Below are 57,671 nucleotides of genomic sequence, written 5' to 3' on the forward strand. Positions count from 1 at the left end.
CACCGTCTGCCCGGCGGTCATCACGGTTCTTCGGACCGCGGCCTTCGTCTCGTATCCCTCGGCGAGTTCCTCCCGGAAACGACTCACGATGAACAGGCCGTAGTCGATCGCGATACCCAGCCCGATGAGCGTGACCACCGACTGCGCGAAGATGTTGAGCTCGGTGAGCTGGGCGATGATGTTCATGATGCCGAGCGATCCGGCGATCGTCAGTCCGCCGATCAGGACCGGCAGGCACGCCGCCACCACACCGCCGAAGATGAAGAAGAGCATCACCGCCACCAACGGCAGGGCGATCACCTCGGCGCGGCGGATGTCGGCGTCCATGCCGCGGGCCATCGCGCCGGCCACCGGCTGCAGTCCGGCCAACTGGAAGGTGGTGCCGTCGAGGCCGAATCGGCCCGGGTCGTCGACCACACCCTGCAGGAACGGCTCCACTTTCTGGTAGTTCGCGAGCACCGAGGTGTCGTCGTTGCCGGCGATACCGATGCTGATGAACGCGTGCTTCTTGTCGGCGGTGAAGGTGCGGGCCCGGATGGTGTCCTGCGCGGCCTTCGAGGCGGGGGTGTTGTCGGCCAGGAAGAACGGGTCGATGATCTCGTTGTTGTGGTCGAGCGCGTACTGATACGCCTGCTGTTCGTCGAGGTTGCGACCGTCGACCGTGATCGTGTTGGTGTCGGGGACGCTGCGCTGCACCACATCGGGGTGCTGCTTGAGCATCTCGTCGACGATGTTCTCCACCTTCGCGCCGAACGCCGGATCGTCGACTGTGGTGCCCTCGGGAGGTGTGATCAGCAGGATGACGTCGGAGCGGTGGTCGCGGCCGAACGCGGTGTCGGCGACCACCGAACCCTTGGCCGACTGCGATGTGGGATCGAACCAGCCGCTCTGGCTGAGGTTCTTGCCCAGACCGAGACCGTAGATGCCGAGCCCACCCATGAGTACGACGAGAACGGCGATGACCGCGAAGCGCATCCGGTAGACGAATGTGCCGATGGCTCCGAACACGTCGACTCCTTTCGAGATATCCGGGTCTGGGAATTCTGGGGATTGTTGCAGTCGAGCCTGAGGGGGCGCTGAGTCGTGGTGGGTGCCCGGTCAGCGCAGCAACGCGCTCAGCGGGCGGAACGGGGTGAGCCACGCGCCGTCGTCGGGCAGCGAATCGAGCCCGATGCGCGGCAGCGGCTCCCGGAACACCCCGGGAATCTCCTCGAGATCGATGAACTCCAGTTCCTCCGACGACAACGCCCAGCTGACGTGCTCGCGGAATCCGATGACGGTCACCGCGACACCGTCGGCCGCGATCTCGAGCAGGGGTTCCCGGAACGCCTGGCCGTCGGCGGAGGCCACGACCAGTCCAGCTAGTCCCACAGTGTGCCTGCGAAGCTCGATGTGGTCGAGCATGTCGGCGTCGACGTCGCTGTCGTCGGACAGCTTTGGCTTGGCGAAAACGGCATATCCGACGTTGCGCAGCGCATCCACCCAGGGTCGGACCACGTCGGCGCTACCAGGCACGATGTTGGTGAACACTGTGGCTTCGGGTTCGATCGGGGTGGGCGCGGGCGAGGCGGCCGAGGTGACGGCCGACACATCGCGCGCGGAAATGTCGGCGGTGCGCTGCAGTAGCCAGCGGCCGAGCGCGTCGAAGCGGGGCCGATGCGCGGCGGTGGGACGTCCTCCCAGGATGGCGCCGAGGCCCATGTCCATGTTCGGTGCGTCCCAGACCAGCAGCACCCGGCGCGCGCCGGTCTGCCCGGAGATGGTGTCGGCGAAATGAACAGCCGAGCCGGAGTGCTCGGGGGCGGGGCTCGCGTCGGTCATGTCGGGGATCCGTCCTCGTGGCGGGATGCGTCATCGGCGTCGAGTGGTCGCAGGTAGACGAACTCGTTGACGTCGCGGCCCTCGCGGTGGGCGCGACCCTCGAACTTGGTGGTGGGCCGCGTCAGGCTGATCGGTGGTCGACGGGTTGCGGGCACGACGTGGGTGCGTGTGGGGTCCTGGGTGGCGAGGATCTCGGCAATCCAGTCGGCGTAGCCCGCGTGGTCGGTGGCGATGTGTAGTACACCGCCCGGCACCAGCCGGTCGGCCATGAGTTCGACGGTGCCACGCTGCACGAAGCGGCGCTTGTGATGCCGGGACTTGGGCCACGGGTCAGGAAAGAACAGTCGAATGCCGGTGAGGCTGCGCGGCGCGATCAGTTCACGCAACACCACCACGCCGTCACCGCGGATCATACGGACGTTGGTCAGCCCGTTGCGGTCGATCAGGCCCAGCAGCTGCGCGAGGCCGGGTTTGTAGACCTCCACGGCCACCACGTCCACCTCGGGTTCGTCGGCGGCCATCGCCGCGGTGGAGATGCCGGTGCCGCTGCCGATCTCCAGGACGCGCGGTGCCGCGCGGCCGAACAGCGCGTCGAAGTCGAGGACGGGTTCGGGGGTCTGCTCGGGGTCCACCGACAGCTCCCGCCCCAGCTGGGGCCACAGGTGTTCCCAGTTGTGCTGCTGACCGGGCGTCAGGGTGCCCCGGCGGAACCGGAAGCTGGTCACCCGCGGGTACACGCGGGAGCGCGCGGCCGCATCCGCTCCGGTTGCCTCGGGAGTCGCATCCGCTCCGGTTGCCTCGGGAGTCGCATCCGCTCCGGTTACCTCGGGAGTGGTGTTCACCGGTCCATCGTTGCTCATCGCGGGCCAAAGGCACACCTCGACACCCGCCTGTGGGTTTGTCGGCGCAACCGGGCCGGACTGCGGCTAACCTGCGACCAGGACATTTCGGGCCGCAATGCGTAGGGGGGTGGGCAATGATCGATCCGTCGGGTCCGCTCGCGCGTGCCATCGACTCCGGCACGGTGGGCGAGTTGCTGCCGTCCTCGTCGGCGGCGGGCCCCGACCTCGAGCGTGCCGCCGCGCGGTACGGACGCGGACTCACCGTGATGGTCGTCGGCCGCGGCGGCGTCGGACGCGACACGATGGCCCGCGCACTACGCGAGCGACTGGCGGTGGCCGCCATCGGACCGGGAGACGAGCCGGAGGCGTCCGCCGACGCCGACCTGTGGATTCATCTGCTCGCCGGAATGCCGCGCCGCACCGACCGGCAGTTGCTGGCCGAACTTCCCGCCGAGCGCACGATCGTGGTGCTCGGCAAGGCCGACACGCACGGCCACCCGGACGAGGCCGCTGTCGTCGCCGCCGATGCGGCCGCGGTGCTGGGCCGGCCCGTGGTGTCCGTGTCACAGCTACTCGCCTGCGCCACGATCACCGACGACGAACTCGCCTATCTGCGCACGCTGGTCGCCGCGGATGCGGTGATGCCGTCGATGGCGGGTCAGTTCCTCGCCAGGTTCGAACCCGGGTCGGCGGAGCGGCTGATGCGGATGGGGTTGCTGCGTCGGGTGGACGCCTTCGGTATCGACACCGCGATGGAACTCATCCGGTCCGGTCACCGGGCCGCCGACGATGCGGATGCGCTGTCCGCGGCGTTGCGCGCGCTCAGCGGGATCGACGCACTCAGACCGGCTATCGCCGAACGGGTGGGGCCGGTGCGCTACTGGCGCGGCGTGGAGCTGCGCGCCCGACTCGAGCTCGCGGCGGCGGCCGGACGCGACCGTGACGTGCTGGAGGGATTGCTCGGTGTCGGTTGAATCCCTGCTGGAGCGGGTGCGCGCGTCGACGACCTTCGACGCGGAGGCGATCGCCGCCGGGGACGCCGTGCTGGTCGCCGCGCCCGACGGTGTCGACGTCGACGACCTGATCGACGCGCTCACCGGCCATGTCGGCGGAGACGATCCGGTGACGTCACCGACCATTCGCCACTACCACCCCGAACGCGACCAACTCGCCGATCCCGCCCACCCGTCGGCCGGCGTCGCGTTGTTCGTCGTCGACCCGGCGTCGGCCGCCGACCGGGAGGACGAGCGGCTGATGAGTGCGCTGCGCGCCTCCTTCGGCACCGTGGCGCTGGTGTGCACCCGCATCGACGCGTTCTGGGAATGGCCCCGCATCCTGCGTGCCCAGCGGGCGGTCCTCGATCCGTACGAGCAGCTCCCGGTGTTCGCGGTGTCGGCCGCCGCGGCGCTGGGCGGAGCCGCCGACGAGTCGGGCATTCCGGGACTGCTGGACTGGCTGACCGCGGTCGTCGCCGCCCCGGAAGCGGTGCGGACCGAACGGGCGCGGGTGGCCGCGGCCGCCGGTGCGGTGGAGTACGCACTGGGTCGCACGCCGCCACGCCCACCTGCCGATCACCTCGCCGACGAGGTCCAGTCGCTGGCCGCCCGCCGCCGCGATCTGCTGGGCGGCCGCGACCGTGGTCGTGCCGACCGGCTCGCCGTGCTGCGTGTCGGGATCGGGCGGGCCCGCACCCAGACGATGGGCGACATCCACGCCGGTATCCGGGCACTGGCCACCGCCGCGGGCGCCCGCTCGGCCACCGTCACCCGGGCCGGCCTGGCCGAACACACCGCATGGCTCGACCGCGAACTCGCTGTGCTCACCCGTCGCATCGACGCGATCACCGAGGAACGGATCGAGGAGGTGGCGACCGCGACGCTCGTCGGTCTCGACGTGTCCGAAGAGGCGCCACCGCCGCCCGACGACGAGCCCGTCGGGGTGCGTCGCTCACCGCCGACCGGCGGCCGGCCCGGTGAGGACGCGCTGCTGATGGTGATCGGCGCCTCCACCGGTCTCGGCATCGGCCGGCTGGTGGTGGCCCCGATGGCCGCGGTGCAGACGTTGCAGTGGTTCAGCATGCCGCTCACCCTGATCCTCGGATTGGGCGTTGCCGTCTGGGTGATCCGGATGCGGCGCGCCGCGTCGCTGCGGTCGGAGATCCGGGTGTGGGGGAGCGAGGTGTTGTCGGAGGCGCGGGGGCGCCTCGAGCACCGCGCCGGCATCCGCATCGGTGCGGCCGAATCGCGGATCGGCGGACAGGTGGCACGACATCACGAACGCCGCGGCCGGCTCGTCGCCGAGGAGGTCGCGGCGATCGACGACCGCGTTCGCCTGCTCCGTGCCGAGGCCTCGGGCGCCGCGGCGTCGGCCCGTGCCACACGGCAGCGCCTCGATGAACTGCACGACCTGCACGGAGCGCTGGCCGGCCGGGCCGCGGAACTCTGGGCACCCGAAAGCACCTAGCAGATTGGTGGACGACATGGACCCGTTCGATCTCTGGGGCACCGAGCCCCCCGGCACCGACCCCGCCGGCAGCGCGGACTCGGCGGACGACGCCGTCGACGTCGGTTTCACCGATGCGGGAGGTGCCGGTGAGCAATTCGCCGCCGACGACCACCTGTGGGTGCACGACGACGGCCGGATCTGGGACCTCGGCCCCGCCGACGTGGATACCGACGCCGACGGCATCGAGGACTCGCTGACCCGCAACGGGCCCGACGGGCTGACCGTCTACACGGACAGCGACCACGACGGTCAGGTGGACAAGATCACCCGCGTGGCCGCCGACGGCTCCTTCTCGGCACAGGCCCTCGACCCGGATAGCGGCACCTGGGTGAGCACCGATTCGGGTCGTCTCGATTGAGGTGACAGCGCCGGTTTCGCAAGGGCTGAAAGTCCCGAAGTCGGGGCTTTCGCAGTCTGCTAAATCGGACACAGCCCGCCTTGCGACCCCTGTTGACGTGTGCGAATGTGGCCTATACCGCATCTGATCCCCCAAGGGCGTACTGGGCGGTCTGTCGCAGTATCCTGAGACTAATAAATCCACCAAGTGGCCAGCGTGGGCCACACCTCGGAGGAGGAACACCATGACGTCCGCCACCATCCCGGGCCTCGATCCCGGCACCGCCCCCACCAAACATCAAGGCCTGCTCAAGTGGGTGGCGGAGGTGGCCGAACTCACGCAACCCGATCGTGTCGTGTGGTCCGACGGCAGTGACGAGGAGTGGGAGCGTCTGACAACCCAGCTCGTCGAGGCCGGCACGCTGGTGCGGCTCAACGACGAACTCAAGCCCAACTCGTTCCTCGCCGAATCCGACCCCGCCGACGTGGCCCGCGTCGAGTCGCGGACCTTCATCTGCTCGAAGTCCGAAGACGATGCCGGCCCGACGAACAACTGGATGGATCCCGCCGAGATGCGGGCGACGATGACCGAGCTCTACCGCGGCAGCATGCGCGGCCGCACGATGTACGTCATCCCGTTCTGCATGGGTCCGCTCGGTTCCGACGATCCCAAACTCGGCGTCGAACTCACCGACTCCCCGTACGTGGTGCTGTCGATGAAGGTGATGACCCGCGTGGGTCCCAAGGTGCTCGAACTGCTCGGTGACGACGGCTTCTTCGTCAAGGGCCTGCACTCGGTGGGTGCGCCGCTCGAGCCCGGCCAGGAAGACGTCAAGTGGCCCTGCAACCCCGACAAGTACATCACCCACTTCCCGGAGGATCGCGAGATCTGGTCCTTCGGATCCGGCTACGGCGGCAACGCGCTGCTCGGCAAGAAGTGCTACGCGCTGCGCATCGCGTCGGTCATCGCCCGCGACGAGGGCTGGATGGCCGAGCACATGCTGATCCTCAAGCTGACCAGCCCCGAGAACAAGGTCTATTTCGTGGCGGCCGCCTTCCCGAGCGCCTGCGGTAAGACCAACCTCGCGATGATCCAGCCCACCATTCCCGGCTGGAAGGCCGAGACGGTCGGCGACGACATCGCCTGGATGCGTTTCGGCGCGGACGGACGACTGCGCGCCATCAACCCGGAGTTCGGCTTCTTCGGGGTGGCACCGGGCACCAGCGACGACTCCAACCCGAATGCGATGCGGACCATCGAGGCGGGCAACACCCTCTACACGAACGTCGCCCTGACCGACGACGGCGACATCTGGTGGGAGGGCATCGGCGGTGAGACGCCTGCGCATCTCACCGACTGGCTCGGCCAGAGCTGGACCCCCGAGTCCGGACATCCTGCCGCGCACCCGAATTCGCGCTACTGCACGCCGATCTCGCAGTGTCCCGCGCTGGCCGACGAGTGGGACGACCCGGACGGTGTGCCGATCTCGGCGATCCTGTTCGGTGGCCGTCGCAAGACCACCGTGCCGCTGGTGACCGAGGCCCACGACTGGCAGACCGGTGTGTTCATGGGGGCCACCGTCGGCTCGGAGCAGACCGCAGCCGCCGAGGGCACCGTCGGAGCCGTACGACGCGACCCGATGGCCATGCTGCCGTTCATGGGCTACCACGTGGGCGACTACTTCCAGCACTGGATCGACATCGGCAAGAACGCCGACGCCGACAAGCTGCCGAAGGTGTTCTACGTCAACTGGTTCCGCCGCGGTGACGACGGCCGCTTCCTGTGGCCGGGGTTCGGTGAGAACAGCCGCGTGCTCAAGTGGATCGTGAGTCGCCTCGAGGGCGAGAACGACGGCGTGCACACGCCCATCGGCGTGGTGGCCAAGCCCGACGAGATCGACGTGACCGGCCTCGACGTGCCCGCCGAGGACGTCGTCGCCGCGTTGAGATTCGACGAGGACGAGTGGCGCCGCGAGATCCCGCTGATCGAGGAGCTGTTCGAGTTCGTCGGCGAGAAGCTGCCGACTCCCCTGCAGGACGAACTCGATGCCCTCAAGCAGCGTCTGAGCTGAACCACTACTTGAGGTATCGTTGCCCCCTATGAGCATTCGCTTGTGGGGGGCAACGGTCTGTTCGGCGGTTCTCCTCGGTGTCGCGTCCGCAGTCAGTGCTCCCGTCGCGGGAATCGCCGCCGCCGCACCGGCTCCCGCACCCGCCGTCAGTGCCCGGTACACCGACACCGCCGTCATCGGCGCGGTGCCCACCTTCGGCGCGATCTCCGGCATCGACCGCATCGGGGCGAACCGCTTCGCGATGATCTCGACCGACGTCGGCCGTGCCGGTCCGGCGCGATTCTTCACCAGCCAGTTCAACTACTCGTCCGCGATGGGCGGGTTCACCTCCGAACCCGGCATCGACGGTGGCGGCCTCATTCTGGGGCCCGGCAATGTGCCGCCGCTGCCCGGTTCCGCGCAGTACGAGGGAATCCGCCGCACCGCCGGCGGTTACGTCGTGGTGAGCGGCGGCGACCACCAATTCGTGCACCTGCAGGGGCCGGGCGGCACCTACGTCGGCGACCTGGCATTGCCGCCGGCGTGGATACCCGGAAAGAAGTCGGGTCTGGCCGGTCAGCTCGGACTCACCGGCGCCGCGGTGGGTCCCGACGGTCAGATCAGCGTCCTCACCGCGGGTGGCCTGCGACAGGATCCGTCCGGATCGGCGCGGCTGCTGACGTTCGGCGGTCCGAAGCGGCCCAACCTCGAGTACGTGTACCGCACCGATCCGGGCCAGGTGGCCGCGGACGTGCTGGCCATCAACGACACCGACTTCCTGGTGCTCGAACGGGGACGCGGCCGCACCACCGAGATCTTCTGGGCGACGACCCGCGGTGCCGATCAGATCGGCGGACGCAAGGCGCTCGGCGGCCGGGAACGGGCCATGGGAAAGCGCCTGCTCTTCACCGCGGCGAGTACACCCATGCTCGACACCGGCAACATGTCGGGCCTGGCGTGGGGCAACTGGCAACCCGACCTGCCCTGGGCGAACACTCGCGCCCGTACTCTGTTCGTCGTCACCAACAATGCGTTCGCCGGACCCACCCGGGTGCATTCCTTCGAGGTGCAGCTACCCCGCTGAGGAAAATCCGGCTGTATCGGGGTCTGTTCAGGGAATCACCTGATGGCCAACGGGACCGCTTTTTGGCACGGTTGATGCCATGACATCAGATCACGAGGTTGTTCGGTCGGGTTCGGGCGCGGGCGCCGAGAACCTGACCAAGGTGTACGGCTCCGGCGACACGGTGGTCCACGCGCTGCGCGGGGTCACCGTGTCCTTCGCCGCCGGTGAGTTCACCGCCATCATGGGTCCGTCCGGTTCGGGCAAATCGACGCTGATGCACTGCCTCGCGGGACTCGACGTGGCCACCGACGGCCGGGTCTACATCGGGGACACCGACCTCACCGGGCTCTCCGACAAGGAGATGACCCTCCTGCGGCGTGACCGGATCGGATTCGTATTCCAGTCGTTCAATCTGGTGCCGACCCTGACCGCGGCCGAGAACATCACCCTGCCCATCGACATCGCCGGGCGCGACGTCGACAAGGAATGGTTCGACGCGGTGATCGGGCGGTTGGGCATCGCCGACCGTCTCGGGCACCTGCCCAGTGAACTCTCCGGCGGTCAGCAACAGCGGGTTGCGTGTGCCCGTGCCCTCGTCGGACGGCCCGCGATCATCTTCGGCGACGAACCCACCGGCAACCTCGACTCGCGATCCTCCGGCGAGGTACTCGAGATCCTGCGCGCCGCCACCGACGATTTCGGTCAGACGGTGGTCATCGTCACCCACGATCCGCGGGCGGCGTCCTACGCCGACCGGGTGATCTTCCTGGCCGACGGGCAGATCGTGCGCGAACTGACCCGGCCGTCGGCCGACGACGTGTTCGAGGTGATGAAGCATCTCGACGATGCGCCGGTTGCCGGCGACGAATCCGCGGGCACCGCCGAATCGGTGCCCGCAGGATCGGTGCCCCCCGCAGGAGCGGTGCCCCCTGCAGGATCGGTGTCCGCAGAATCGGGGTCCACAGCAGTATCCACGCCTGCCGTCGGTCGCGGCCGGCACGAGGCCCGGCCGGATGGCGCCACCGATGTGCCCGCGACCGATCTGCCCGCCACCGATCTGCCCGACGCCGACCCGTATCAGGTGGGCTGAGCGATGGCATCGTCGGTGATGCGCAAGGTGTCGTTGCGCAATCTGCGCGCCCACAAGGTGCGCCTGTTCCTGACGGTGTTCTCGATCGTGCTCGGGACGTCGTTCGTCGCCGGTTCGATCGTGTTCACCTCGACCATCTCGCATGCGTTCAACTCGATCTTCGACAACACCGCGCCCGGGGTGTCGGTCCAGGTGAGCCCCGCCAATCAGCGGTCCCCCGGGGTGCCGACGTCCGTGGTCGACGAGATCACTTCGCACAAAACGGAATTGGGTGTCGACAAGGTCGTCACCAACTTCTCCGGCTCGGTCACCGTGGCCGATGCGCAGGGTCGGGCCATCCAGACCGGCGGCGCGCCGAGCGTCGCATCGGCCTACACTCCACCGTCGGAATCCCTCGACCCGAACGCCGCGCAACTGCAGCCCGGCGGCCGCGCGCCGACGACGCCGGACGAGATCGTGCTCAATTCGAGCGCTGCCGACAAGGGCGGGCTCAAGGTGGGTTCGAAGACGAAGATCGTGCTCGGGCAGGGATTCACCCCGCCCCGAGAGGTCACCGTGACGGGTCTCATCGATCTCAAGGGTTCCACCGGGGGATTCGTCAACGTCCAGTTCGACCGGACCACCGCATCCGAATTACTTTCCGACGGAAGCCATGTCGCGACGGTCGACATGTCGGCGGTACCGGGCGTCTCCGACCGGAAGCTGCGCGACAGGGTTTCGGCGCTCGTCGGCAACGACACACTCAAGGTGCGCACCGGCGCGCAGGTGATCCAGGACCAGCGGGATCGGCTCAACGAATTCCTGACGATCTTCACCGGAATCCTGTTGGCGTTCGCGGGGATCGGGCTGATCGTCGGGACATTCATCATCTACAACACCTTCTCGATGATCGTCGCGCAACGAAACCGTGAACTGGCGCTGCTGCGCGCGGTGGGCGCGGCACAGAAGCAGGTATCGCGGTCGGTGCTGTTCGAGGCGTTCGTCGTCGGTGTGATCGGTGGCGTCGTGGGTCTGGGCGTGGGTATCGGGCTCGCCGCGGCACTCAAGGCGATCATCGCGTCGACATCCGGACTGCCCGAGGGACCCCTGACGGTCAGTGTGTGGGCGGTGCTCGCGGCGCTGTTCGTGGGCGTGGTGGTGACGATGGTGAGCGCATGGGTGCCCGCCGTCCGTGCCTCCCGGGTGCCGCCGGTGGAGGCGATGCGCGCCGGGCTGGCCGAGGGTGCGGGCTCGTTGCGTACCCGGACCATCGTCGGTGCCGTCTTCGGCGTCCTCGCGCTGGCGGCCATCCTGTGGGGTGCATTCGGCGAGGGTCTACTACGTGCGGTGATGGTCGGTGCGGGGGCCGCCGCGGCCATCGTTGCCGCCGTGCTGGCCGGCCCGGCCCTGTCGCGGCCCGTGGTGGGTGCGCTGGGGCGGGTGATCGGCGCGCCCTTCGGGTCCATCGGTCACCTCGCGCGCACCAACGCCGTGCGCAACCCGCGGCGCACCGCGGCCACCTCGTTCGCGCTGACCCTCGGTCTGCTGCTGGTCGCCGTGATCGGCACACTGGGCACCTCGTTCAAGGGCACGGTGGATTCGGCAGTCGACACCGGCGTCACCGCCGACTACATCATCACCGGCACCAACAACACCCCGCTCCCGTCGGCGGCCGCCGAGGCGGTGCGCAAGGTCGACGGCATCTCCGACGCGGTGTCGTTCGGGATCGTCCAGGGCAAGGTGAACGGAACCGACACCACGGGTTATGCGCCGTTGGGCGGATCGGTGGCCGGCGTGACGGTGCTCGACATGAAGGACGGCGCGTGGCCGGATCTGCCCGCGGACGGCATGTTCGTCAGCGAACGCACCAGCAACGATCGCGGCTGGAAACGCGGCGACACCGTCACCTTCACCTCGGCCTCCGACGAGCAGGTTCCGGTGCGGGTGGACGGTGTGTTCGCCGACAACGAGACGCTGCAACCGTTCCTGGTGGGTTCGTCGGTGTACGAGAAACTCACGCCGCCGTCGTCGCGGATCAGCGTCGGCGTGTTCGTCAAGGCGGCACCGGGCACAGATCTGGCCACCCTGCGCACGAATCTGGAGGACGCCACGAAATCGTTCCTCACCGTTCAGGTGCAGGACCGCGACGAGTTCAAGAGCAGCGTGTCGCAGCAGATCGACCAGATGCTCGGCGTGCTCTACGCGATGCTGGGCCTGGCGCTGCTCATCGCCATCCTCGGCATCGTGAACACGCTGGCGCTGTCGGTGGTGGAACGGCGCCGCGAGATCGGAATGCTGCGTGCGGTGGGCATGGTGCGCGGGCAGGTGCGCCGCAGCATCTACCTGGAATCGGTGCTGATCGCGATCTACGGTGCGTTGCTCGGGGTGATACTCGGCGTGCTGATCGGGTGGGCACTGGTGCGCACACTGGCCCGCTGGGGCCTCGGCGAGCCGGTGTTGCCGTGGACGCTGATCCTGATCACGCTGGTCGCATCGGGCGTGGTGGGCGTGCTGGCCGCGTTGTGGCCGGCGATCCGGGCCGCGCGCACCCGTCCGCTCGACGCCATCGCCGAAGCCTGAGGAAGCTGTGATGTGCGTTTGGCACAATCGTCGCCATGACTCCACCGCCTGACCGTCCGCGTGAGCCGAGCGACCCCGGCGACGAGCACCCCGAGACACGACAGTTCGATCCGTTCGAGGACCCGGCCTCGGTGGGTGAACCCACCGCACCCACCGAGGCCTACGGTGACCAGCCCTACCGGGATCCCTACGGGCAGGGGTACGGGGGTGACCAGTACGGGGGCGATCAGTACGGGGGCGACCAGTACCCCACCGAGGCGTACAGCGACACGCGAGGTGGCACCGGACAGTACGCGGCCCCCTACGACACCCCGCCGCCGTCCGGGCGGCCGCCATCGGCGGGCGCGGGCGGTTCCGGCGGTGGTCCGGGCAAGCGCACCCCACTGCTGATCCTGGCGACGCTGGCGGCAATCGCCCTGATCGCCATCGTCGCGGTACTGATCGTCCGTGGCTCGGGCGGCGATGGCGGCACCACCAGCGCCGCCACCACCCCCACCACCACAACCGCACCCACGACCACCACCACCACGGAGGAAACCACCACCACCACCGAACCGACGACGACCACCACCACCCGGACCGTCACACCCGGCGCGGTGGTCTACCAGATCACCGGCAACGGCGAGGTCGTGGGACTGCGTTTCCGCAGCGGCGACGATTTCGCGGTGGTGGCCGCCACGGGTACGCCGTGGTCGCAGACGGCGCAGGTCGGCGGCGGCAGTGCCGAGCTCACGGCGATCGTGGTGCGCGGTCCGGTGACCTGCAACATCCTGCAGGGCGAGGAACTGTTGTCGTCGTCGACGAGCAGCGGCGGTCCGCTGCGGTGCGCCGCGTCGGTGCAGTGAGCGGGGGTGTTGCGGCCACCGATCAGCGTGGCCGCACCACCAGCACCAGATTCGTGGCCGCCACCTCACGCACCACCGGTATCCGCAGCACCCACCACAGCCACCGCGGCAGGTAGCGCGGAAAGGCGGCCACCAGTCGCGCGCGCGAGCGCACCCCGTCAGCCCATCGCAGGCCGGCTGCCGCGGTCACCGGGAACAGCGACGTACCGTACAAATTCTTGGGCGGATGCCCGTGACGACGGGTGTACCAGCGTGCCGCCCGGGCGCCGCCGAGATAGTGCGTCAGGCGCATCTCGTGCCCACCGAACGGACCCCACCACAGGGTGTAGCTGAGCATCACCGTGCCGCCGGACCGGGTGACCCGGAGCATCTCGTCGGCCATCTCCCACGGACGTGAGGTGTGTTCGACGACGTTCGACGACAGGCACACGTCGAACGATCCGTCGGCGAACGGCAGATGCTGCCCGGACGCGCGCACCGAGCCCCGATGATCCAGTCCGCCGGCATGCATCTCGGTGGGGTCGGGTTCCACCGACACATACGCCGCCCCCGCGCCGCGGAACGCGTCCGCGAAATAGCCCGGGCCACCGCCCACATCGAGCAGTACCGCACCGTCGAGCGGGGCGAATGCCGCGACCATCGCGGCGGTGTCGGCGGCGAGTGCGCCGTAGAACCTGCCCGGATCGGGTTGCTCGTAACGGAAGTCGTCGAGCAGACGCACCGCGCGGCGCAGCGTGGCCAGTCGGGCCATCTCGCCGGGCGGTGTCGGCACGTCCGGTGGTGACACTCCGCAGATGCTACCGGTCGTCCTCGGTAGGCTTGTGGGTGATGAACACACCCGCCGACGTCCTGCTGCTGTGCTGGCGAGATACCCGCCACCCGCAGGGCGGCGGCAGTGAGACCTACCTCGAACGTGTCGGCGCCGAACTCGCCGGTCGCGGTGCGCGGGTGACCTACCTGACCTCGTCGTACCCCGGGTCGCGCCGCGTTGAAGAGCGCGACGGCATCCGGTTCGTGCACATCGGCGGGCGGATCACCGTCTATCCGCTGGCGCTGGTGCTGATCGTGGCGGGACGGCTGCACGTCGGTCCGCTGGCGAACACCCGGCCCGACGTCGTGGTGGACACCCAGAACGGCATCCCGTTCTTCGCCACGCTCGTGGCCGGAGCGCCGACGGTGGTGCTGGTCCATCACTGCCATCGTGAACAGTGGCCGGTCGCCGGACGCCTGCTCGGACGGCTCGGGTGGTTCCTGGAATCGCGGGTGTCCCCGCGGGTGCATCGGCACAACCGGTACGTGACCGTGTCGGAGCCGTCGAAACGTGAACTCGTCGCGCTCGGCGTGGACGCCGACCGGATCACGGTGATCCACAATGGTATCGACCCGGTTCCCGGCCACATCGTGCCCATGGCAACCGAACCGGAAGTACTCCGGGTGTGCGTGCTCTCGCGACTGGTGCCGCACAAGCACGTCGAGGACGCGCTCGCGGTGGTCGCCGACCTGCGTCGCACCGGCGTGCCCGTCCACCTCGACATCATCGGTGACGGTTGGTGGGCGCCCCGGTTACGTGCGCGCACAACCGAACTGGGGATCGACGACGCCGTCACCCTGCACGGACACGTGCCCGAGGAACGCAAACACGAGATCCTGGCCGCCGCCGACGTCGCGCTGCTCCCCTCGGCCAAGGAGGGGTGGGGGCTGGCGGTGATCGAGGCCGCGCAGCACGAGGTGCCCACCATCGGTTACCGGCATGCCACCGGGCTGCGTGCGTCGATCCGCGACTCGGAGACCGGACTGCTCGTCGACGGTCTCGACGAGATGATCAGCGCGACAAGAAAATTGCTCGACGACCCGGATGAACGCCGTCGGCTCGGGCGGGCTGCGGCGCGGCGCGCCCGGAACTATTCGTGGTCGGCTACCGGGGACGGTTTCGTCGAGGTGTTCGGACAACTCGGAGAATAGCTGCTCCCGCGCCCGCCACGATCATCGCCAGCCACAGCAGATGGGCGGCCCACATCGCCGCCCGCGCCGCGCTCGACGGTGCGGACGGCGGCGCGGCATCGGGGATGCGGAACACGGTGAGCGAGCTATCGTCCACCTCCGGTCGCAACTGTCCGGAAAGAGCTTGCGGGACTGCCGCATCGGAAGTGTCGACGAGCACCCAACCCACTCCGAGCCGAGCCAGCGCGGCCGGGTCCCCGCCGGCCCGCAACACGTCGTCCACCGCGCGTGCGTGCGGCGCCGCCGCGTCCACCACCCGCCCGTCGACCACCAGCTCGCCCGATTCGATCACCGGGGCCCGCAGCATCCGCGGCCACGGGTTCAGCGACGGCCCATCGGCAAACGGGTAGCGGCGCACCGTCCCCGGCGGCCACACCGCCACCGAACCCGAGCCGGCGGGCACCAAATCGGCCACCCGCGCCCAATCGTCGGGGTAGTGCACCACCCCGATCCGGCCGCCGACACCCCAGGCCAGATCGGGCAGCGGCGCCACCACCGCCAACACCACCGCGGCCAGCGCGAAACCCGCCGGGACGCGAGTGCGTAACGCGCCGACCGCTGCCGACGCGCACACCGCGACGAACGGCATCGCCAGCGCGAGGAACTTCGAGGTATCCCGCAGCAGCCCGCCGCCGGGGATCGCGTCCACCAGCCAGGCGAGCACCGCCCGCCCCGGTGCGGTGGCCGACGCCGCCACCAGCAACACCGTGACGGTCGCCAGCCCCGCGAGCGCCCACACCAGCGGCGCGGTGGTGCGCGACGACGCTCGCCACAGGGCCACCGCGCCCACGGCCACCACACCGACGAAGCACGCGGTGGCCACCGCTGCCCACCAGATGGTGCGGCTCGCCGGCACGGCGTCGGCGTTCCAGATGCCGCCCAGGCCCAGCGCGGTGCCCAGCGGGCCCAGCCCCGGTTCCGATCGCAGGCCGAACGCCCGCACCCCGGCCACGCCGTCGGTGCCGGTGCCACCCGCACCCAGCAGCGCGGCGAGCAGCCACGGCGCCGCCGAAACCACCCAGAGCGCCGTCATCGCGACAGGCCCGGCCCACCGTCGCCGACCCCCGGCGCCCGCACCAGCCGCGGCGACGGTCAGCGTCAGAAGCGCGAGCACCGAACCGGTGGGCGTCAGGCCCGCCACCGCGAGCAGACCGCCGAGTTGCAGCCACCGGCGTGCATCGGGCCGCTCGGCGAGATCGGCCACCGCCACCACGATCCAGCCCAGCGCCGCATAACCGACCAGCAGGCCCCAGTGGCCCTGCAGCAGACGTTGTGCGACAAAAGGATTCCAGATCGCGATGGTGGCCGCCGCGACGGCGCCGGTGCGGCCCGGTGTCAGCCGCAGTGCGAGCCGCCCGTATCCGACGCCCGCGAGAATGAGTGCGGCGCACAGGATCACGGTCACCAGCAGGCCGCCGTCGACGACGGAACTGCCCAGCCCCACCAGCCAGTCCTGCGGGACCGCCCGCGGCGGCAGGTCGCCGAGCCCCAGCGCCGTGTCGGTGACGAACGAGCGCGGTGTCGACACCGCGTCGCGGTACAGCAGGTACCCCGGGCGCAGGATGGGCGCGAGGATCAGCGCGGTGAGCGCGACGCTGACGGCATACAGCGTCGGCAGTGACCGCCCCGTGCGCACCGGCCCCGCAGCTCGTCAGTAGTGATAGGTGTCCGACGGGGCGGGCGCGTGGCCCGGATCCACCTCGTAGTCGGATCCGGTGACGCCGTAGGCACGGGCGAGGTCGAGGATCTTGGTGGCGCGGGCGATCCGCGGCAGATCCGAACCGTTGCGGATCTCTCCGCCGTCCCGCTCGAAATCGGCGAAGAACTCCTTGGCCCAGCTGATCTCGTCGATCGACGGTGACAATCCCTCGTTCACCGGCGCGCACTGATCGGGGGTGAGACAGATCTTGCCGGTCATACCGAACTCGACGCTCACTGCGGTGGCCTCGCTCAGCTTGAGGGCGCTCGACCCGACGGTGGGACCGTCGATCGCGCTCGGCAGATGCGCGGCCTTGGCGGCGATGGTGAACCGCGACCGGGCGTAGGCCAACGTGAGCGGCGAGTCGCCGAAGCCGGTGTCGCGGCGGAAATCACCGATCCCGAACGCCAACCGGAAGGTGCCCTTCGCGGACGCGATCTCGCTGATCCGCTCCAGTCCGCGGGCGGTCTCCACCAGCGCCACGATCGGCACGTCCGGCAGGCGTTTGGCGGTTTCGGTGACATGGTCGACGGACTCGACCATCGCCAGCATCACGCCGCCGACCGACGTCGTCGACAGGGCCTCGAGATCGTCGGCCCACCACGGCGAGCCGAATCCGTTCACCCGCACCCAGTCGCCGGCACCGCCCGGGTGACTGGGCCCGCTCGCTTCGCTCCCGGCACCCGGCTCACTGGGATTGTCCTCGCTCAGCCAGCGCACCACGTTGTCGCGGGCGGCGAGCTTGTCCTTGGGTGCCACCGCGTCCTCGATGTCGAGGACGACGATGTCGGCGCGCGACCGGGCCGCCGGGGCGAAGCGCTGATACTGGGCGCCGTTGACGAGCAGCCAACTGCGGGCGAGTACCGGGTCGATGCGGAAGCCGATGTCGGTGGCGTCGTGCTCGGGTTGCCTGATCTGGTCCTGCCCGATCTGTTGCTGCCCAGTCTGTTGCTGTTCGGTCTGGTCGTACACGCTGTTCATCGTTCCATATGGGGCGGGCACACTTGAGCGCATGGTCACTCCCGTTCCCGGAGCCTCGTCGCCGCGTCCGGCGCGTGACGGCGTCGTTGGCGCACTCGGTTGGGTGGCGCTCGGGTCGATGGTGGCCAACGTCTGCGCGTACGCGGTGCATGTCGCGGCCGGACGGTGGTGGCTGACGCCGGCCGAATACGGCGAGTTCGCGGTGCTGCTGTCGGCGATGCTGGTGCTCGCCGTCCCCGCGCTGGCCTTGCAGGCGGTGGTGGCTCGCGAGGTGGTGCACGGCCACGACGGTGCGGGGCTGCGCCGGCTCACCGCCCGTTGCGCGGTCGCGGTGGTGGGGCTCGTGGTGGTCGCGGTGCCGGTGATGGCCGCAGTGGCCTCGACCGGCATCGCCGTGACGGTGGCCGGCCTCGCGGCCGCGCCCTTCCTCACCGTGATCGGCGGCGGTCAGGGAATTCTGCAGGGCCGCAATGAATTCCGGTTGCTGGCCTGGGTTCTCGCCGCGGTCGGGGTGCTGCGCACCGCGCCGGTGCTCGTGGTGCTGGGGCTCGGGTTCGGCCCGGCGGGTGGGCTGGCGGCGGGATCCTTCGGTGCGGCGGCCGCCGCGGTGCTGGTGTGGGCGGCGGTGGCCGTCTCCGACCGGCGGTGCCCGGAGCGGGCCGGATCGGACCCGCTCTCGGTGTCCGCCGGACTGGGTACGGTGCTGCGCGCGTCGCAGGTGCAGTTGGTGCTGGTGGTGGCGGCGTCGCTGGACCTGCTGCTCGCGCGCAGCGCGCTGGAACCGCGGGCCGCCGGGGTCTACGCCTTCGGGGCCATCGCCACCAAGGTCGCGTTCTGGTTGCCGCAGGCCGTCGGGGTGGTGTTCTATCCACGTCTGGCCGATCCCGCGATCTCACGTGCCTCGTTCCGGCAGGCGGTCACCGTTGTCGCCGCGATCGGTGCACTGCTCACCGCGCTCGGGGTGGTCGGTGGCCCGCTGGTGCCCATCCTGATCGGTGCCGATTATCGCGGCTTGACCTGGGTGCTCGGGCTGTTCGCGTACACCGGGTCGGCGCTGGCGGTGCTGCAGGTGGGCCTGTTGTCGGCGATCGCGCGGGATCGCACGGCGGTGTCGGTGGCCGTGTGGGCGGTGCTCGTGGCCGAGGCGGCCGCGATCGGGTGGTTGGCCGGCTCGGTGGTGTCGCTCGCGGTGATCGCGGCGGTCGCGGCCACGGTGAGCGCGCTGATCACGACGACGGTGGGGCTGCGGGCTCCCGATCGCGGCGCCGACGCAGCGGCCACATCCGCCGCCACCCACCCGGAACGGTGAGCGTGACGCCGGCGATCAGCGCCAGAGCGCCGAGAATTCCGGCGAGCAGCGGTACCACCCGACCCCAGATCACCACGGGGGTGGCGCGGTCGGACGCGTGCTGCGCCAGTGATCGCTGGGTGGGCAGGTCGTAGCCGAAGTCGGCGCGCAGGTTGGTCAGGGCCAGGGTGGCCAGCGCCGGGTCGGTGCTGCGGTAGGTCTGCTCGACCGAGATCCGCTCGTCGAGAATGGTGCCGGTCGTCGCGTCGACCGTGATCTGCCACTGTGCGGCGTGGTGCAGGGTGGCGGTGACCTGCCGCGTCGGGTCCACGCCGCCCACCCCGAACCAGCTCGCGGGCCGCACGATCCGCGTCGGCGGGGTGCCGTCGGGGGTGCCCGACCCGATCGCGTCGAGGTCGGTGTCGGGGATGTCGGCGGTGTAGCGGATCGCGGTGCGTCCGGCCAGCGACGTCTCGCCGTGGTCGACGAGGTCGACGGTGCGCCGGGTGGTGACGTCGAAGAACCGGGCGCCGCTGCGCGGCGGGTCGAAGGGGAGCACGTAGGTGTACCCGCGACGGTCGGGGACCTGGATCGGCGGCCTGTTGCTGTCGTACTGGATCTCCGAATTGCCGCGCGATCCGTCGCCGGTGGCGCTGAGGTCGGGTAGCGCGGAGCTGCGATTGAGTGTCACCCGATCCTTGGTCGCCGACAGGGTGGCCGCCGTGCAGGCCGACGCCCCGGCCGCGGGGGGTACCTCGCTGCCCGGGCGCGGGGTGTCGGGGTCCACTTCGCGGCCGTCGAGCCAGATACGGTCGGCCTGCACCGAGGTGCCCGCCTGCAGCGTGACCCGGTGGGCGTCGGCGGGACGGACCGCCACCATCCGCTGCTGTCGTACCAGCGTGGCCTCGACGGTGCGGGCGGTGGGGGTGGCCAGCGAACAGCGGTCGAGGATCACCGGGCGCGGTGACGGTGTGGTGCCGGGAGCGTCGGCGCCTGCGGTGGCCACGGTGGTGATGTCGGTGCTCAGCGGGATGGCGCGGAGACGATCGACCACCAGGGTCGGCAATGCGATGGTGACCGCCACCAGGAACGCTCCGACGAAGATCAGGGTGGGCCCGACGAGGTCGGCGGTGGTCCAGCGCCGCGGACCCGTTTCGGTGGCATCGTCGCCCGGCGTGTCGGGGGCATCGTCGGCCTGCGGCATGCGGTTGAGCGTACTTGTGCGGCATAAGCTGGTGTGATGCCTCCCGAGTCGACATCCGTGCGCCCGGCGGTGTCGGTGTCGGCGCCCGGGCGGCCGCGCCGGTTCTACCCGCAGCTGGAGGGGATGCGCGCGGTGGCGGCGCTCGGCGTGCTCACCACCCACGTGGCGTTCCAGACCGGTGCGGAGCGTCTGCCGGTGCTCGGTCCGGTGCTGGGGCGGCTCGACCTGGCCGTCGCACTGTTCTTCGCGCTGTCGGGGTTTCTGTTGTGGCGGTCGTGGGTGGCCGCTGCACATCAAGATCCCGCACGTGCCTCCGCGCCGCCGGTGCGGCGCTATCTGCGTCACCGGGTGGTGCGCATCTGGCCCGCCTACGTCGTGGTGGTGGTGCTGGTGCTCACGCTGCTGCCCGAGGCGCGCGCCGGCGCCGACCTCACGGTGTGGCTGGCGAATCTGACGTTGACGCAGGTGTTCGTGCCGTTGTCGCTGACCGCCGGGCTCACCCAGATGTGGAGTCTGTCGGTGGAGGTGGCGTTCTACCTGATCCTGCCGGTGTTCGGGTACGCACTCTTCCGGTTGCGCGATGAGCGGGTGGGCCTGCGTATCCCTGTGCTGCTGGGCATCGGCGTGGTGAGTCTGGGCTGGGCGTGGGTGGCCGGGACACTGCCCGTGCCCGACGGGGTGCAGCCGACGAACTGGGTGTTCGGATATCTGCCGTGGTTCGTCGTCGGATTGTTGCTCGCCGAGATCACCGGGGAGGAGCCCGGCTGGGAGGGTCGCGAGGCGAGGGCGGTGCGTGTGGTCGCGGCGATCGGGGCGCGACGCCGACTGATGTTCGTGGTACTCGTGATCGCCTACGGGCTCGCGTGTACCCGGTTGGCCGGACCGACGGGCCTGGGCGATCTGGCGCCGTGGCAGTTCGCGGTGAAGGTGGTGCTGGGCGCGGTGTGCGCCTTTGCGCTGCTGGCGCCGCTGATCGCGTCCGACGGCCCGTTCCGGATTCTGGATTCGGCGCCGATGCTGGCGCTGGGCCGGTGGTCCTACGGCATCTTCATCTGGCATGTCGCGGTGCTGGCGGTGGTGTTCGGACTGTTCGGCATCGTGCCGTTCAGCGGGCACACGGTGCTGGTGTGGCTGATCACGGTGGCGCTGACCGTCGGGCTGTCGGCGGCGTCGTATGCGTTTGTGGAGGAACCGGCCCGTCAGTGGCTGCGGCGACGAGAGACCACCCCGTCCCCGAAAAACGCCCACCAGCAGCCGCACGCTCGCATATCGCAACCGTGACGCCGGCCCGGGCGCCTTTCAGGTCGGTGGCCGGGCACGCTCGACGCGGATCCGGGCACGCTCGACTCGATTGTGGGCACGCTCGACGCGGATCCGGGCACGCTCGACGAGGAGTGGGGCCAGCACCGACCACACGGTCACCGCGACCGCCAGCAGCGCCGGGAGTTGGACCCACCACGAGAAGCCGTGATAGCCGCCCGGAGCCTGCCACGGACCGGCGGCCAGCCCGATGGTCGCCGCCATCATCGCGACGAAGGCCGCGGCGACCACCGGCGCGGATCGCCGCCGCAGCGCGGCCACCCCGACGGCGACGCCCACGACGGCTGTGGCCGCCACTCCCCACCACCCCGTCAGCACCCACGACGCCGCGAGCCAACCGGCGGTGGCCACCCCAGCCACGGCAAGCGGCAGGGGGTGATCAGCGGCGCCGGGTTCGGGCGGCGAGTCGCGGTGTCGGCGCAACGGCAGCACAGCGATAACGAAAAGTGTTGCGAGCAGTACGAATCCGATGGCCAGTGACCAGCGGTAGAGCGAGTCGTAGCGGAAGGTCAGATCGACGCGCCCGCTCGCACCGGCCGGTATCACCCAGCCCTGTTCCCAGCCGTTGATCACCACCGGCCGCAACGTCTGCCCACCCAGCCGGGCCTGCCAGCCCGGGTTGGTGCTTTCGGGCACCACCAGCAGGCGCTGCGCGGCCGCGGTGTCGATGTCGAGGCTGCGACGGGTCGGCGACCAGGCGTCCACCGTCGGCGCGCGCGCCGCAGCCGGTGCCGCGGCGCCGAAATCGCCACCGGCGTCGAGGCCCACCGTGTCGACGGTGAACGCCGGGCCCGGATTCGCCGACAGTTCCTGCTCCCCGGCGGGCAGCCGCACCGAGGGGAGGCACGGCCGCGCCACCACCGGATCACCGGCCCGCAATGCGCCCGCGGTGGTGGTGACCCGCATCGGAATCACCTGCCCCGACACCGTGATCCCGATCCCGGCGGCACAACCGATGTCGACGGGGCGGTCGTCGGCAGGCCGGTCGTCACCGCCTGCCGGTGCCGGTTGCACCCGCACCTCGGCGATCCCGGTGGGGGCGACGCTGGTGAAACCGAGGCTGTTCACGTCGATGAGATCGCGGCGATCGAGCACCGTGATCGAGATGTGGTCGGTGGTGGCGGGATTCACTGTGATCAGCCCGTCGGGGCCCACGCTCCGTTCCTGCGCACCCGTGCCGAGATCCACCGCCACCTTCGTCGGCGCGGCCGGATAGTCCGCAGGCACCACGAGTTGAATGGTCTCCACCCGTTGTGGCGTGGGCAGCGTGACACGCAGCGTCGGGTGGTGCTTCTTTGCACCGCGCTCGCGCTGCTCATCGGTGTCGTCGGCGGCGGTCCACACCGTTCGGGGGTCCCCGTCGACGGCGGCCGCGGCCGAGCCACGCGGATCGTTCACCGTGGCGGCCCCCTCGGCGGTCACCGACCCCGGCGTGGTGAGCAACTCGGTGAGGCCGTCACCCGGATGCGGTCGCAGGATCATCACCGGGGCGACGGTGGTCTCCTGCGGCACCGACAGTGCGCGGCTCAGCACCGCCGGGCTTTCCGGGGAGAGGCCGAGCCCGGCCGCGCATCGCACGAGGTCGTCGGCCTCCACGCAACTGCTGCGACCGGAGAGCTCTTGGGACAGAACCCATCCCGACACCCGGGTGTCGGCGGGCAGGGCCGGCAGGATCACCCGATGGCGGATCGGCAGCGCCGCTCCGGTGTTCAGGTCGGTCACCTCCACCTCACCGAGCGCGAACTGGTTTCCCGCCGTGCCGTTCTCGGTTCTGATCGCCCGGATCTGCACCCAACGGGTGGGTCCGCTCGGCGCGGTCACCGTGACCGGTTTACCGGGCTCGACACCGGATACCACGGTGCTGCCCGCCTCCGTGGTCACCAGGATCGACGACACGTCCGGTCCCAGCGCCCGCGCGGTGGTCAGCCGCAACGCGAGATCCGAACGGGGACGGGTGAAGTCGAGACGCAGCCACTGCCCCACGGCCGAACTGAGTCCGTTGCTCACCCAGGCCGTGGCGACGTCCCCGTCGAACGCCGCGGCCGTCGAGTTGGCCGGCGAGGTCTGTCCCGGCTGGGTGGCGTCGGCCGCCGACCCCGACGCCGACACCGACACCTCGCCGGGCCGGTTGTCCAGCAGCCATTGACCTTCGGTGAGCGGCTGACCGTCCACCGGATAGTCGGGTGCGGCGTTCTGGGTGCGGCGGGGGTCCCCGGGGGTGCGGATCGCCGAGCTGTGGTCGTCGACACGGCCGAAGTCGGTCTCCCGGTCGGCGGGCGTGTCGGTGACGAGCACCGGCGCGTCCGGTAGCCCGGCCCGACGGGCATCGGCTTCCAGCACCGTCGGACCCAACGGCGCCAGCCCCAGGCGGGCGCGCAGGTCTTGCACGGCCACAATCGATTCCGGGCCACCGACGATGCGCGTGGCCGATGCGGTGTCCACCAGCAATGGTCCGGTGCCGGGGAACTCGACGCCCGCCCCCACCTCGGTGCCGCCACCGGTCGGCGGGGTCACCGCGTAGATCTGGATTGCGGGCATCTGCGGGCGTAACCCGTTGTCGCGCACCACCCCCGGCACCGTCGGTGGTCCGACGTCCGGACCGAAGGTGGCCACCCGACGCAGTCCGGGTGAGGAGTTCAGCGCCTGCTGCGCCAGCAGCGGGCGCGCCGACCTTGACGTCTGCGGGTCGAGGTCGGCGCGCAGCACCACGTAGCCGACGCCCTGCTGCGCCAGTGTCGCCGCGAGTCCCGGCGAACCCCGACCGTCCGCGATGTCACGCTGCACCGAATCCATCGCGCGGATCGCGCCCGGCGGAGTGAGTGGGATGGCGTCGCGCACCGCCCACGGTGTGCTCGCCAGCGGCTGCAGCGGTTCGTCGCGGGTCAGTCCCCAGAGCTGGTCGGCGAACGGCGAACCGGGTACCACCAGGGTGCGGGTCGGGTGGTCCGGATTGTCGTGGCCGGCGTGCTCACCGAGCCAGTCCGCGGTCTGGCGCCAGTAGTCGGGAAGCGTGCGGTAGCTGCCGGCGGGCGCCAACTGCCCGGTCCACATCAGCGAGCCGGCACCCACGATGGCGACCAGCACGATCATCGTCGCCGCCACCGGGCGGGATCGTTGCGGATGCGCGAACGCCGACAACGTGTCCCGCACCGACGCGGTGCCCGGCAGCGGCACCCGCGCCAGCAGGTGGGCGGTGCCCAGCACCAGCGGCAGCCGGACGAACGGTTCGAACTTGTGGATGTTGCGCAGGAACGCACCCGACCCGTCGAGGAACTGCCGGACCTGCTCGGCGACCGGCGAGCCCAGCCCGCCGACGTAGCCGGTGCACATCAACAGCAGTCCCACCACGAGGATGGTGATCGCGCGACCCCGAAACGGCATGCGCCGCATACACAGTCCGGCCAACCCGGTGGCCGCGAGGGTGCCGGTGGCCAGCACCGCGGCCGGCTCGGTCACCAGCACCGCGCCGGCAACGCGTTCGGGTGAGACGAATGGCGTCCACGCGCTCGTGCCGCGCAGCACCTCGGTCAGCGACGTCCACTCGGTGGTGACCCGCGAGGATTCGATGAAGTCGAGGAACGGTGGGGACACGCGCGAGAGGATCAGCAGCGGCGCCACCCACCACGCACACGCCAGCACCAGCGCGCTCGCCCAGAGCCCGCCGAAGGTGATCCAGCGTCGACGATCGCCGGTGGTGACCCCGCACAGCACCCACCACAGCAGTGCCACGCCGACCGCGGCGAGCGTGGCCACCGCGTTCACCGCACCCATCAGGGCCACCGCCACCGCTGAGCGCGCCGCGTCGCGCCACAGCGGAGCACCGCGCGCGGGTCGCACGTCCAGTGCCCGGACCAGCGGGATCAGCACCCACGGCGCCAGCATCATCGGCAGCGTCTCCGACGAGATCGACCCCAGCGTGGTGAGCACCCGCGGACTGAGTACGAACACCACCGCCGCGATCAGCCGCGACCCGGGCGACCCGATGCGCAAGGCCTCACCGAGCCGCACCACGCCGACCACCCCGACCGTCAGCAGGACGGCCCACCACAGCCGCTGGGTGATCCACGGCGGGATGTGGGCGAGTTCGCCGACGGCGAAGAACGCGCCGTGCGGAAAGAAGTAGCCGTAGGCCTGGTTCTGCACCTGACCCATCGGTGCGGTCGGCGTCCACAGGTGCATCGCGCGGCCGAGAAACCCGAGGGGGTTGGCGGTGAGGTCGAGTTTGGTGTCCGCGGCGAGACGTCCCGGCGACTGCAGCAGGCTGACGAGCAGGGCCACCGCGCCGATCACGGCCACGCCGCGACGGCTCAGCGTCCGGTCCATCGGGAGTGCGGGTCCGGCGTCAGGCGGTGGCCGTCACTGATCGGCGGCGGGTGGCGTGCGCGAACCGTAGTCCACCGATCCCTGCACAAACCCGTTGTTCGGGCTGATGTTGTTGAGATCGGTGGCCGGGCTGTTCGACGCGGACAGGAAACCGCCGAGGAACACCGCACCGAGACCGACCACGATGCCGGCGACTCCGGCCACGGCTCCGGCGACGAGGCGGTTGTTGCGCATGGGATGAAATTACCACCCTCACCTGAGGAAAACGTAGACGACCTCAGGAAACGTGAAGGTCACCGGTTACAACGTGACGGGAGGCTGCTTCTCGCATCGGGCGGGCACGATGAACACCGGCCGTGAGCAGTGTTTGAGAACCCGTTCGGCCACGCTCGACCGCAGCAGCGCCTTGAGTCCGGTGTCGCCTCGGGTGCCGGTGACCAGCAGGTCGACGTCGAGTGCGTCGGCGGCAGCCACCAGCGCACCCCAGACCGTCGACTCGACCTCCACCAGGGTGCCGGTCGCGGTGAGTCCGATGTCGGTGGCAAGTGCCACACCCCGCTCGTTGACCGCGGCCGACTCGGCTTCCAGCGCGTCGTCGACCTGGGTGTCGAGGCGGGTGTCGAGAAACGGTTGCATCCCGGCGGCCAGCGACGACATCCGCGGGGCGCTCATCGTGCCGGGCTGCCAGGCGGTGACCACGTGGGCGGTCTCGGCGCGCAGGAACGTGCCCGCGTACCGGATGGCGCGATCGGCATTCGCGGAGCCGTCGTAGGCGATCATCAACGATTGCGGGCGGCCGACAACCCGACGGCCGTCCCGACCGGGGGTGGGGGGAATGGACCCGGCGTCCATATCGCCACGGTACATGCCACACTCGACTGATGGGAGCTCAACGACGGCGATTCGCGCGCACCCGTCCGATGCGGCCACGGGTCCTGGTGATGCTGGTGGCAGCGGCGCTGGCGCTGACCGCCTGCGACTCGACGAGTCCGGGTTCCGCCTCGACCACCACCGCGTATTCGCCGGTGTCCTCCCCCGCGTCGAGTTCCGTACTGCCCCCGCCGATCGCCTGCGGGGTACCCGAACTCGCCCGAATGTCGTTGCGGCAGAAGCTCGCTCAGCTGGTCGTTGTCGGCGTGACCGATGCCGACGACGCGGCGCGGATCGTGCGCACCGAGCAGATCGGCGGCATCTTCGTGGGCAGCTGGACCGACAAGTCGATCCTCACCAGCGGCGCCGCGGCCCGCATCTCCCGCTCGTCGCCGATCCCGCTGATGGTGACCGTGGACCAGGAGGGCGGCCGCGTGTCGCGGTTGTCGTCGCTGGGCATCGACAGCCCCTCGGCGCGTGAGCTGGCGCAGACGAAGACGCCCGCGCAGGTACGCGCGCTGGCGGCGTCGATCGGCCGGCAGCTCAAGCGGCTCGGCATCACCGTGGACTTCGCGCCGGACGTCGACGTCAGCGACGAGAGCGCCGACGAGGTGATCGGCGACCGCTCGTTCAGCAACGACCCACAGGTGGTCACCCGCTACGCCGGTGCTTTCGCCGCAGGACTGCAGGACGCGGGCATCATGCCGGTGTACAAGCACTTCCCGGGACACGGCCACGGCTCCGGCGATTCGCATCTCGGTGTGGTGCGGACCCCGCCGCTGTCGTCGCTGGAGACCAGCGACCTGGTGCCCTACCGGACGCTGCTGCGCGACCCGCAGAACGCAGGCGTGATGGTGGGACATCTGATCGTGCCCGGGCTCACCGGGCCGGAGACCCCGGCCAGCATCAGTCCCGCCGCGATGACGATGCTGCGGACCGGCAGGCCCTACGGGGGCCCGCCCTTCAACGGGGTGGTGTTCTCCGACGACCTGTCGGGCATGGCGGCGATCAGTGCCCGCTATCCGATCGAGCAGGCCGCGCTGATGTCGATCCGCGCGGGCGGCGACATCGCGCTGTGGCTCTCCACCGACCGGGTGTCGTCGGTGCTCGACGCGATGACCAGGGCGGTGAATGTGGGCACGCTCACCGTGCCGCGGGTGGACCGCTCGGTGGTGCGCATCCTGCGCGCCAAGGGTGTCCTGCACTGCTGAGCCTGCACTACTGAGCCCGCACTGCTGAGCCTGCACTGCTGGCACGGTGTCTGCTGCTGCCGGACCGGGCGTCGGCGGATCAACTTACCAGTGGGTAAGTCGTCGGGTAAGATGATGCTCTCCCGAGGAGGTGGCGATGGCCGGCGGTACCAAACGGTTGCCGCGTGCGGTACGTGAGCAGCAGATGCTCGACGCCGCAGTGAAGGTGTTCTCCGAGAACGGTTTCCGCGAGACCTCGATGGACGCGATCGCCGCCGAGGCGCAGATCAGCAAGCCGATGCTCTATCTGTACTACGGCTCCAAGGAAGAGCTCTTCAGCGCGTGCCTCAGCCGCGAATCCGGCCGGTTCATCGACGCGATGGCGGTGGGTTTCGACCCGTCGCTGCGCCAGCGCGATCAGGCCCGCACGGTGGTGCGTGAGTTCCTGCGCTACGTCGACGAACACCGGCAGTCGTGGAAGGTGCTCTACCGCGTCGCCGTGGGCACGGCGAGCTTCAGTCAACTCGTGCACGAGAGCCGAGACCGGGTCACCGAGATGGTCGCCGACCTGATCCGCCGCGGCACCACCGTGGAAGGTGCCAGCGACATCGACTTCGAGCTGTCGGCCGTCGCGCTGGTCGGTGCCGGCGAGGCCGTCGCCGACCGGATGAGCGAGGGCGACGTCGACCTCGACACCGCCACCGACCTCTTGGTCGGCATCACCTGGCGCGGACTCAAGGGCGTCGGGCGCCACGACGAGCCCGTCGGCTGACGGGCCCGTCGGCGACGTAAACCCTCAGGCAGTCCGCGTGGACGCCGTCAGATGCGGATACCCCTTGCGCCGGTTGCGGATCGAGATGTCGAAGCTGCCGGATGATCTGCCGCCCACCCCGTCGATGCGGTGGACGTAGAGGTTGACCTTCGCCGGCAGCAGGATCGGCTTGCCGAACCGGACCGCGTAAACGACGTCGTCGGGTAGCTGCGCCTCCACGTTGGCCACGGCGGCCGCCGCACTCCACATGCCGTGCGCGATGGCCTTCGGGAATCCGAACGCCTTGGCGGTGATGTCGCCCATGTGGATCGGATTGCGATCGCCCGACGCCGCGGCGTACTCGCGGATCCGGGCCAGATCCACCGCGAGAACCGCGTCGGGTGGCGGCGGGGCCTGTTCACGCGGGGCAGGCCCACGCGGCTCGTCGGACAGGCTGGTGCGCTGCTGTTTGAGGAACGTCGCCACCTGCCGGGTGACTGTCTCGGTGCCCACCGTGATCTCCGAGATCATGTCCACCAGAATGCCTTTGCGATGCTCGCGCAGGTTCTCCGCGTGGGTCTCGATGGTCAGCGGTTCGTCGAGGGCGATGGGACGGAACCGGTGGATGGTGTTCTCCACGTGCACCGAGCCGACCGCGCCGAACGGGAAATCGGCTTCGGTCATGAGCTTCATCGCGAGCGGGAACTGCAGCACGAACGGATAGGTGATCGGCAGCGTGGGGCCGAACTGTTGGCCGGTCGCGCGCGTGTAGGCGTGCAGCCGTTCCGGATCCACCCGCACGTTCTCGAGTCGGAAGCGGGTGTCGGGCAGCACGGTGTCGGCGCGCACCGACCCCTGCTTGCCGATCACCGGCAGCATCGCGGCCACGGCCTTCGAGAACACCTCGCGGGTACTCGGCGCGCCGTCGAGGGTGATGGTCTTGCTCATCACGCCCCCAGGAAGCCCTGGCCGCACACGCGGACCACGTTGCCGGTGATCGCGTTGCTGGCCGGGTTGGCGAAGTAGGCGACGGTCTCGGCGACGTCGACCGTCTGCCCGCCCTGCTGCAGCGAACTCATCAGGCGACCGGCTTCGCGGGTGGCCAGCGGGATGGCCGCGGTCATCTTGGTCTCGATGAAGCCGGGGGCGACGGCGTTGATGGTGATGCCCTTGTCGGCGAGGATCGGCGCGTAGGCGTCGACAAGCCCGATCACCCCGGCCTTCGAGGTGCCGTAGTTGGTCTGGCCGCGGTTGCCCGCGATGCCCGCGATCGAGCTGACATCGACGACGGCACCGCCGGCGCGGATGGCGTCCTTGGCGACGAGCGCGTTGACCAGCTGTTGCGGGGCGATCAGGTTCACCGAGATCACCGAGTTCCAGCGTCCGTCGTCCATGTTCGCCAGCAGCTTGTCGCGGGTGATGCCGGCGTTGTTGACGATGATGTCGATGCCGCCGTGACGCTCGAGGGCGTGCTGCGCAAGTTTGTCGCCCGCGTCGGGGGCGCTGACGTCGAGGGGCAGTGCGGTGCCGCCGACCTTGTTCGCGGTCTGCGCGAGTGCCTCGCCGGCGGCCGGGATGTCGGCGCAGATGACGTGGGCGCCGTCACGGGAGAGCACCTCGGCGATGGTGGCGCCGATTCCGCGGGCCGCGCCGGTCACCACGGCGACCTTGCCGGCCAGTGGCTTCTCCCAGTCGGCGGGCGCGGCCGAATCGGCCGGACCCACCCGGATCACCTGGGCGTCGACGAACGCCGACTTCGCCGACAACACGAAACGCAACGTCGACTCCAGGCCGGTGAGCCCGGTCTTGGCGTCGGGCGACACGTAGACGAGCTGCACGGTGGAGCCCTTGAGCAGTTCCTTGCCCAGTGAGCGGGTGAAGCCCTCCAGCGCGCGCTGCGCGACGTGCTCGTCGGGGTCGGTGATCAGTTCGGGGGTGGTGCCGATCACCAGGAACCTGGCGCAGGCGGCGGTGGAACGCATGACCGGCGCGAAGAACTCGTAGAGCTGGGCGAGGTCGGCCGGGGAGGTGATGCCGGTGGCGTCGAACACCAGACCGCCGTACTTGTCGGCGCTACGGCCGGTGGTGGCGTTGTGGATCAGGGTGTAGTCCGGGGTGGAGAGGATCTCGCGCAGCGGCTCCACCAGGCGTCCCTGGCCGCCGAGCAGGACCGGACCGGGCAGCGGCGGCTCGGTGGGCTTGTAGCGACGCAGGGGCGGGGGCACCGGCAGTCCGGCCTGCTTGGCGATGAAGGCGCCGGGTGCAGAATGGACGAAGCTCGAGTACAGGCCAGTGGTTCCGTTGGAGGCCACGTGTATCTCCTTCGATCGTGGATGCGGTTCGACAACGAACTTACTGTCGAGTAAGAATACGCTATAGACATCAACCACCACCCCCTGGGAGTTCGAAGTGGCCAACACACCCAAGACCCGCAGTGAACGTCCGGTCGCGATTCTCGGCGGCAACCGCATTCCGTTCGCGCGCCAGGACAAGGCCTACGCCGCGGTCAGCAATCAGGAAATGTTCACCACGGCACTCGACGGCCTGGTCAGCCGGTTCGGTCTGCAGGGGGAGCGCCTCGGCATGGTGGCCGGTGGCGCCGTGCTCAAGCATTCGCGTGATTTCAATCTCATCCGCGAATGCGTGCTCGGATCGGCACTGTCGCCTTACACCCCGGCCTTCGACATCCAGCAGGCGTGTGGCACCGGCCTGCAGGCCATCACCGCCGTCGCCGACGGCATCGCCCGTGGCCGCTACGACGTGGCGGTCGGCGGCGGTGTGGACACCACCTCCGACGCCCCGATCGGCGTTTCCGAGGATCTGCGGCTGGCGCTGCTCGAGGTGAATCGCGCCCGTAGCCCCAAGGATCAGATTCTCGGCATCCTCAAGGCGCTGCCGAAGCTGGGCATCGACATCCCCCGCAACGGCGAACCCCGCACCGGCATGTCGATGGGTGAGCACGCGGCCATCACCGCCAAGGAGTTCGGCATCAAGCGCGCCGATCAGGATGCGCTGGCCGCCGCGAGCCACCAGAAGATGGCCGCCGCCTACGACGACGGCTTCTTCGACGACCTGATCACCCCCTACCTGGGTCTGACGCGCGACCAGAACCTGCGCGGCGACTCCACCGAGGAGAAGCTGGCGAAACTCAAGCCGGTGTTCGGGGTGTCGCTGGGCGACGCGACGATGACCGCGGGCAACTCCACCCCGCTCACCGACGGCGCCTCCACCGTGCTGCTCTCCAGCGACGAATGGGCGCAGGAGAAGGGGCTGCCGGTGCTGGCCTACTTCGTCGACTCCGAGACCGCCGCGGTGGACTACGTCAACGGACCCGACGGACTGCTGATGGCGCCGACGTATGCGGTGCCGCGTCTGCTCGCACGCAACGGCCTCACCCTGCAGGACTTCGACTTCTACGAGATCCACGAGGCCTTCGCATCGGTGGTGCTCGCGACCCTGCAGGCGTGGGAGTCCGAGGAGTACTGCAAGGAGCGGCTGGGTCTGGACAACGCGCTCGGCTCCATCGACCGCAGCAAACTCAACGTCAACGGGTCGTCGCTGGCGGCCGGTCATCCGTTCGCCGCCACCGGCGGGCGGATCGTGGCCCAGGCGGCCAAGCAGATCAAGGAGAACGGCGGTGGCCGGGCGCTGATCTCGATCTGCGCCGCGGGCGGTCAGGGCGTCACCGCGATCGTCGAGGGGTGACGGATCGATCACCGATTTCTTCAAGAAGGTGTAACGAACCGCAAAGCACGGTAGAAATATGTACTAGCTCCGGTTGAGCTGTCAGACCCCCGACCCGACAGCTCGACCGGAGCGCCTTCTTTTGCCTGGCCGTGTGGCTCCTGACCTGCGGGCATGTGATGTACCCCGTTCGCCAAGGTCCGGAATCTCCGGTATGAGTGATAGTGATGCCCGTCCCGAAACCCTCCCGCCGATTCCGTCTGGGAGTCCGCGTCGGGGTGGTTGTGGCGACAATCACATGTCTGGTTGTGGCCGCCGACCTGGTACTCACCGATGGTCACAGCGCACGCGGCGCCACAGTGGCCGGACTCGACACCGGCAACAGGTCGCCGATGCAACTCACACCGGTCGTTGCGGAACTGGGCAAGCGCGCGGTGCGGCCGGTCACGGTGCGCACACCGTCGGGAACCGCGGTGATCGCGCCACACGATCTCGGGCTCTCCTTCGACGACGAGGCCACCACGAAGGCGTTGCTGCGCCGCTCCCGCAATCCCGTCGACCGGCTGCTGGCCCTGTTCGGCCGCTCGCACGCGGTGACGCCGATCGTCGACGTCGACCGCACCCGGCTCGACGCCGCGCTCGACGAACGCCGCACCGAGCTGGAGCGAGCCGCCGTCGAGGGCGGCGTGCACTTCGACGGGGCCACCCCGATCGCCGACCTGCCCGCACGCGGACTGCGCATCGACCGCGATGGCGCCGCCGACGTCCTGGCCCGGGAATGGCTGGAGGGTGACGGTCCGGACCCGGCGCCGGTGGACCTGCCGATGGAGCCGTTCTCGCCGACCGTCTCCGCGGACACCGTCCGCGCCACCGTGGCCGGCCCGGCGACCGCGGCCGTTGCCGACGACGTGACCCTGCTGGGCAGCGCGGGTGCCCGGTCGGCGCTGACCCCCGAGGACATCGGTGCCGTGCTGACCTTCGTGCCCGGCGACCGCGGGACACTGATCCCCCGCGTCGACCGCGACGGCCTGCGGGAGCGTGCCCGCCGGGCGCTCGCCCGCACCGAGCGACCGGCCACCGATGCGCGTTTCACCCTCGCCGGGGGCACGCCACGCGTGGTGGGTTCGCGCACCGGTGCGCGGATCGACTGGGAGAAGACGGCGGCCGCGCTCGAACGAGTGCTGGGCGGGCCGACCGGGAACTCCGCCCGCACCGTCGCGGTGGTCTACGAGACGTTGCGGCCGCGCCTGGACACCGCGAAGGCGCAGCGCCTAGGGGTGCGCGAGGTAATCAGCGATTTCACCACCGGCGGCTTCTCGTCGGCGTCCGGGGAGAACATCCGCCTCGTCGCGCAGGAGGTCGACGGGGCGCTGGTGTTGCCCGGGCAGACGTTCTCGCTGAACTCCTACACCGGCCCGCGCGGTTCGGCGCAGGGCTACGTCGCGTCGACGATCATCGACCACGGCCGCCCGGCCACCGCGGTCGGCGGCGGCATCTCGCAGTTCGCCACCACGCTCTACAACGCCGCCTACTTCGCCGGACTCGAGGACGTCGACCACACCGAGCACGGCTACTACATCTCGCGGTATCCCGAGGCGCGGGAGGCCACCGTGTTCGAGGGCGCCATCGACCTGGTTTTCCGCAACAACACCCGCCACGCGATCCTGATCGAGACGGGATGGACGCCGTCGTCGGTGTCGGTGCGCATGTGGAGTACCAAAACCGTTGAGGTGCAATCGATCACCGGTGAACGCAGCGCGTACACGGCACCCCCGTCGATCCGGGTTGAGGCGGGCGACGATTGTATCGAGGCCTCGGGTACCCGCGGGTTCACCACGTCGAACACGCGCGTCATCACCGACGTGACCTCCGGCCGGGAGATCTACCGGCACACCCGGACCGTCCGCTACGACCCGGAACCCACGGTTCGCTGCGTGGCCTGACGGTGCTCGGCGCCCTGGTTCGCGACTGCGGGGGATATCGAAAAACGCTGACTTTGCAGAGTGCGCGTTGTTTGCCAACCCCAGCGGGATCGTGTCCGTAGGCTGTTCGCCGTGGATATCAATGGAGCAAGTGCAATCGTCACGGGTGGCGCATCCGGGATCGGCGCCGCGTCGGTCCGGCAGTTGGCCGCCAATGGAGCCAAGGTGGTCATCGCCGACCTGAAGGCCGATGCCGGTGAGGAACTCGCCAAGGAGGTCGGCGGGCGGTTCGTGCCGGTCGACGTCACCGACACCGCGCAGATCGAGGCGGCCGTCACCGCGGCCGGTGAACTCGGACCGCTGCGTGCGGTGGTCAACTCGGCCGGCATCGGGTGGGCGCAGCGCACCATCGGTAAGGACGGCGAGTTCGCCTCGGCGCACAACCTCGACGCCTACAAGAAGGTCATCGCGATCAACCTGATCGGCACCTTCGACGTCATCCGGCTGGCGGCCACCGCGATGAGCCGCAACGACCCGCTCGACACGGGTGAACGCGGCGCCATCGTCAACATGGCCAGCGTCGCCGCGTTCGACGGTCAGATCGGGCAGGCCGCGTACTCGTCGTCCAAGGGCGGCGTGGTGGGCATGACCCTGCCCGTGGCCCGCGACCTGTCCGCCGTCGGTATTCGCGTCAACACGGTCGCACCGGGCCTGATCGACACCCCGATCTACGGCACCGGCCCCGAGTCGGAGGCGTTCAAGGCCAACCTCGGCAAGAACGTGTTGTTCCCCAAGCGCCTCGGTGTGCCCGACGAACTGGCGTCGATGGTCGTCGAACTGATCACCAACTCGTACATGAACGCCGAGGTGGTCCGCGTCGACGGCGGTATCCGGATGCCACCGAAGTAGCGTCGCCGCGGGATCCGCCCTGACGAAACAAGGCGGGCCGGACAGCGTGTCCGGCCCGCCTTGCGGTGGTGGTTGTTCGTCAGCGACTCAGAAGGCGGCTTCGTCGAGTTCCATCACATCGTTATCGATGTTCTCGACGACGCCACGGACCGAGGTGAGCAGCGGCAGCATGTTCTTCGCGAAGAAGCTCGCCACCCCGACCTTGCCCTCGTAGAACGCCTTGTCGGCGTCGCTGGTGCCCGCGTCCAGTGCGGCCAACGCGACCTCGGCCTGACGCAGCAGCAGCCAGCCGATGAGCAGGTCGCCGACGGCCATCAGGAAGCGCACCGAACCCAGCCCCACCTTGTAGAGCTCCTTCGGGTTCTCCTGCGCACCCATCAGGAAGCCGGTGAGGGTGGCGGCCATGCCCTGCACGTCCTCGAGCGCGGTCTTGAGCAGGGCACGCTCGGCCTTGAGCCGGCCGTTGCCTGCCTCCGAGTCGATGAACGACTGGATCTGTCCGGCGACGTGCGCGAGCGCCTGGCCCTTGTCGCGGATGATCTTGCGGAAGAAGAAGTCCTGCGCCTGGATGGCCGTGGTGCCCTCGTAGAGCGAGTCGATCTTGGAGTCACGGATGTACTGCTCGAGCGGATAGTCCTGGAGGAACCCGGAACCGCCCAGCGTCTGCAGCGACTCGGTCAGCGTGCCGTAGGCGCGCTCGGAACCGACACCCTTGACGATCGGCAGCAGCAGATCGTTGACGCGGTGTGCCAGGTCGGCGTCGGCGCCGGAGACGACCTGCGCGGCCACCGCATCCTGGTGCGAGGCGGTGTAGAGATACACCGCGCGCAGACCTTCGGCGTACGCCTTCTGGGTCATCAGGGCGCGACGCACGTCCGGATGATGGGTGATGGTGACGCGCGGGGCGGTCTTGTCGGTCATCTGGGTCAGGTCGGCGCCCTGCACACGCTCCTTGGCGTACTCGAGGGCGTTGAGGTAGCCGGTCGACAGCGTCGAGATGGCCTTGGTGCCCACCATCATGCGGGCGTGCTCGATGACGTCGAACATCTGCGCGATGCCCTTGTGGACCTCGCCGACGAGCCAGCCCTTGGCCGGGACGCCGTGCTGGCCGAAGGTGACCTCACAGGTGGCCGAGACCTTCAGGCCCATCTTGTGCTCGACGTTGGTGACGAAGACGCCGTTGCGTTCGCCGGGTTCACCGGTCTCGGTGTCGAAGAGGAATTTCGGTACGAAGAAGAGCGAGAGTCCCTTGGTGCCCGGTCCGGCGCCCTCCGGGCGCGCGAGCACCAGGTGCATGATGTTCTCGGTCATGTCCTGATCGCCCGAGGTGATGAAGCGCTTCACGCCGTCGATGTGCCAGGAGCCGTCCTCCTGCAGGGTGGCCTTGGTGCGGCCGGCGCCGACGTCGGAACCCGCGTCGGGCTCGGTGAGCACCATGGTGGCGCCCCAGCCGCGCTCGGAGGCCAGCTTGGCCCATTCCTTCTGCTCGTCGGTTCCGTTGTCGTAGAAGATGTTGGAGAAGCCCGAACCGGCCGCGTACATGAACAGTGCGGGGTTGGCGCCCAGGATCATCTCCGAGATGGCCCAGTAGAGCGAACGCGGCGCAGGCATGCCGCCGAGTTCCTCGTCGACGCCCACCTTGTCCCAGCCGGCCTCGATGAAGGCGTGGTACGACTTCGCGAAGCCCTCCGGAATGGTCACGCTGTGGGTCTCCGGATCGAAGACCGGCGGATTGCGATCGCCCTCGACGAACGAGTCGGCGACGATGCCCTCGGCCATGTTCTTGACCTCGCGCAGCATGTCGACGGCGGTCTCGTGGTCGAGATCGCCGAACTCGCCGGACTCGAGGACCTTGTCGAGCTCGAAGACCTCGAAGAGGTTGAACTGCAGATCGCGGAGGTTGCTCTTGTAATGACCCATGATCGTTCCTTCTGTGACCTCTGGCGCGTGCCAAGTGGGCTGACGGGATGCAGGTGAAGACAGCGCGTCGGAGGGGTCGGATGCGCTAAGTTACTCACCGGTAACCCCAGTTTACCGCGCAGATGCATCTTCCATCAAGCCGCTGCGCGTGATACCGGGCCGGTAGCGTGGTAACGGTGTCCATCACCGACCTCGTCCTGGGGTGCATGTACTTCGGCACCCGCACCGACGAGACCACCTCCCGGGTAATCGTCGAACGGTTCCTGGAGCGCGGCGGCACCACTCTGGACACCGCCGACTGTTACGCCTTCTGGGCGTCGCCGACCGGTGCCGGTGGACAGAGCGAGGAGTTCCTCGGTCGCTGGATGGCCGACAATCCCGGTGTCCGCGAGCAGATCGTGCTGGCCACCAAGGTGGGACCCGAGCCGGCGCCCGGACAGCCGGGCCAGGTGGTGGGACTCGGCGCGGACGTGGTGACCCGTGCGGTGCGCGAGAGTCTGCGCCGCCTGCGCACCGACCGCATCGACCTCTACTGGGCGCATCTGGAAGACCGCGCGACCCCGATGGCCGAGGTGGTGGCCACCCTCGGCCGGCTCGTCGCCGACGGCCTCGTGGGCCGCCTCGGGATCTCCAATCACCCGACCTGGCGGGTGGAACAGGCCCGGGCGCTGGCGGCCGTCGCCGGCACCGAGCCGTTCACCGCACTGCAGCTGACCACCTCGTACGTCCGGCCACGCCCCGATGTCGCGGTGCCCGGCAAGGACCACCGATTCGGGTTCGTCACCGACGAGACGATCGACTACCTCCAGACCCACCCCGACCTCGAGGCGTGGGCCTACAGCCCGCTGATCCAGGGCAGCTACGACCGCGCCGACCGGCCTTTCCCCGAGGCCTACGACCATCCCGGCACCACGCGACGGCTGGCGGTGCTGCGCGAGGTGGCCGCCGAGGTCGGCGCCTCACCGGGACAGATCGTCCTCGCCTGGTTGATCGGCTCGGCGCCCGCGTTCCGGCCCATCGTCGGGGTGTCGTCGCTCGCCCAACTCGACAGCGCACTCGATGCCGCCTCGATCGAGTTGACCGACGATCAGCGGGCCCGGCTCGACGCCGCGCACTGAGGTGCCACCACACGCCCGGTTCGCGGGCCTGTCAAGGCCTCAGAGGGCTGCGTGCAGGTAGGCTAGGTCGGCGGGGATGCCATCGGCCGGGGTCTCCAGGATGATCGGCGCGTCCGCGGCCCGGGCGACGGCGACGAGCACCTCGGGGTCGATGTGACCGGACTGCAGGTTCGCGTGCCGGTCGCGACCGGAATCGAACTCGTCGCGAGAGTTGTTCAGGTGCACCAGGTCGATGCGTCCGGTGATGTCGCGGACACGCTCGACGAGGCCCACCAGATCTTCGCCGCCGGCCCACGCGTGGCAGGTGTCGAGACAGAAACCCGCCTGCTCGAAGTCGCCGATCGACGACCAGAGGCGGTCGATCGCCTCCAGGGTGCGGGCCATGGCGTGATCGCCACCCGCGGTGTTCTCCACCAGGATCGGCACCCCGAAACCGCCCTTGTCGAGTTGGCGGTCGAACAGCTTGCGCCAGTTGGCGGATCCCTCCGCGTCCGCCTCGCCGTCGCGCAGGTGTCCGCCGTGCACCACGAGCCCGAACGCGCCGAGATCGGCGGCCGCGGCCGCCTGCTGTTCGACCGCCTTGCGGGAGGGCATGCGCAGCCGGTTGTTCAGGCTGGCGACGTTGATCTGGTAGCTCGAGTGCACCACCACGTCCAGGGGGGACGCCTTGATGGCCTCGGCCTGCGGATGTGGTTCGGGTTTCTTCCAGCTCTGGGGGTCGGTGACGAACATCTGGAAGACGTCGATCCCGAGTTCGTCGGCTGTTGCCAGCGGGTCGGCGTCGTCGCGTAGGTGGGCTCCGATGCGCATGCGTCGACGATAGTGCGTGCGCCTATTCGCCCCATCCGGGTTCGGTTTCGATGCTGATCGGCACACCCGATGCGATGAGCAGCCGGCACGGTGCCTGGGTATCGCGGTACAGGTGGAGCCACTCGTGGCCGCTGCCGCGCTCGTACACGCTGTCGAGAGCCCGGTTGAGCCTGGCCTCGGCCTCCTTGGTGATGAGGTAGCGCTGATCGCCGTAGCGCAGAAAACGATTCGGCATGGGACCTCCCGGTTGGTGCACTGTGATGCACGTCACCATCATAGGTCAGCGAGCGTGGATCGACGGTGCCGAACAAGGTGCAAAGAAGCCACAAACTCGTGATGTTCATTAGGCTGACGGGAGGTTACGAACCGGCCGCGTCAGCGCGTCGAACCGTGAAGCACTCACGAAGGCAGAGGAACCCCCTTGAGCGTTGACGACGCGATAGACGCGGACGAACCGGAGATGGGCCGCGTCATCGACGATCTGGCCGACGCCGCGGAGATGGAGGCCGAGCCGGAGAAGCGTCGCGACCTGACCGTTGTCCGGCGCATCGCGATCGCCGCCTGGGTGGCGTTCATGGCCTACGAGATCTACGTCTACGGACTGGCCTTCGACCGCACGCGGCTGATCATCCTGCTCTGCCTGGGCCTGTTGGCGGCCAGTATCGGTCGTCGCCGGGCCGTCACCGTGATCATCGACTGGGCGCCGTTTGCCCTGATCCTGTTGCTCTACGACTGGACCCGTGACGTCGCCCGGATCGTCGACATGCCGACGCACTGGCACCTGGCCCCCGACGTGGACCGCGCGATGTTCGGCGTCGTCCCCACGGTGTGGCTCCAGGGCCACCTGAAGCAGGCGTCGGCGCCCTGGTGGGAGATCATCACCAGCGTCGTCTACATGTCGTACTTCGTGGTGCCCTACGCCGTGGCCGCCGTGCTGTGGCTGCGCGACCGCTCGGCGTGGCGCCGGTTCGCCGCGTGCTTTGTCGCCACCACGTTCCTCGGTCTGGTGGGTTACACCCTGGTGCCCGCGGCGCCGCCGTGGGCGGCGGCGCGGTGTACCGCCGAGCAAGTGGTGGACGGCCCGCGGGAAGCCGAATGCATGGCCACCCCCGAGGCGGCGGAACCCGGTGGCATCCTCGGACCCACCGATGCGCGTCACCCCGGCGCCGCGCCCTACGTGGAACGCATCTCCGCGCGTGGCTGGGAGTACCTGCACATCCACGTCGCGTCGAACCTGATCGAGGTGGGTCAGGGCAAGGCCAATCTGGTGGCGGCCATCCCGTCACTGCATGCCGGACTCACGATGCTGCTCGCACTGTTCATGTGGCCGCGGGTCAAAGCGCTCGGCCGAACGCTGTTCCTCGGCTATGCGCTGGCGATGGCGTTCACGCTGGTCTACACCGCCGAGCACTACGTCTTCGACGTTCTGCTCGGATGGGCGCTCGCCGCGGCGGTGGTGTTCGGGTACACGCTCATCGACCGCCGCATCCTGATGCCCAGACAGGCGCGTACGGCGGCCACTCGGGAGCCGGCGCCGGCACAGGCCGGTCTGACCGAAGCCGGTTAGGCTGGTCGCCGTGATGCCCACGAGCAAATGCCAGAAATGAAGACGATCAACCGTTCCCGCAACCGTTCCCGTCGTGTCATCACCACCGGTATGGCGGCCGCCGCCATCGGCGTCGTGGCGCTCGCGGGCTGTGGTACCGATTCGCCGTCGGGCTCCGATGCCGCGTCGGGCGTCACGACCACGTCGGCAGCGTCCGGATCGCCGTCCGCGTCGGCGCACAACGCCGCCGACGTGATGTTCAACCAGATGATGATCCCGCACCATCAGCAGGCGATCGCGATGGCCGATCTGGTACCCAGCCGCACCGACAATGCGGCCGTCCGGGAACTGGCCACCCAGATCCGCAACGCCCAGCAACCCGAGATCGACCAGATGACGCAGCGACTGCAAGCGTGGGGGATGCCGACGATGATGTCGGGCTCGCCGTCGATGCAGATGGGTGGTCACGGTGACGGCCATTCGATGGGCTCGATGCAACCGTCCGGCATGGGCATGATGTCCGACGCCGAGATGACCGCGCTGGAGAACGCCCGGGGAGCCGAGTTCGACAGGCTGTGGCTACAGGGGATGATCACCCATCACCAGGGCGCCATCGACATGGCGAACACCGAACTGCAGCAGGGTGTCAATCCGGCGTCGCGTGAACTGGCACAGCAGATCAAGACCTCGCAGCAGGCCGAGATCGACCGGATGCGGCAGCTACTCGGGTAGCGACGGCCGACGGTTCGGTGCGGTCAGGGCCTGCGCAGCTGCAGGCGCATCAGATACACCTGGTACGACGTGGAGATCGAGTAGGTGAAGTACAGCGAGTCACCCGACGACCAGGGATGGATGTACGGGGCGTAGCCGGTGTACGGGTTGTTCCACGGCGCGATCATCTCGCCCTGGGTCCACGGACCCCAGGGATTGTCGGCGGTCCGCATGATCGCCCCGCCGGCCCGGGACGCCAGCGAGACGTATTTGCCCAGGTAATCGTTCCACGCCACGGACATCTCGCCCGTCGGTGCGCCCATCACCGGGGTGGCGGCGTCGGGATTGCCGCGCACCCAGTTGCCGTACGAGAAGTAGTCGTACTTTCCGAGGTGTTCGATGTCCTTCTCGTCCACACGTGACAGGTACACCGCACCGTTCCGGCCATCGGGGGTGCCGTAGGAGTAGATGGTGTGGCCCACCTTGAGGAAGGCACCCATCTGGAACTTCCTATTGCCACCCCCGTTGGGCCGGAACGCGTCGAGGGCCGCCCAGTGATTGCCGTTGTCTCCGGAGACCACGAGGCCCGACCAGCGCGTGAACCACTCCCCGGGCTGTCCCCACTGCCGAACGGCCATCACGTTCATGTACTGCTTGCCGTTGGCGGCCACACCGGCGGTCGGGAGAACGGTGATCTCACGCGCGAGGTTCGGCTTCAGCAGGCGGGAGGCGTAGCCGGGCGGGCCGGCGTGGCTGCTGAACGTCATCCCGTGTGCCAGGTTGCGGTCGGTGCTGCGCAGCAAAAAGTTCGACCGCCAGTAGAAGAGGTCGCCGTAGAGCAGCGACCACCCGTTGAGCGACTTGGTATCCCCGAACGCGGCCAGGATCTGACCGTTGCCGTTGTCCCACAGGATTCCGAGGTCGGTTCCCCACACCTGATACCGGCCCACCGTGTCGTTCATCGCGAACGGGCCGGTCAGCTGCGCGACCATCGTCGCGTTGCCCGCGGAGTACGTGTCCGCGGTGGCCGGGGGCGCGCTGATGGTTCCGACCGTCAGGGTCACCGTGGCCGCGGCGACGACGGCCGCGACCACCGAACGGCGCAGTCGCCCGAGGGGCGCACGTCCGAAGCTGGGCCACGACATGAGCGTGACCTTATCAAGACATATGTGTGACGCGCGCGTGATGAGACGAGTACGGTCCGGCGACAAACGGCAGGAACCCGTGATCCGAAGCACCGGAATCCGCGCGATCGCCGTTGCCGGGCGATACGCTGCCGCCATGACATTCAGTGCTTACACCAAGCAGTTCCCCGATGAGGCCATTTCCACCATCCGCAGCGCGCTGATCTTCACCTCGATCCTGGGCATCGTGCTCGGCATCGTGGCGCTGGTGTGGACCAACGCGACCGTCGTCGTGCTCGGATTCCTGTTCGGCGTCGCGCTGATCGTGATGGGCCTGTTCCGGATCTATCTCGCCTTCTCCGCGTCGTTCCTGGGTGCCGGTTGGCGGGTGCTGAGCGGCGTTCTCGGTCTGCTGGTGCTGGCGATGGGCATCATCGCGGTGTTCAGCCCCGAGGACGCGGTGTGGCTGCTGGCGCTGTTCATCGGCATCGGCTGGATCTTCCAGGGCATTTCCGACCTGGCCGCGGCATTCTCGAAGACGGCGCACGCCCCCACCTGGTACCTCATCCTCTCGGGTGTGATCTCGCTGCTCGCCGGCATCGTGCTGGCGTTCATCGCCCCCTTCATCGGGCTTCAGGTGCTCGTCTGGGTCGCCGGCATCATGCTGATCGTGGTGTCGATCGCCACCCTGTTCACCCTGCCCAAGAAGGTCAGCGCACCCCCGGCCGTCTGAGTTCTCACTCCCACCAGGGCGCGATCGGATTGCCCTGCCACCTGGTATGCGCGGGCACCACGTCGCCCCGCATCACCAGGGAGGCAGGGCCCACCGTCGCCGATTCGCCCAGCCCGGACGCGGGCAGCGCAACACAGTGCGGACCCAGGGTGGCGCCGCGTTCGAGGGTCACCCGATCAATCGCCATCACCCGGTCGTGGAACAGATGGGTCTGCACCACGCAGCCACGCTGCACGGTGGCGCCGTCGCCGAGGGTCACCAGGTCGGCCTCGGGTAGCCAGTAGCTCTCACACCACACCCCTTTGCCGATGCGGGCGCCCAGCAGCCGCAGCCAGATGTTGAGAATCGGCGTCCCGGTGGCGGCGTTGGCGAACCACGGCGCGGCCACGGTCTCGACGAAAGCGTCGGACAGCTCGTTACGCCACACGAAGGAACTCCACAGCGGATGTTCGGACACCTCGATGCGGCCCACCACCGCCCATTTGGCGGCCGCGGCAACACAGCACGCGATCGCGCCCGCCACCAGCAGCAGTAGGCCGCTGAGCACGGCGGCCACCACGTAGTTGGACTGGCTGGCGATGTATTGCAGGCCCAGCAGCACGAAGATGCCGAGGCCGAAGGAGATCATCACCGGGATCAGGCGCAGGGTCTCGATCACCGCACGGGCCACTTTGAGACGCACCGGCGGATCGAAGGTGCGCGAGGAGTCGGTGGTGGCGGCCGTGCGCCGCAACCGGACCGGTGGGCTGCCCAGCCAGCTCGATCCCGACTTCGCGCGATCCGGGGCCGCCGACAGCACCGCCACGAGACCGTTCTTGGGCACCTTGCGACCCGGACCGGCCATACCCGAGTTCCCCAGGAACGAGCGTTTGCCGATCTTCGCGTCGTCGATGTGCATCCAGCCACCGCCGAGTTCGTACGACGCCACCATGGTGTCGTCGGCGAGGAACGCGCCGTCGGCGATCGTGGTGAACCGCGGCAGCACCAGCGCTGTGGAGATCTCGGTGCCCTTGCCCACCTTGGCGCCCAGGATGCGGAACCACCAGGGCGTCAGCAGGCTCGCGTACAGCGGGAAGAGGTAGGTGCGCGACGAGTCGAGGAGCCGTTCGGTCATCCACACCTGCCAGCCCACCCGCGAGCGCACCGGGTGATAGCCCTTGGTGAGTCCGATCGACATCAGGCGCACCAGTGCCGCGGTGATGATCGCGAACACCAGCAGGCTGACGACGGTGGCGGCGGGCAGCAGGATCAGGGCGCGATAGCCGACGCTGCGCAGCCGGTCGGCGCGCAGCGCCCACGATCCGATGACGAGCAGTCCGGCGGCCAGCGAGATGAGTGGTATCGCTGCCAGCAGCATCGACGAGAGCCCGTACACCGGCACCCACAGGCTGCGCCGCGGGGGACGGTGATCCGGCCACGCCGGGGCGGCCTTGCCGACCTTGACCGCAGGCGAACCGGCCCAGTGCTGGCGGGCCTTGACGCGCCCGAACACCGCCGACCCGGGCGCCACCTCCGCGTCTCTGCCCACCACGGCTCCGGGAGCGAGCGTCGACCGTGCGCCCACCGATGCGCCGCGTTTGATCTCGATCTCACCGATGTGCACGATGTCGCCGTCGATCCACCAGCCCGCGACGTCGACCTCCGGTTCCACCGAGGCACCTTCGCCGATGGTGAGCATGCCGGTCACCGGTGGGATGGTGTGCAGGTCGACGCCGCGTCCGATCCGGGCGCCGAGCGCGCGGGCCAGGTAGATCATCCACGGTGCACCCGACAGGTTGGCGGCGCCGCTGGCGTCGAGGAGGCGTTCGGCCACCCACAGGCGCAGGTGCACGTTGCCACCGCGCGGATAGCTGCCCGGTGTGACCCCCGACAGCAGCAGCCGCGCACCCACCGCGGCGATGACCATGCGGCCCAGGGGTGTGATGAAGACGAGGAACGCCGCCAGCAGTACCCACCAGTTGACCTCGATCACCCACGGCACCGTCAGCCCCGCACCCCGTGCGGCGGCGGCGCCGACGTTGTTGGCCACGCCCAGCCACGTGGCCCACTGCAGGCCGGTGAGCGTGGTGAGCGGCACCGACATCAGGACCTGCGCGACGCCGGTGGAAGCGGGTGTGGGCCGGACGTCGCGTTCGGTCACCACCGCCGCGGCCGGCATGGTGGCGTCGAGGAACTCGGCCAGCGACCCGAGCCGGGGATGGTCGTAGAGGTCGGCGACGGTGATCGTCGGATATCGCTCGCGCAGCGCGGTGACCAGCTGGGCGGCCGCCAGCGAGCCGCCGCCCTCGGCGAAGAAGTCGGTCTTCTCGCTGGTCACCGAGACCCCGAGCACGTCGGCCCAGCGGCCGGCCAGCCAGGCTTCGGTGCCGGTCAGATCGCCGGTGTCGTCGTCATCGTCGTCGGAGGTGCTCGGCAGCGGCCACGGCAGCGCGTTGCGGTCCACCTTGCCGGATGTGCGGGTGGGCAGTTCGTCGACGAGCGCGAGCCGCGGCACCATCGGTGCCGGTAGTTGCCCGGTGAGGAGCTGATGTGCGTTGGCGACGTCGAAGTCGGGGTCGGGGGAGACGAGGTAGCCCACCAGCAGGCTGTTGCCGGCCGCGGACTTGCGCACCGCGGCGGCCGCCCCGCTCACGCCGGGCAGATGCTGCAGCGCGTTGTCGATCTCACCGAGCTCGATGCGCCGGCCGCCCACCTTGACCTGGTCGTCGGCGCGGCCCTGGAACACCAGCCCCTCGGGATCGAGCCGCACCAGGTCGCCGCTGCGGTAGGCGCGGTCCCACCCCAGGGTCGGCATCGGCGCGTACTTCTCGGCGTCCTTGGCCGGGTCCAGGTAGTGCGCGAGGCCGACGCCGCCGATGATCAGTTCGCCGACCCCGCCCGGCGCGACCGGCTGGTTGTCGGCGCCGACCACCGCGAGATCCCATCCGGGCAGCGGCAGCCCGATCCGCACCGGACCTGGTCCGCCCAGTCGGGCGCCGCACGCCACGACGGTGGCCTCGGTGGGCCCGTAGGTGTTCCACACCTCGCGGCCGTCGACCACCAGCCGGTCGGCGAGTTCGGGCGGGCACGCCTCACCACCGAAGATCAGCAGCCGCACCGCCTCGAGGGCTTCCGGTGGCCACAGCGAGGCCAGCGTGGGCACCGTCGACACGACGGTGATGTTGCGCTGCACCAGCCAGGGCCCCAGATCCATGCCGCTGCGCACCAGGGAACGCGGTGCGGGCACCAGACAGGCGCCGTTGCGCCAGGCCAGCCACATCTCCTCGCAGGAGGCGTCGAAGGCCACCGACAGCCCGGCGAGCACCCGGTCGTGCGGGCCGATGGGTGCGTCGAGGCAGAACATGCGGGCCTCGGCGTCGACGAATGCGGCGGCGTTGCGGTGGGTCACCGCGACGCCCTTGGGGGTGCCGGTGGAACCCGAGGTGAAGATGATCCATGCGTCATCGGTCACGTCGGGGCGCTCGGCGCCCGGTGACGTGTCGGCGGTGTCGCCGCGCCGCGCCCCGGTCGCGTGGATGCCGTCGGCGTCGATGATCGCCTCCACCGCGGCCTCGCCGAAGACGAGCCGGGCCCGCTCGTCGGGGTCGTCGGCGTCGACGGGGACGTAGGCGGCTCCGGCGTAGAGGGTGGACAGAATCGCCGTGTAGAGGTCGCGTGAGCCCGACGGCATCCGGATCCCCACCCGGCTGCCGCGGCGCACCCCTGCGGCCGCCAGGCGCGACACGCCGCGACGGATCACCGCCGATAGCTGCGCGTAGGAGAGAACCTGGTCGCCGTCGTCGATCGCGGGTGCGTCGGGATGGTGCGCAATGGTGTCGTCGAGGATGTCGCACAGCGTCCGCGGGGCGCTGGCCTGCGACGACAACAGGAACTGCGGGGGGATCGCCGCGGTGGCGGGTGCGGTCATCGGTGGCCGTCGAGCGGTCGGAGGCGGGGGCGATCACATGATGGCGACAACATGGCGGCCGTGCGGTGTCCTATATCTCTGATCCCGCAGCGGGTGAGCTCGGGCTCGAAATCTTGCATGTAACGCCGACGGCATGCCCCGGGAGGGGTACCTTGTCAACCACTGTTGTAGCAACGCCATGTGCGACGTAGTGGTTGCCGTCGTCGCCACCACGCGATCTTTGAGCCGCCGGACTCCGGGCTGGCGGTCGGGGGTCGGGTGAGGAGGAACAGCATGCCAATTGTGCATCACCGAAAGCCCAGTCCGCTCTCATACCCGTTATGGCTCTCCACACGCCTGCTGTTGAAGCCTGCGCTGGCGCTGTGGCCGTTGAACAGACCCGGGATGTCGGGCCTGTTCCTGATCGACGCGTTGTTCGCCAGCGGCCCCAAGCCGCGCAATGTGGTCCGCGAGTCGATGGTCCTCGGGGATCGGCCCGTCGAGCTCATCATGCCGACCGGTCCGTCGCGTCGCGATTCCGAGACCGCGATCCTCTACCTGCACGGTGGCGCGTTCGTGGTCGGGGGGCTCGGCACGCATCGGTCCATCGCCAGCCGGCTCGCCCGTGCCTGCGAGATCCCGGTGTTCTCACTGGAGTACCGGCAACTGCCCAAGGCCGGCGTGGGGACGTCGGTGGTGGACTGCATGGCGGCCTACCGCGAACTGCTCACCGAACGCGGCTACCGCCGGGTGGTGGTCGCCGGCGACTCGGCGGGCGGATTCCTCGCCGTCAAGGTGGTCGAGGCGGCCGCGGTCGAAGGACTGCCGCAGCCCGTCGCGCTGGTCGGGTTCTCGCCGTTGCTCGACCTCGATCTCGGGGTGCACCCCGACCGGAGCAGTCGTTCCGACGCCTACCTGCCCAAACGCAAGATGGCCAAGCTCGCGCCGCAGTTCCTCAAGGGGCCGGTGCCGTTGGTCGGCGCCCGCCGGGCCCGCGACATCGATCCCGCCACGTTCCCGCCGACCATCATGATCACCGCGGAGAACGAGATGCTCGAGCCCGACGTCATCGACCTCATCGAGAATCTCGACGAGGCCGGCGTCGAGGCACTGGCCCACAGTTTCGCCTGGCAGGTGCACGCGTTTCCGGTGATGAACGGCCGCCACCGGGAGACCTTGGAGTCGATCGAGGTGACCGCGGCCTTCACCGGTCACGCACTGCGTGAGGCCAAGGCCGCCGACGACCGCGCGCGCCGGGCCATCGGCTAGCCGGTCTCCGGTCAGTCAGGGTCCCGGGCAAGGCGGTATCCGGGTAGTGGCCCTCGCGTGCTCGCCGCACTGCAATAGTGGTGTGGACAGCGACGGCCGCGTGCCGTCATCCGAACACGTGTATTGGCGGTGGTGATCATGGGCGCTTCCACATCGGTGGACGAGCTCTTCGCGTTCGGCAGCCTCCTCGACGACGAGGAGCGGGCGATCATCGACACGGTGTCGTCGTTCGGCACCAAACGGTTGCGTCCGCACGTGGCCGAGTGGTTCGAGGACGGCACCCTGCCGGTGCGCGAGCTCGCACGTGAACTCGGCGGACTCGGTTTGTTCGGCATGCATCTCGAGGGGTACGGCTGCGCGGGCACCTCGGCCACGAGCTACGGGCTGGCCTGTATGGAACTCGAGGCGGTGGACTCCGGGCTGCGCAGCTTCGTCTCGGTGCAGGGGTCGCTGGCGATGTATGCCCTGCGCGCCTTCGGCAGCGACGAGCAGCGCGAGGAGTGGCTGCCGAAGATGGCCGCGGGTGAGGCGATCGGATGCTTCGGCCTCACCGAACCGGATTTCGGCTCCAATCCCGCCGGGATGCGCACCACCGCCAAGCGCGACGGTGACGACTGGGTGCTCAACGGCGCCAAGATGTGGATCACCAACGGCAGCGTCGCCGACGTGGCCGTGGTGTGGGCGCGCACCGACCTCGACGACGGTGCCCGCGGCATCCGCGGGTTCGTGGTGCCCACCGACACCCCCGGGTTCCGGGCGTCGGAGATCAAGCACAAGATGTCGCTGCGCGCGTCGATCACCGCCGAGCTCGCGTTCGAGGACATGCGGCTGCCCGCGTCGGCGATGCTGCCGGGTGTCACCGGCCTCAAGGGGCCGCTGAGCTGTCTGAACGAGGCACGGTTCGGCATCGTGTTCGGCGCGGTGGGTGCGGCCCGCGACTGCCTGGAATCGGCCATCTCGTATGCCGCCGACCGTGAGGTGTTCGACAAGCCGCTGTCGGGCTACCAGATCACCCAGACGAAGCTCGCCGACATGGCGCTCGAGGTGGGCAAGGGTTTCCTGCTCGCGATGCAGCTCGGCCGGATCAAGGACAACGGGAAGATCGCACCCGAGCAGGTCAGCCTCGGCAAACTCAACAACGTCCGCGAGGCGATCGCGATCGCGCGCGAATGCCGGACCATTTTGGGCGCCAACGGAATCACCCTGGAGTACCCGGTGATCCGGCACGCCAACAACCTCGAGTCGGTGCTGACCTACGAGGGCACCAGCGAGATGCATCAGCTGATGATCGGCAAGGCACTCACCGGGCAGGACGCATTCCGGTGAACCCCGACTTCCAGCGCGCCGCACAGGGTGTCTCCCGCGGCATGGTGGTGCTCGGCGGCGTGATCATGATGGTCGCCGTCGGCTTTCTCACCGCCTACTGGTGGGGTGAGCGGCGCTGGGGCTGGGTGATCATGGGCTTCGTGCTGATCGTGGTGAACATCGTGATGATCGTGCTGACCTTGTTGAAGGCGCGCCTCATCCCACCGCCCCCGCGCCACGACGAAGACGACGACCCCGAGGACTGAAACCCCGTCGAGCGTGCCCACTTCCGGGTCGAGCGTGCCCACTTCCGGGTCGAGCGTGCCCACTTCCGGGTCGAGCGTGCCCACATCCGGATCGAGCGTGCCCACATCCGGATCGAGCGTGCCCACTTCCGGGTCGACCGTGCCCACTCACGCGGTGAGCGTGTCCGGGCAGCACTGCGATCGGTCGTCGGTCGACGCGTCGTCGGCGAACTGCGTGCGGTAGAGCTCGGCATACCGGCCGTTGCGCGCGAGCAACGTCGGGTGATCACCACGTTCGACGACGCGCCCCGCCTCGATCACCACGATCGTGTCCGCGGCGCGGATGGTGGACAGCCGGTGCGCGATCACGATCGACGTCCGCCCCACCAGTGCCTCGGTCAGAGCTTCCTGCACCGCCGCCTCCGACGTCGAGTCCAGGTGTGCGGTGGCCTCGTCCAGGATCACCACCTCCGGTGCGGCCAGCAACAGCCGCGCAATCGTCATGCGCTGGCGTTCCCCACCGGAGAGTCGGTAACCCCGTTCGCCGACAACGGTGTCGAGGCCGTCGGGCAGGCTCGCCACCAGGTCGGCAAGCCGAGCTCGCCGCAACGCGTCCCGGATCTCGTCATCGGACGCATCCGGTTGTGCCAGTGCCAGATTGGCGCGGACGGTGTCGTGGAAGAGGTGGCCGTCCTGGGTTACCAGCCCCACCGTGCGATGTACCGACGCGCTGCGCAGATCGCGGACGTCGACGCCGTTGAGCCTTACCGCGCCGGAATCGACGTCGTAGAGCCGGGTGGCCAGGCTGGCGATGGTCGACTTGCCCGCTCCCGAGCTTCCCACGAGCGCAACCATGGATCCGGCGGGCACGTCGACGTCGATGTCGTGCAGCACTTGGGCTCCGCCCCGATTATCCAGTTGCGCAACCTCTTCCAGCGATGCCAGCGACACCCTGTCGGCCGACGGATAGCTGAACGAGACGTGGTCGAACCGCACACCCACCCCGCCGTCACGATGAGGGACGTCGACGGCGTCGGGTTTGTCGGCGATCAGCGGCTGCAGATCGAGTACCTCGAAGACGCGCTCGAAACTGACCAGTGCACTCATGATCTCGACGCGTGCGTTGGCCAGGGCGGTGAGCGGGGCGTACATCCGGGTGAGCAGCAGGGCGAGTGCCACCACGGCGCCCGGCGACAGGTGCTGATGCACCGCGAGCCAGCCGCCGAGTCCGTAGACCAGGGCGAGCGCCAGCGCCGACACCAAGGTGAGTGCGGTGATGAACACGGCCTGCAGCATCGCGCGACGAACTCCGATGTCGCGTACACGGTCGGCGCGCGCCGAGAACTCCGCACTCTCGAGGTCGGGGCGGCCGAACAGCTTGATCAGCGTGGCCCCCGGCGCGGAGAAGCGTTCGGTCATCTGCGTCGACATGCGTGCGTTGTGTTCGGCCGCCTCGCGGGACAGTGACCCCATGCGGCGGGCCATCCGGCGCGCTGGAACGACGAAGAGCGGCAACAAGATCAGCGCCAGCACCGTGATCTGCCAACTGATCGCGAACATCACGCCGAGGGTCAGTGCCAGGGTCACCACATTCGACACCACGCCCGACAGGGTGTCGCTGAAGGCGCGTTGCGCACCGATCACGTCGTTGTTGAGCCGGCTCACCAGCGCCCCGGTACGCGTGCGGGTGAAAAAGGCGACGGGCATCTGTTGGACGTGGTCGAACACGGCGCGCCGCAAGTCCAGGATCAGACCCTCGCCGATGTTCGCCGACAACCACCGGGTGCCGATTCCCGCCACCGCCTCGGCGACCGCGATGAGCGCTATCAGCACGGCGAGTCCCACGATGGTGCCGCCGGACCCGTGGCCGCTGATCAGGTTCACCACCCGCCCGGCCAGGATCGGCGTCACCACGGTCAGCACCGCGGTGAACACCGACAGCACCAGGAACACGACGATCCGCGTGCGGTGGGGCCGCGCGAAGGTGAGGATTCGGCGCAGCGTCGAGCGCCGATCACCTCGCAACTGCTTTCGCGACGGCGAGCTCGACGACTTGTACATCATGTCCCAGGCAACGGACTGCATGCTCATGTCGACCAGGGTAGAAGCTCAAGTGAGGTTGAGGTCCAGGCGAGATGGTGGGACTCGCGGGCATCGCCGCCTCCTGATGTACAGAATGGGCGTCTCTCCGGATCGCCAACCGCCCTGGTGCACCCCGCGGCCCCCAGGGCCGCCCATTCTGTACAGGAGGCGCGCGTCTCGCTCACCATCTGCATCTGCTGACCTCCGAGCGGCCGCCACCGAAAGCGAACATGTGTGCACCCCTGTGCCGACAGGACCTCGCTCAGCTCTGCTCGGTCACCTGAGTAAGTTGGATCACAGAGTGTCCGTTCGGTCCAGAGAGGTCAGACATGAGTCAGCAGCTCAAACTCGGCTACAAGGCGTCCGCGGAGCAGTTCGCGCCACGTGAACTGGTGGAGATCGCGGTGGCCGCCGAGGAACACGGCATGGATTCTGTTGCGGTCTCCGACCACTTCCAGCCCTGGCGACACAACGGCGGTCACGCACCGTTCTCACTCAGCTGGATGGCCGCGGTGGGAGAGCGGACCACGCGCGTGCAGATCGGCACCTCGGTGATGACCCCGACCTTCCGCTACAACCCTGCGGTGATCGCCCAGGCCTTCGCGACGATGGGCTGCCTGTATCCCGGACGCATCATGCTGGGGGTGGGCACCGGCGAGGCACTCAACGAGTACGCCACCGGATTTCAGGGCGAATGGCCCGAGTTCAAGGAACGCTTTGCGCGACTGCGGGAGGCCATCGCGCTGATGCGGGAACTCTGGACCGGCGACGAGGTCGACTTCGACGGCGACTACTACCACACCAGCGGCGCCTACATGTATGACGTTCCCGAGCAACCGATTCCGGTCTATGTGGCGGCCGGGGGTCCGGTGGTGGCCCGCTACGCCGGCCGGGCGGGTGACGGGTTCATCTGCACGTCCGGCAAGGGCGCCGAGCTCTACACCGAGAAGCTGATCCCCGCGGTGAAGGAGGGTGCGGAGAAGGCCGGCCGCGACTTCGAGGCGATCGACCGGATGATCGAGATCAAGATCTCCTACGATCCCGATCCCGAACTGGCGCTGGAGAATTGCCGATTCTGGGCGCCGTTGTCGCTGACCGCGGAGCAGAAGCACAGCGTCAATTCGTCCACCGAGATGGAGCGGCTCGCCGACGAATTGCCGATCGAGCAGGTCGCCAAGCGCTGGATCGTCGCATCAGATCCCGACGACGCGGTGGAGAAGGTCAAGTTCTACACCGATGCCGGCCTCAATCACCTGGTGTTCCACGCACCCGGGCACGATCAGCGTCGCTTCCTCGACAACTTCGAAAAGGATCTCGCGCCGCGGCTGCGCACGCTCACCGTCGCCTGACCCCGGCCCACCCGGACGCCTGACTCCCGACGCCCACCCGGACGCCTGACTCCCGAGGCCCACCCGGACGCCTATACGGCGACGGCCGACGGGTGGGTGCGTGCGGCCTGCTCACGTATCAGTTCGACGACGCGGTCAGCGGCCCGATGCTCACGCACCGAATGCCGACGCCGTATCGAAATCGACCGCCGCGGAGTGGGTTCGGCGATCGAGACCACTCGCACGTCGGCGGGTACGTCGAGCAATGCGAGTGCGGGCACCACGGTCAGCCCCACGCCGGCCGCAACGAAATTGACCGCCGTCAGGTAGTCATGCGTCTCGACACCGAAGCGCGGCGTGAAACCGGCGGCGGTGCATGCGCGCAACAGGGCCTCGCGGCACGGGCCGCGGGCCACGTCGTTGTCGATCCACACCTCGTCGGCCAGGTCCCGCAGCAACACCTCGTCGCATCCGGCGAACTGTGAGTCCGGGGCCACCACCACCCGGTAGTCCTCGGTGAGTAGCGGCTCGCAATCGTAGGAGCGCATCGACGTGCTCGCCGCGCCGTCGACGTAGATCTCGATGTCGGGCGGGGCCAGTCCTGCGGCGGCGAGTTCGACGAGCCGCAAATCCATTCGCAGATCCGGGAATTCGCGTCGGATGCATGCCACCACCGATGGCATCCAGGCGGCTCCCGCCGACGCGAAGTAGGTGATGCGCAGGGTGCCCGCGCGTCCGTCCCGCAGGTCCGACACGACCCCGTCGAGCCGGGTGAGCTGGTCGAAGAGCGCCGACGATGCGGATGCCAGCGCGGTGCCCGCATCCGTGGGGGTGATGCCGCGTCCGTCGCGTTCCACGAGCGTCAATCCGGTCTCGCGTTGCAGCGCGGCGATGTGCTGGCTCACCGCCGACGACGTGTAGCCGAGTGCGAGCGCGGCGCCGCTGACGGAACCCTCGGCCACCACTGCCCGGAACACGCGAAGTCGATGCGGGTCGATCATGAACCCGATAGTACAGCGCGACTGACGAATGGTTAATGAATATGAACTTGTGCTGAACAGATCCCGGGACGAGCATGGAGCACATGAGCCGTCGTGCACCCGACCTCGCCGCCCTCGCCGCGGCGGTCACCGTCGTCTTGTGGGCGTTGTCGTTCATCGCGATCCGCTCGGCCGGCACGGCCTTTTCGCCGGGAGCGCTGGCGTTCGGACGCCTGGCCGTCGCCGTCGTGGCGCTCGCCGTGATCGCCGTCATCGCGGCCGCCGGTCGTCGCACGGGCTCCCGAACGATCGTCCCCCGGTTGCCTCGCGGTCGTGCGCTGGGCCTCGTCGTCGCCTACGGGGTGGCCTGGTTCGGGGCATACACGGTGGTGCTCAACTGGGCCGAGCAGCATCTCGATGCGGGTACCGCCGCTCTGTTGGTCAATTTTGCGCCCATTCTGGTGGCGATCGCTGCCGGATTGTTCCTGGGCGAGGGCTTCTCACGACGCCTGGGAATCGGGATCGCCATCGCCTTCTCCGGGGTGGTGCTCATCTCCGTCGGTGGCGACGGCGGGCACACCGAGTGGCTGGGCATCGTGCTCGGGCTGATCGCCGCCGTGCTCTACGCGCTCGGGGTGCTGCTACAGAAGGTGGCGCTGCGGGAGGTGGATGCGCTGGCAGCCACCTTCTGGGGTGTGGTCGCCGGGGCGATCGTCACCGTGCCGTTCGCCCCCGCCACGGTGCGCGAGATGGCAGCCGCACCGGCCGCCGACATCGCCGCCGTGGTGTTCCTCGGCGTCGGTCCCACCGCGATCGCCTTCACCACGTGGGCCTACGCGCTGCGCCGCACCGGCGCCGGCGCGATGGCGGCCACCACCCTGGTGGTGCCCGCACTGGTCATCGTGTTGTCGTGGCTGCTGCTCGACGAGGTGCCCACCCCGATCCGGATCGTCGGCGGTGTGCTGTGTCTGGCGGGCGTGGCCATCACCCGTGGGCTGCTGTGGCCGCGCCGATCGGCCAGGCCCACGGCCATGCGTGCCGTCGTGCGGGAGCCGGGCCACCCACTAGGCTGAGGACATGGCCGCACAGAGCGTGACCTCCACGAAGATCTACATCGCATCTGCCGAAGCGGAGACCGGAAAGTCGACGGTCGCACTCGGCGTTCTCTCCCTGCTGACCGCGACCGGCGGACGCGTCGGCGTCTTCCGACCCATCTCGCGCGCCGCCCGCGGACAGCGGGACTACCTGCTCGATCTCCTCATCGAACACACGTCGGCCGACATCGGGTACGACGACGCGATCGGGGTGACCTACGAGCAGGTGCACTCCGACCCCGACGGCGCCATCGCCGAGATGGTGGCGCGCTTCCACGCCGTGGAGTCGCGCTGCGACGCCGTCGTCATCGTCGGTTCGGACTACACCGACGTGGGCAACCCGTCCGAACTCACGTTCAACGCGCGCATCGCCGCCAACCTGTCGGCGCCGATCATCCTGGCGCTCAAGGCGGTTGACCGCACACCCACCGAGATCCGTGATCTCGCCGAACATCTCCTGACCGAGATCGCCGCGATGCACGCCACGACCTCGGCGGTGGTCGCCAATCGATGCGATCCCGAGGACATGCCGCTCATCGCGGAAGAACTCGAAAAGCTCGACGTGCCGAGCTGGTGCCTGCCCGAGGAGCCGGTACTGTTCGCCCCCACCATGTCGGAACTGAAGGTGTCGCTCGACGCCCAGATGTACAGCGGCGACGAGGAATTGCTCGATCGCGAGGCACTCAAGGTGATGGTCGGCGGCATGACCGTCGAACACATCCTGGAACGGCTCACCGACGGCACCGTCGTCATCACCCCGGCCGATCGCTCCGATGTGTTGCTCTCGCTGGTCACGGCCAACGCGGCCCATGGCTTTCCCCGACTGTCCGGCATCATTCTCAACGGCGGTCTCAAACCGCACCCGATGATCGACATGCTCGTCAACGGTTTGCAGCCGACGCTGCCGATCATCATGTGCGAGCAGGGCACCTACGAAACCGCTCGCACGGCCGCCGACACCCGCGGTCGCATCGCCATCGGCTCGGCCCGCAAGATCGACGCCGCGCTGGCGCTGATGGAATCGCATGTCGACTCCGGCAAACTGATGGAGGTGCTCGACGTCCGGCCGCCGGAGGTCACCACCCCGCAGATGTTCGAGTACGGACTCATCGCCCGCGCCCGCGCCGACCGCAAGACCATCGTGCTTCCCGAGGGGGACGACGACCGAATCCTGCGTGCGGCAGGACATCTGCTGCGCCGCAACGTGGTGTCGCTGATTATCCTCGGCGAGGCGTCGGCGGTGGGCAGGCGCGCCCAGGAACTCGGCATCGATCTCGCCGGAGTGGAGATCATCGATCCCGCCACCTCGCCGCTGACCGACGAGTTCGCCCACATCTACGCCGATCTCCGCAAGCACAAGGGTATGGATTTCGAGCACGCACAGGAGCGCATGCGCGACGTGTCGTACTTCGGCACCATGCTCGTCTACACCGGACAGGCCGACGGCATGGTGTCCGGCGCCGCGCACACCACCGCGCACACCATCCGGCCGGCATTCGAGATCATCAAGACCCAGCCGGGTGTCTCGACGGTGTCGAGTGTCTTCTTCATGTGTCTCGCCGACAAGGTTCTCGCGTACGGCGATTGCGCGATCGTGCCCGACCCCACCGCCGAGGAACTCGCCGACATCGCCATCTCGTCGGCGGGCACCGCTGCGGGCTTCGGGATAGAGCCGCGGGTGGCGATGCTCTCGTATTCCACCGGCCGTTCGGGTACCGGCGCCGACGTCGACAAGGTGCGGGTGGCCACCGACCTGGTGCGCGAGCGGGCGCCGGAGTTGCTGGTGGAGGGGCCGATTCAGTACGACGCCGCGGTGGAACCGTCCGTGGCGGTGACCAAGATGCCCGATTCGGAGGTGGCCGGACGTGCCACCGTGCTGATCTTCCCCGACCTGAACACCGGCAACAACACCTACAAGGCGGTGCAGCGCAGCGCGGGCGCCATCGCGATCGGTCCCGTGTTGCAGGGCCTGCGGCGTCCGATCAACGACCTCTCTCGGGGCGCTCTGGTGTCCGACATCGTGAACACCGTTGCGATCACCGCGATTCAGGCCCAGAACATGCAGCCCGACCAGAGCATGTCCACCGAGGCGGTCGCCCAGTGAGTGTCTCGGCGGCCGGCGCCGTCCTGGTGCTCAACGCAGGCTCCTCGTCGCTCAAATACCAGTTGCTCCACCCCGACAGCAGGGTGGTGGTGGCCGAGGGTATTGCCGAGCGGATCGGTGACGACGGGGCGTCCATCTCGCACTCACAGGACGGCGAGA

Annotated in this window: 46 protein-coding genes (2 of these 46 cut by a window edge); 27 read left to right on the top strand and 19 right to left on the bottom strand. The window is 69.1% G+C overall.

Annotation, left to right across the window (positions count from 1 at the left end):
- The 3 genes from ACWDTD_RS13485 to trmB form a co-directional block, all read right to left on the bottom strand.
- Positions 1–1,008, bottom strand: partial view of an MMPL family transporter gene (locus ACWDTD_RS13485; RefSeq protein ID WP_449747620.1) — the 5' portion only. It extends 2,118 nt beyond the left edge of the window; only the first 1,008 of its 3,126 coding nucleotides appear in the window; the start codon lies at positions 1,006–1,008; its stop codon lies off the left edge, out of view.
- A 90-nt stretch (positions 1,009–1,098) separates the two neighbouring features.
- Positions 1,099–1,821: an NYN domain-containing protein gene (locus ACWDTD_RS13490; RefSeq protein ID WP_449747621.1), complete on the bottom strand. Its 723-nt coding sequence runs from the start codon at positions 1,819–1,821 to the stop codon at positions 1,099–1,101.
- Positions 1,818–2,681, bottom strand: coding sequence for a tRNA (guanosine(46)-N7)-methyltransferase TrmB (gene trmB, locus ACWDTD_RS13495; RefSeq protein WP_449747622.1), 864 nt, complete (start codon positions 2,679–2,681; stop codon positions 1,818–1,820). Before trmB ends, ACWDTD_RS13490 begins: the two co-directional genes overlap by 4 nt.
- A gap of 116 nt (positions 2,682–2,797) precedes the next feature.
- Here trmB and ACWDTD_RS13500 point away from each other — a divergent pair, with 116 nt between their 5' ends.
- The 8 genes from ACWDTD_RS13500 (at position 2,798) to ACWDTD_RS13535 (ending at position 13,115) form a co-directional block, all read left to right on the top strand.
- A complete protein-coding gene (locus ACWDTD_RS13500) occupies positions 2,798–3,637 on the top strand; it encodes a hypothetical protein (protein WP_449747623.1) in 840 nt (279 codons plus the stop codon).
- On the top strand, positions 3,627–5,126 hold the full coding sequence (locus ACWDTD_RS13505; RefSeq protein ID WP_449747624.1) for a hypothetical protein: 1,500 nt from the start codon (positions 3,627–3,629) through the stop codon (positions 5,124–5,126). Before ACWDTD_RS13500 ends, ACWDTD_RS13505 begins: the two co-directional genes overlap by 11 nt.
- A 16-nt stretch (positions 5,127–5,142) precedes the next feature.
- On the top strand, positions 5,143–5,526 hold the full coding sequence (locus ACWDTD_RS13510) for a DUF6802 family protein (protein WP_449747625.1): 384 nt from the start codon (positions 5,143–5,145) through the stop codon (positions 5,524–5,526).
- A 223-nt stretch (positions 5,527–5,749) separates the two neighbouring features.
- Positions 5,750–7,576, top strand: coding sequence for a phosphoenolpyruvate carboxykinase (GTP) (locus ACWDTD_RS13515; protein WP_449747626.1), 1,827 nt, complete (start codon positions 5,750–5,752; stop codon positions 7,574–7,576).
- A 28-nt stretch (positions 7,577–7,604) separates the two neighbouring features.
- A complete protein-coding gene (locus ACWDTD_RS13520) occupies positions 7,605–8,639 on the top strand; it encodes an esterase-like activity of phytase family protein (RefSeq protein WP_449747627.1) in 1,035 nt (344 codons plus the stop codon).
- A gap of 79 nt (positions 8,640–8,718) precedes the next feature.
- The gene (locus ACWDTD_RS13525) at positions 8,719–9,711 is read left to right on the top strand and encodes an ATP-binding cassette domain-containing protein (protein WP_449747628.1); all 993 of its coding nucleotides are present in this window, start codon (positions 8,719–8,721) and stop codon (positions 9,709–9,711) included.
- An 18-nt stretch (positions 9,712–9,729) separates the two neighbouring features.
- Entirely contained in the window at positions 9,730–12,270 is a 2,541-nt protein-coding gene (locus ACWDTD_RS13530; RefSeq protein WP_449747700.1) for an ABC transporter permease, read from the top strand.
- Positions 12,271–12,305: 35 nt separating this feature from the next.
- Positions 12,306–13,115: a hypothetical protein gene (locus tag ACWDTD_RS13535; protein WP_449747629.1), complete on the top strand. Its 810-nt coding sequence runs from the start codon at positions 12,306–12,308 to the stop codon at positions 13,113–13,115.
- A 22-nt stretch (positions 13,116–13,137) separates the two neighbouring features.
- On the opposite strand, the gene ACWDTD_RS13540 is transcribed toward ACWDTD_RS13535, so the two are convergent.
- Positions 13,138–13,866, bottom strand: a complete 729-nt coding sequence (locus tag ACWDTD_RS13540) for a class I SAM-dependent methyltransferase (protein ID WP_449747701.1) — start codon at positions 13,864–13,866, stop codon at positions 13,138–13,140.
- A 77-nt stretch (positions 13,867–13,943) separates the two neighbouring features.
- On the opposite strand from ACWDTD_RS13540, the gene ACWDTD_RS13545 reads away from it, so the two are divergent.
- Complete coding sequence (locus ACWDTD_RS13545; RefSeq protein ID WP_449747630.1) at positions 13,944–15,077, top strand: glycosyltransferase family 4 protein; 1,134 nt, start codon at positions 13,944–13,946, stop codon at positions 15,075–15,077.
- Here ACWDTD_RS13545 and ACWDTD_RS13550 read toward each other — a convergent pair.
- Together ACWDTD_RS13550 and ACWDTD_RS13555 are read right to left on the bottom strand one after the other, a co-directional pair.
- Positions 15,031–16,752 (bottom strand): hypothetical protein, encoded by a 1,722-nt coding sequence (locus ACWDTD_RS13550; RefSeq protein ID WP_449747631.1) that lies wholly within the window; start codon positions 16,750–16,752, stop codon positions 15,031–15,033. The two genes, ACWDTD_RS13545 and ACWDTD_RS13550, sit on opposite strands and share 47 nt — an antisense overlap.
- Positions 16,753–16,767: 15 nt before the next feature.
- Complete coding sequence (locus ACWDTD_RS13555) at positions 16,768–17,796, bottom strand: HpcH/HpaI aldolase/citrate lyase family protein (RefSeq protein WP_449747632.1); 1,029 nt, start codon at positions 17,794–17,796, stop codon at positions 16,768–16,770.
- 31 nt (positions 17,797–17,827) lie between these two features.
- Between ACWDTD_RS13555 and ACWDTD_RS13560 the strand changes: the two genes are divergently transcribed.
- On the top strand, positions 17,828–19,105 hold the full coding sequence (locus ACWDTD_RS13560; protein ID WP_449747633.1) for a polysaccharide biosynthesis protein: 1,278 nt from the start codon (positions 17,828–17,830) through the stop codon (positions 19,103–19,105).
- Here ACWDTD_RS13560 and ACWDTD_RS13565 read toward each other — a convergent pair.
- The gene (locus ACWDTD_RS13565; protein ID WP_449747634.1) at positions 19,023–20,288 is read right to left on the bottom strand and encodes a DUF3068 domain-containing protein; all 1,266 of its coding nucleotides are present in this window, start codon (positions 20,286–20,288) and stop codon (positions 19,023–19,025) included. The genes ACWDTD_RS13560 and ACWDTD_RS13565 overlap by 83 nt on opposite strands.
- Positions 20,289–20,324: 36 nt before the next feature.
- On the opposite strand from ACWDTD_RS13565, the gene ACWDTD_RS13570 reads away from it, so the two are divergent.
- A complete protein-coding gene (locus ACWDTD_RS13570; protein WP_449747635.1) occupies positions 20,325–21,569 on the top strand; it encodes an acyltransferase family protein in 1,245 nt (414 codons plus the stop codon).
- A gap of 18 nt (positions 21,570–21,587) precedes the next feature.
- Here ACWDTD_RS13570 and ACWDTD_RS13575 read toward each other — a convergent pair whose 3' ends face one another.
- The 3 genes from ACWDTD_RS13575 to ACWDTD_RS13585 form a co-directional block, all read right to left on the bottom strand.
- On the bottom strand, positions 21,588–25,931 hold the full coding sequence (locus ACWDTD_RS13575) for an alpha-(1->3)-arabinofuranosyltransferase domain-containing protein (RefSeq protein ID WP_449747636.1): 4,344 nt from the start codon (positions 25,929–25,931) through the stop codon (positions 21,588–21,590).
- 33 nt (positions 25,932–25,964) lie between these two features.
- On the bottom strand, positions 25,965–26,165 hold the full coding sequence (locus tag ACWDTD_RS13580) for a DUF2613 family protein (RefSeq protein WP_449747637.1): 201 nt from the start codon (positions 26,163–26,165) through the stop codon (positions 25,965–25,967).
- Positions 26,166–26,231: 66 nt separating this feature from the next.
- Positions 26,232–26,783 (bottom strand): universal stress protein, encoded by a 552-nt coding sequence (locus tag ACWDTD_RS13585; protein WP_449747638.1) that lies wholly within the window; start codon positions 26,781–26,783, stop codon positions 26,232–26,234.
- A gap of 68 nt (positions 26,784–26,851) precedes the next feature.
- Here ACWDTD_RS13585 and ACWDTD_RS13590 point away from each other — a divergent pair, with 68 nt between their 5' ends.
- Together ACWDTD_RS13590 and ACWDTD_RS13595 are read left to right on the top strand one after the other, a co-directional pair.
- Positions 26,852–28,012 carry a glycoside hydrolase family 3 N-terminal domain-containing protein gene (locus tag ACWDTD_RS13590; protein WP_449747702.1) on the top strand — a complete coding sequence of 387 codons (1,161 nt, stop codon included), beginning with the start codon at positions 26,852–26,854 and terminating at the stop codon, positions 28,010–28,012.
- A gap of 136 nt (positions 28,013–28,148) precedes the next feature.
- Positions 28,149–28,763 (top strand): TetR/AcrR family transcriptional regulator, encoded by a 615-nt coding sequence (locus ACWDTD_RS13595; protein ID WP_449747639.1) that lies wholly within the window; start codon positions 28,149–28,151, stop codon positions 28,761–28,763.
- A gap of 24 nt (positions 28,764–28,787) precedes the next feature.
- Here the strand turns inward: ACWDTD_RS13595 and ACWDTD_RS13600 are convergent, their stop codons facing one another.
- A complete protein-coding gene (locus ACWDTD_RS13600) occupies positions 28,788–29,690 on the bottom strand; it encodes a MaoC/PaaZ C-terminal domain-containing protein (protein ID WP_449747640.1) in 903 nt (300 codons plus the stop codon).
- Entirely contained in the window at positions 29,690–31,054 is a 1,365-nt protein-coding gene (locus ACWDTD_RS13605) for a 3-oxoacyl-ACP reductase (RefSeq protein ID WP_449747641.1), read from the bottom strand. Before ACWDTD_RS13605 ends, ACWDTD_RS13600 begins: the two co-directional genes overlap by 1 nt.
- Before the next feature lie 97 nt (positions 31,055–31,151).
- Between ACWDTD_RS13605 and ACWDTD_RS13610 the strand changes: the two genes are divergently transcribed.
- The 3 genes from ACWDTD_RS13610 (at position 31,152) to ACWDTD_RS13620 (ending at position 35,257) form a co-directional block, all read left to right on the top strand.
- Entirely contained in the window at positions 31,152–32,447 is a 1,296-nt protein-coding gene (locus ACWDTD_RS13610; RefSeq protein WP_449747642.1) for an acetyl-CoA C-acetyltransferase, read from the top strand.
- A gap of 206 nt (positions 32,448–32,653) precedes the next feature.
- Positions 32,654–34,369: a VanW family protein gene (locus ACWDTD_RS13615; protein ID WP_449747643.1), complete on the top strand. Its 1,716-nt coding sequence runs from the start codon at positions 32,654–32,656 to the stop codon at positions 34,367–34,369.
- A gap of 111 nt (positions 34,370–34,480) precedes the next feature.
- Positions 34,481–35,257 carry an SDR family oxidoreductase gene (locus ACWDTD_RS13620; RefSeq protein WP_449747644.1) on the top strand — a complete coding sequence of 259 codons (777 nt, stop codon included), beginning with the start codon at positions 34,481–34,483 and terminating at the stop codon, positions 35,255–35,257.
- A gap of 87 nt (positions 35,258–35,344) precedes the next feature.
- Here ACWDTD_RS13620 and ACWDTD_RS13625 read toward each other — a convergent pair whose 3' ends face one another.
- Complete coding sequence (locus ACWDTD_RS13625) at positions 35,345–37,177, bottom strand: acyl-CoA dehydrogenase (protein WP_449747645.1); 1,833 nt, start codon at positions 37,175–37,177, stop codon at positions 35,345–35,347.
- A 176-nt stretch (positions 37,178–37,353) separates the two neighbouring features.
- On the opposite strand from ACWDTD_RS13625, the gene ACWDTD_RS13630 reads away from it, so the two are divergent.
- Positions 37,354–38,295: an aldo/keto reductase gene (locus ACWDTD_RS13630; RefSeq protein WP_449747646.1), complete on the top strand. Its 942-nt coding sequence runs from the start codon at positions 37,354–37,356 to the stop codon at positions 38,293–38,295.
- A gap of 39 nt (positions 38,296–38,334) precedes the next feature.
- On the opposite strand, the gene ACWDTD_RS13635 is transcribed toward ACWDTD_RS13630, so the two are convergent.
- On the bottom strand, positions 38,335–39,105 hold the full coding sequence (locus tag ACWDTD_RS13635) for a deoxyribonuclease IV (RefSeq protein ID WP_449747647.1): 771 nt from the start codon (positions 39,103–39,105) through the stop codon (positions 38,335–38,337).
- A 22-nt stretch (positions 39,106–39,127) separates the two neighbouring features.
- Complete coding sequence (locus ACWDTD_RS13640; protein ID WP_449747648.1) at positions 39,128–39,340, bottom strand: hypothetical protein; 213 nt, start codon at positions 39,338–39,340, stop codon at positions 39,128–39,130.
- Between the two features lie 225 nt (positions 39,341–39,565).
- Here ACWDTD_RS13640 and ACWDTD_RS13645 point away from each other — a divergent pair, with 225 nt between their 5' ends.
- Complete coding sequence (locus tag ACWDTD_RS13645) at positions 39,566–40,672, top strand: phosphatase PAP2 family protein (protein ID WP_449747703.1); 1,107 nt, start codon at positions 39,566–39,568, stop codon at positions 40,670–40,672.
- Positions 40,673–40,708: 36 nt separating this feature from the next.
- Complete coding sequence (locus tag ACWDTD_RS13650; RefSeq protein WP_449747649.1) at positions 40,709–41,383, top strand: DUF305 domain-containing protein; 675 nt, start codon at positions 40,709–40,711, stop codon at positions 41,381–41,383.
- Positions 41,384–41,406: 23 nt separating this feature from the next.
- Here the strand turns inward: ACWDTD_RS13650 and ACWDTD_RS13655 are convergent, their stop codons facing one another.
- On the bottom strand, positions 41,407–42,507 hold the full coding sequence (locus ACWDTD_RS13655) for a DUF4185 domain-containing protein (protein WP_449747650.1): 1,101 nt from the start codon (positions 42,505–42,507) through the stop codon (positions 41,407–41,409).
- Between the two features lie 136 nt (positions 42,508–42,643).
- On the opposite strand from ACWDTD_RS13655, the gene ACWDTD_RS13660 reads away from it, so the two are divergent.
- Positions 42,644–43,219, top strand: coding sequence for an HdeD family acid-resistance protein (locus ACWDTD_RS13660; RefSeq protein ID WP_449747651.1), 576 nt, complete (start codon positions 42,644–42,646; stop codon positions 43,217–43,219).
- Positions 43,220–43,223: 4 nt separating this feature from the next.
- On the opposite strand, the gene ACWDTD_RS13665 is transcribed toward ACWDTD_RS13660, so the two are convergent.
- Positions 43,224–47,126, bottom strand: coding sequence for a Pls/PosA family non-ribosomal peptide synthetase (locus ACWDTD_RS13665; protein WP_449747652.1), 3,903 nt, complete (start codon positions 47,124–47,126; stop codon positions 43,224–43,226).
- Positions 47,127–47,399: 273 nt separating this feature from the next.
- Here ACWDTD_RS13665 and ACWDTD_RS13670 point away from each other — a divergent pair, with 273 nt between their 5' ends.
- The 3 genes from ACWDTD_RS13670 to ACWDTD_RS13680 all read left to right on the top strand — a co-directional run bounded on the left by ACWDTD_RS13670 (position 47,400) and on the right by ACWDTD_RS13680 (position 49,945).
- Positions 47,400–48,374 (top strand): alpha/beta hydrolase, encoded by a 975-nt coding sequence (locus ACWDTD_RS13670; protein ID WP_449747653.1) that lies wholly within the window; start codon positions 47,400–47,402, stop codon positions 48,372–48,374.
- A gap of 138 nt (positions 48,375–48,512) precedes the next feature.
- Positions 48,513–49,700: an acyl-CoA dehydrogenase family protein gene (locus tag ACWDTD_RS13675; protein ID WP_449747654.1), complete on the top strand. Its 1,188-nt coding sequence runs from the start codon at positions 48,513–48,515 to the stop codon at positions 49,698–49,700.
- The gene (locus tag ACWDTD_RS13680; protein ID WP_449747655.1) at positions 49,697–49,945 is read left to right on the top strand and encodes a phage holin family protein; all 249 of its coding nucleotides are present in this window, start codon (positions 49,697–49,699) and stop codon (positions 49,943–49,945) included. Before ACWDTD_RS13675 ends, ACWDTD_RS13680 begins: the two co-directional genes overlap by 4 nt.
- 147 nt (positions 49,946–50,092) lie before the next feature.
- Here the strand turns inward: ACWDTD_RS13680 and ACWDTD_RS13685 are convergent, their stop codons facing one another.
- Positions 50,093–52,015, bottom strand: coding sequence for an ABC transporter ATP-binding protein (locus ACWDTD_RS13685; RefSeq protein WP_449747656.1), 1,923 nt, complete (start codon positions 52,013–52,015; stop codon positions 50,093–50,095).
- 320 nt (positions 52,016–52,335) lie between these two features.
- On the opposite strand from ACWDTD_RS13685, the gene fgd reads away from it, so the two are divergent.
- On the top strand, positions 52,336–53,355 hold the full coding sequence (fgd, locus tag ACWDTD_RS13690) for a glucose-6-phosphate dehydrogenase (coenzyme-F420) (protein WP_449747657.1): 1,020 nt from the start codon (positions 52,336–52,338) through the stop codon (positions 53,353–53,355).
- Between the two features lie 71 nt (positions 53,356–53,426).
- Here fgd and ACWDTD_RS13695 read toward each other — a convergent pair whose 3' ends face one another.
- A complete protein-coding gene (locus ACWDTD_RS13695; RefSeq protein ID WP_449747658.1) occupies positions 53,427–54,335 on the bottom strand; it encodes a LysR family transcriptional regulator in 909 nt (302 codons plus the stop codon).
- Between the two features lie 83 nt (positions 54,336–54,418).
- Here ACWDTD_RS13695 and ACWDTD_RS13700 point away from each other — a divergent pair, with 83 nt between their 5' ends.
- The 3 genes in view from ACWDTD_RS13700 to ACWDTD_RS13710 are tightly spaced (at most 4 nt apart) and all read left to right on the top strand, a layout consistent with a single transcriptional unit that may run on beyond the window.
- Complete coding sequence (locus ACWDTD_RS13700; protein WP_449747659.1) at positions 54,419–55,387, top strand: DMT family transporter; 969 nt, start codon at positions 54,419–54,421, stop codon at positions 55,385–55,387.
- Between the two features lie 4 nt (positions 55,388–55,391).
- Positions 55,392–57,512, top strand: a complete 2,121-nt coding sequence (gene pta, locus ACWDTD_RS13705; RefSeq protein ID WP_449747660.1) for a phosphate acetyltransferase — start codon at positions 55,392–55,394, stop codon at positions 57,510–57,512.
- On the top strand, positions 57,509–57,671 hold the start of the coding sequence (locus tag ACWDTD_RS13710; protein WP_449747661.1) for an acetate/propionate family kinase. It continues 1,049 nt past the right edge of the window; 163 of the gene's 1,212 nt are visible here — the first part of the coding sequence; it begins with the start codon at positions 57,509–57,511; its stop codon lies beyond the right edge, outside the window. The genes pta and ACWDTD_RS13710 overlap by 4 nt, the downstream gene beginning before the upstream one ends.

The organism is Gordonia sp. NPDC003425 (assembly GCF_053588635.1).

Excerpts from the sequence above, each read along its gene's own strand:
- ACWDTD_RS13490 (WP_449747621.1), bottom strand. The coding sequence starts at position 1,821 with ATGACCGACGCGAGCCCCGCCCCCGAGCACTCCGGCTCGGCTGTTCAT.
- trmB (WP_449747622.1), bottom strand. The coding sequence starts at position 2,681 with ATGAGCAACGATGGACCGGTGAACACCACTCCCGAGGTAACCGGAGCG.
- ACWDTD_RS13500 (WP_449747623.1), top strand. The coding sequence starts at position 2,798 with ATGATCGATCCGTCGGGTCCGCTCGCGCGTGCCATCGACTCCGGCACG.
- ACWDTD_RS13510 (WP_449747625.1), top strand. The coding sequence starts at position 5,143 with ATGGACCCGTTCGATCTCTGGGGCACCGAGCCCCCCGGCACCGACCCC.
- ACWDTD_RS13515 (WP_449747626.1), top strand. The coding sequence starts at position 5,750 with ATGACGTCCGCCACCATCCCGGGCCTCGATCCCGGCACCGCCCCCACC.
- ACWDTD_RS13520 (WP_449747627.1), top strand. The coding sequence starts at position 7,605 with ATGAGCATTCGCTTGTGGGGGGCAACGGTCTGTTCGGCGGTTCTCCTC.
- ACWDTD_RS13525 (WP_449747628.1), top strand. The coding sequence starts at position 8,719 with ATGACATCAGATCACGAGGTTGTTCGGTCGGGTTCGGGCGCGGGCGCC.
- ACWDTD_RS13530 (WP_449747700.1), top strand. The coding sequence starts at position 9,730 with ATGCGCAAGGTGTCGTTGCGCAATCTGCGCGCCCACAAGGTGCGCCTG.
- ACWDTD_RS13535 (WP_449747629.1), top strand. The coding sequence starts at position 12,306 with ATGACTCCACCGCCTGACCGTCCGCGTGAGCCGAGCGACCCCGGCGAC.
- ACWDTD_RS13540 (WP_449747701.1), bottom strand. The coding sequence starts at position 13,866 with ATGGCCCGACTGGCCACGCTGCGCCGCGCGGTGCGTCTGCTCGACGAC.
- ACWDTD_RS13545 (WP_449747630.1), top strand. The coding sequence starts at position 13,944 with ATGAACACACCCGCCGACGTCCTGCTGCTGTGCTGGCGAGATACCCGC.
- ACWDTD_RS13555 (WP_449747632.1), bottom strand. The coding sequence starts at position 17,796 with ATGAACAGCGTGTACGACCAGACCGAACAGCAACAGACTGGGCAGCAA.
- ACWDTD_RS13560 (WP_449747633.1), top strand. The coding sequence starts at position 17,828 with ATGGTCACTCCCGTTCCCGGAGCCTCGTCGCCGCGTCCGGCGCGTGAC.
- ACWDTD_RS13565 (WP_449747634.1), bottom strand. The coding sequence starts at position 20,288 with ATGCCGCAGGCCGACGATGCCCCCGACACGCCGGGCGACGATGCCACC.
- ACWDTD_RS13570 (WP_449747635.1), top strand. The coding sequence starts at position 20,325 with ATGCCTCCCGAGTCGACATCCGTGCGCCCGGCGGTGTCGGTGTCGGCG.
- ACWDTD_RS13575 (WP_449747636.1), bottom strand. The coding sequence starts at position 25,931 with ATGGACCGGACGCTGAGCCGTCGCGGCGTGGCCGTGATCGGCGCGGTG.
- ACWDTD_RS13580 (WP_449747637.1), bottom strand. The coding sequence starts at position 26,165 with ATGCGCAACAACCGCCTCGTCGCCGGAGCCGTGGCCGGAGTCGCCGGC.
- ACWDTD_RS13585 (WP_449747638.1), bottom strand. The coding sequence starts at position 26,783 with ATGGACGCCGGGTCCATTCCCCCCACCCCCGGTCGGGACGGCCGTCGG.
- ACWDTD_RS13590 (WP_449747702.1), top strand. The coding sequence starts at position 26,852 with ATGCGGCCACGGGTCCTGGTGATGCTGGTGGCAGCGGCGCTGGCGCTG.
- ACWDTD_RS13595 (WP_449747639.1), top strand. The coding sequence starts at position 28,149 with ATGGCCGGCGGTACCAAACGGTTGCCGCGTGCGGTACGTGAGCAGCAG.
- ACWDTD_RS13600 (WP_449747640.1), bottom strand. The coding sequence starts at position 29,690 with ATGAGCAAGACCATCACCCTCGACGGCGCGCCGAGTACCCGCGAGGTG.
- ACWDTD_RS13615 (WP_449747643.1), top strand. The coding sequence starts at position 32,654 with ATGCCCGTCCCGAAACCCTCCCGCCGATTCCGTCTGGGAGTCCGCGTC.
- ACWDTD_RS13625 (WP_449747645.1), bottom strand. The coding sequence starts at position 37,177 with ATGGGTCATTACAAGAGCAACCTCCGCGATCTGCAGTTCAACCTCTTC.
- ACWDTD_RS13635 (WP_449747647.1), bottom strand. The coding sequence starts at position 39,105 with ATGCGCATCGGAGCCCACCTACGCGACGACGCCGACCCGCTGGCAACA.
- ACWDTD_RS13640 (WP_449747648.1), bottom strand. The coding sequence starts at position 39,340 with ATGCCGAATCGTTTTCTGCGCTACGGCGATCAGCGCTACCTCATCACC.
- ACWDTD_RS13645 (WP_449747703.1), top strand. The coding sequence starts at position 39,566 with ATGGGCCGCGTCATCGACGATCTGGCCGACGCCGCGGAGATGGAGGCC.
- ACWDTD_RS13650 (WP_449747649.1), top strand. The coding sequence starts at position 40,709 with ATGAAGACGATCAACCGTTCCCGCAACCGTTCCCGTCGTGTCATCACC.
- ACWDTD_RS13655 (WP_449747650.1), bottom strand. The coding sequence starts at position 42,507 with ATGTCGTGGCCCAGCTTCGGACGTGCGCCCCTCGGGCGACTGCGCCGT.
- ACWDTD_RS13660 (WP_449747651.1), top strand. The coding sequence starts at position 42,644 with ATGACATTCAGTGCTTACACCAAGCAGTTCCCCGATGAGGCCATTTCC.
- ACWDTD_RS13665 (WP_449747652.1), bottom strand. The coding sequence starts at position 47,126 with ATGACCGCACCCGCCACCGCGGCGATCCCCCCGCAGTTCCTGTTGTCG.
- ACWDTD_RS13670 (WP_449747653.1), top strand. The coding sequence starts at position 47,400 with ATGCCAATTGTGCATCACCGAAAGCCCAGTCCGCTCTCATACCCGTTA.
- ACWDTD_RS13675 (WP_449747654.1), top strand. The coding sequence starts at position 48,513 with ATGGGCGCTTCCACATCGGTGGACGAGCTCTTCGCGTTCGGCAGCCTC.
- ACWDTD_RS13685 (WP_449747656.1), bottom strand. The coding sequence starts at position 52,015 with ATGAGCATGCAGTCCGTTGCCTGGGACATGATGTACAAGTCGTCGAGC.
- fgd (WP_449747657.1), top strand. The coding sequence starts at position 52,336 with ATGAGTCAGCAGCTCAAACTCGGCTACAAGGCGTCCGCGGAGCAGTTC.
- ACWDTD_RS13695 (WP_449747658.1), bottom strand. The coding sequence starts at position 54,335 with ATGATCGACCCGCATCGACTTCGCGTGTTCCGGGCAGTGGTGGCCGAG.
- ACWDTD_RS13700 (WP_449747659.1), top strand. The coding sequence starts at position 54,419 with ATGAGCCGTCGTGCACCCGACCTCGCCGCCCTCGCCGCGGCGGTCACC.
- pta (WP_449747660.1), top strand. The coding sequence starts at position 55,392 with ATGGCCGCACAGAGCGTGACCTCCACGAAGATCTACATCGCATCTGCC.